The sequence below is a fragment of the Tamlana crocina genome, assembly GCA_040429635.1.
Taxonomy (GTDB): domain Bacteria; phylum Bacteroidota; class Bacteroidia; order Flavobacteriales; family Flavobacteriaceae; genus Flavisericum; species Flavisericum crocinum.
Genome location: CP158972.1, coordinates 576,714 through 634,384, shown reverse-complemented (window position 1 = coordinate 634,384; position 57,671 = coordinate 576,714). Strand labels below are relative to the sequence as shown.

The following is a 57,671-nucleotide window of genomic DNA, read 5'->3' as shown; positions in this document are numbered from 1 at the left end:
TGGGCATGGGCAGCAAATATTTCAATATTCTCAACAAACAATTGACACAAATAGAAGCCCACATACCCCATTATCAACTTACCGTTAAAAAAGTTTCGAAGAGTAATATTGGGTGGCATTTATCACATGTTTTAATGGTGATTAATGGCGTTTGCGGCATATTGGCCAAAACCAAACCCGAAAACTATAAACGTGATTTCAACATAAAGCGAACCATTATATTTCCATTAGGCTATATGCCACGCGGCATGGGCAAAGCACCAAAAGTAGTCGTGCCAACAAAAGCTATTACGGCAGAAGATTTAGAGGAACAACTGAATTTTGCCAGAAAACAAGTTAAAGCCACAAAGGAACTTCCCGAAAAAGCCTATTTTATTCACCACATTTTTGGCATGCTTAACAAAAAACAAACACTTCATTTTTTGACCATACACACCAATCACCATTTGAAGATTGTACGAGATATTTTGAAAAGAGAAAACTCTCTCCGAAATACGGAAAGGGTTTAAAAAGATGTTTTTATTAACCCCGAGAACTATCGGGACAGTTGATATGTCAATTTTTACTCCACTAGTTTTAGCAACACCAAATCATGGAAATAAAAATTGCGGTCGTTGTTCATCGACACGAACAACCCATCGGGAAATTGATTACCCAACGACGCTGTAGTCACCTCACAACCATCGGTTTCAACGGTTCCTAAATTCAATTCTTTTATAAATGTATTGGTTTCTAAGTCGAAAATATTGAAACTGTGTGCTTGCTGATTCGAAACAATCAAAAAGCCTTTATCGGCATATTTTGCAATAGCAATACCTTCAATATCTTCTTTAAAATGCTCGCCACCAAAACAATCTATCTCTTCATCACCCATTGAAGGTTCTGCATAGTATTTTCGGATGCAATGGCCTTCATCTGAAAAATACACAATCCCATTTTCATTATCGATTGCTATGGCTTCAATTTCTTTTTTCCCACTGAATGCGCCAAACTTACGAACCAAATTGGCATGCAAACCCAAACTATCGGAAACCAATTCATATTGGTGCAAGTAGCCCATTTTTGGGCCTGCCTTCCTACCCACAATAACATAAATGCTACCTGTTTTTGACGATTTGTACAACGCAATACCCATGGGTAAATTGTGCTCCAATTCGGTTTCTCCTTCAAAAACCTTAAACCCACCGTTGTCCAACGGTTGCATATCTGGCACGGAGAACACACGGAATTGCTGACGCTCCCTTTCGCTAAAGGCAATGATATCGGTTTCCGTAGAATCGGTCAATTTAAAACCGTATTCCACATCCACATTATTGGGACGCTTTATATTTTTAATGCTTTTGCTTTCAATTATTTTTCCATTTAAATCGAAGGCATACACCCCACCATCGGTATTTTTATCGGTTCCGAAAACGATACTTTCCGAAGGATTTTCAGCATTCACCCAAATAGCGGGGTCGTCGGTATCGTGTGGAGTTTGTTCGGTAATTATGGTGGGGATTATTTCCGGCAACTTACTGCCACAGCCTACCACCACCAACGTAATTACCAAAACTATAATTGCTTTTAATTTATTCATTTTCATTATTAATTTTTAAACACATCGTATTTTAATCCGAAAGTCAATCGTTGTCCGTAAAATTCCTTTTGCATGGTTCTGGCTTTTACCCCTTGGAAATAACGCAAAGGCTGGTCGGTAATGTTATTAACACCCAAATACAGACTTAAATTTTTGTTGATGGACACGTTGGCATTGAAATCCAAAAAGAACTGCTCGTCGTAATATCTATCTTCAAAAGCGCTACCACCAATTTCATCAATATATGAATCTGAATAATTAGCCGATAAACGGAAGCTCATTTTCTTGGTAGCATAGGCCAACGAACCGTTGAACATATTTGGCGCCGTACCCGGTAAATCTAAATCGGCACGCTCGTCGCCATCTTCGTTTTTAATGCCATCAGCACTCGACGTTAGGTAAGTATAATTGAGCATAACACTAAAGTTTTTCGCAAAACCGGGCAAGAAATCCAGTTTGCGTTGCAAAGACACTTCTGCCCCAAAAACGGTAGCACCCTCACCATTTAATGGCTGATACACTTCGTAGCCGTTATTATCTTCAGATTGACTGGTGTAAACAAAATCTTGAATATTCTTGTAAAAAAGTCCACCAGAAACAATACCCACCGATTTAAAATAATGCTCGGCCATCACATCAAAATTCATTGAAGTTGTTGGGTCTAATTCAGAGTTTCCTAAATAGATTTCCTCGTCTTCGTTATTGGTTTCTTGGTATGGCACCAAATCCACATAATTAGGACGCGCCAAAGTGTTTGTCCACGCAAAACGCAATACCGTATGGTCATTCTTTAAATTGTACTTTAAATGCAACCCTGGCAATACATTGGTATATGAGTTTTCGTCTTTAAGTTCAGTTGTTCCTGCGTAATCGCCATCAACATCAAAAATAAGTTCGTTACCCAAACTGTTTATTTGGGTATGCTCAACCCTAACACCAACCAACATACTTAATTGACTAGATAGTTTTTGATTGGTCATGGCATAGGCTGCATAAACGTTTTCATCGGCATCAAAATTGGCCGTTAAATATTCCTCCGGAAGATTTTCGCCCTCAAATAGAGCTGCATCATTTAGGTTAAGGCTACCAATAAATTCTGGAGTAGCAAAATGCCCCACTGCATATTGGTTGCCTGCTAAGAAATCGGCATCAGAATAGTTACGTGTTGGCACATCCCCCAACATATCCAACGCGTTGGTTAACGGACTATACTCTGTAAAATCGTTGTCTCTATTCTTGTTTTTGAATCTGGATTTCGCTCCAAATTTCAATAATCCATCTTCATTTCCGAACAAATTAAGTGGCAACTGAAAGTTTACAAACAAGTTGATGTCGCGCTCTTCGGTATATTGGTTTTCCTCGGTTAATTCACCAAGTTCAAAATCACTAAAAAGGGCATCGTTGGCATCTTGAGGTGTAAATAACGGATCTTCTAAATTATTGTTGAAGTTAACACCGTATTCGCTTTCGTATTCTAAATAACGCTCATTCAATCGCTCTTCGGAAGCTTTTGAAACCGAAGCCATCCAATCTATCTGTAAATCGTTGGCCAAATGCTCACCGCCTAAACTGAAGTTGAACATGCGTTGGTCTTCCAAGCGTCTGTTTTTATTTCGACTATTATCGATTCCGCCTTTAGATTGCCTTTTGGCTTCCACGGGAAACCCGGTTAAGTTACCGCTTCCATCCACCGAAAAGTCTCCTGGCTCAATATCTTCACCATCTAAAATTTCGTGTTCTAAACGGAATCTGTTTTCGCGGTCGTCGCGCCAGTTATAAATCGATTTAAAATAAATATTGTTGTTTTTGTTCAACTTATAATCGAGATTGGCCGAAAAACTTCTGCGGATTCGTTGTACCAAATATTCACGAATTTCGAATACGTTGGCATACGGGTTTACATCTACTTCTTCTAAATTATCTTCGTCATTGAAGGCATTATATTCAAACTCATCGGTCCATTCGGCCTCAAAGTTGTCGCTTCCAAAATCATTATCGTTGAAAGAGGCCGAAACCATCCAGCCCAATTTTCCGTTTTCACTTCGGTCGCCCAATAAAAACGACCCGTTAAGGATTCGTTTATCTGTGATAAAGTTCACTCCCGAACCGCCTGTAGCCGAAAAACGGAACCCTTGTGGCGAGGTTCTGGTAATTAAATTTACGGAGCCACCCAAAGCATCGGCGTCCATATCGGGCGTAACGGCTTTGTTCACTTCAATAGTCTGGATCATGTCAGACGGAATCAAATCCATTTGTACATTTCTGTTATCGCCCTCGGCAGAAGGAATACGGCTTCCGTTTAAAGTCACGGAGTTTAACTGTGGCGCCAAACCACGCACGATAATGTTTCGTGCTTCACCTTGATCCACCTGCATCGTGATACCCGGAATACGCTTAACGGCATCACCGATATTGGCATCGGGGAATTTTCCAATCTGGTCGGTCGATACAATATTGGTGATATTGGTTTTATTCTTTTGGGTGTTCAATGCTCTGGCTTGACCGCTATTAAAACCATTAATTACCACGCCATCCAACTCTAACGCTTTTGAAGCGATGCTAACTTTTACCGTTGCCGTTTTTCCTGCTTCAACTAAAACCTCGGCGAGAGCATCTTCGTAACCTAAGTACTTTACGGTTAAGGTTTGATTTCCTTCTGGCACGTCGAGCAACAAAAAGTTACCGTCAACATCAGAGTACGTTCCTTTGTTTAAGGATTCAATTAAAATATTACTGAAAGGCACTTGCAGTCCGTCGTTATCGACTACAACGCCTTTAATGTTTCCATTTTGTGCCACCCCATAAAAGGACACTACAAATAGGATAAAAAAAGAAAAATAAGATTTCATTATTGGTTGATTTTTGTTTGACACAAAACTACCTTCAGCTTGTGTTTCCTTGCTGAAGCATGTGTTAACAAAAAGTAACCAGCGCTCTAAAAGAGCCTATATAACATGGCAACATTAACATTGGGCTAACATTGCGATAAGATTTGCTAAAGATTGAGCAAATAGCCCTGCAAATCGTCATTAGAATCGAGCGGAAGTTTTTTTCGCAATCTATACCGTGCAATACGAACGCTATCTGGAGTTATGCAAAGTATAGAAGCAATCTCTTTTGAAGATAAATTAAGCCGAAGTAACATACAAAGCCGCAATTCTGATGGCGACAATTTTTCCAAAGCGTTTGTTTTTAAAATTTCAAAAAACTTTGGATGGATTTGAGAAAAGAACCCCATTAGCTCTTCCCATTCGTTTTCGTTGGATAGCTTAACATCAATTTCACTTGCCAAATCGCCCAATTTGTTCTTTATAAAATCGCCATTTCTGCTTTTTAGATTATTAAGTGTTCTGGAAACATCGGCCAACATTTTATTTTTATGCGCTATATTCAAGCTGTAATTGGTAAGCGATGCTATTTTGAAATCAATTTCCCTTTTCAAGGAAGCTTCTTCAGCTGTTTTTTTATCCAAATCAGCTTTAAGAAGTTGCTGTTTGAACTGAAAAATTTGGAGTTCCTGTTTTTTTCTCTTTTTCATAAAAAGCACCCAAATGGCAAAAACCAAAAGCACCGTAAATCCAATCAACAAGATGGCCAGCTGCCGCGTTTTAGCAATTTGGTTTTGTTTATTTAGTAAAGCTACTTCAGCTTCTCTTTCTTTGGCTTCGTAAAATACCTCCATCGCACTAACCAATTCGGCATTACGGCGCCTTATCTCTTGCTCGTTTACAATGGCCTGATTGCTCATAAACATATATGCTTTTTCAAAATCGCCCATAGCCGCATAGGTTCGCGCCAAATCTTTTAGGGCGCTTTCCTCTTCCGAACCATTTTTCGCATCTCTTGCCATTTGCAAAGCCTGTTCGGTAAAATGTAATGCAGACTCAAAATTTCCGGTTTTACGGTTAATATCGCCCAAGTTGTTTATGATATTTATCCGAACTTCCATCGGGCTATTTTTCGCATAATGAAACGACTTATTGAAATAACTGTTGGCCAAAATGTAGCGTTCCAAATCTTCGTGAATGCTTCCGATGTTTTCGTATGCTATAGCTAATCCAGTACTATCCTGTCGTTTCTCAAATAAAGAAAGACTCTGCTCTTGGTATTGCAAAGCCCGTTTATAATCACCTTGTTTCTCGGCTACACTCCCTGAAAGCGCAAAGGCCGTAGCCAAGCCTTTGTCGTGTTTTATTGTTTTTGAAACCGCAATACTTTCTTTTAAGTATTTGTTGGCCTCTTCAAATTTTTTCAATGAAAAGTTGATGGCCGCAATGCTATTGTTTGTATAAACAAAAAAGGTATCTTTTTTAGCGCTGTATTGTTGTGCCAGATGGAAATTATTGAGTGCTTCGCTGTACAACCCCAAGTGTTTATAAAAATCGCCCAACTCGGCATATACTTGTTTGATTTTTGAAGAATCTATATGGTTTTCTACAACTTTCAGCTGTTCCTTTAGTACGGATAGAGTTTCTACTTGTCGTATAGAATTCGATTCTTGGGCGTAATTTATTGTAATGGACAGTAACCCAAAGCAAATAAGGGAGCATCTTTTTTTGAAACTCATTTCGTTTATATTCTTTTAAAAAGAATTAAAGAAAACACCTTTATGTTACTTAAAGTTTTTCTGGTTGTTATGCTTACATTAAAGCACAAAAAAAGCGACTGAAAATTTCAGTCGCTTTAAATTTTATCTTAAGAAAGCAGTTTCTTAAGCCTCAAAAGGCTCGATAGAAACATAAGATTTGTTATCTTTTTTCTTAGTAAACTTTACAATACCGTCAACTCGGGCATGCAAAGTGTGGTCTTTTGAAGAATACACGTTTTCACCTGGGTGGTGGGTGTTTCCTCTTTGTCTTACGATAATGTTTCCTGCAACGGCAGCTTGACCGCCAAAAATCTTAACACCCAAGCGTTTCGATTCTGATTCTCTACCGTTCTTAGAACTACCTACTCCTTTTTTATGAGCCATTGTCTTAAGTTTTTATATTGTTAATAAAAACGGAATTTATTTTTCAATTCCGCCGTCTAATCTGTCTTGTAATTCTTTTAACTCATCCCATTTACCTTCGGCAGCCAAACCTGCTTGTTTTGGCCAAGTTTCGGTAACGATGTGAGATAATCTTGAACTTGCTTCAGAAAGAATATTGCTTAATTCTTCTGGAGTGGCTTTAGCTACTTTTGCAAAAGTATCCAAACCGGCATTAACCAACGCTTCTGCAGCTTTTGGCCCTGCACCTTCAATTTTCTTTAAATCATCAGCCTTACCTGTTGCTTTCTTAGCAACTGGTTTTGCTTCAGTTTTTTTAGCTTCTTTTTTAACTGGAGCAGCTTTCTTTGCTCCTGAAGCTACAATGCTTTCGATTACGATTTCAGAAAGCGCTTGACGGTGACCATTTTTTACACGGTAACCTTTACGTCTTTTCTTTTTGAAAACTATAACCTTATCACCTTTAAGGTGTTTTAAGACTTTTGCTCCTACTTGAGCTCCGTCTATAGCCGGGGCGCCTACAGTTACATTGTCACCATCACCTACTAAAAGAACGTTATCGAAAGAAACTTCTTTACCCTCTTCAGTTTGTAAACGGTTAACAAAAACTTTTTGGTCTTTTTCAACTTTAAATTGTTGCCCTGCTATCTCTACAATTGCGTACATAGCGTAACGTTTTTATTAATTAATTTATTCAAAAAATGAGTGCAAATATACTGCTAATTAATTAAACCGCAAACGTTTTTAAATATTATTGAGGAACATTCCCTGTTTTTTTGAAGTATTGCATCACGGTAAGGGCAGCGACTACCGTAGTGGCAAATCCCATAATGGCCACCACAAAGGTTACCATACCAATATCGGCATTGAATCCGCCATTAACAGTCCGTAATAACTCGTGCAAAAAACCGCTATTAATTTCGGTAGCATAAAACAGGAAGAAAACAGTAAAAACAATGGTTGCGACAGCTCCCGTTACAATTCCAGTCTTGAACCCTTCGCCATAAGAGAAATCGCTGAAGTTTTCCAATTTTTTAAACCGTACAGCTTCATAAATACCTAAACCTGTAATAAGCGCATTAAAGAAACTAAAAGCCGGATTGGTGTGTTTGCCCACCAAAGCCAAAACCAAAAAATAGGCTATTAAAACGGCACTGGTTACTAAACCGAAACGAATAGGAAGGGATATATTTTTCATCTGTTAATAATTATTGTTTTTAATGGTCATATGTAATGCCCAAACTATCACTTTAGTTTGTTCGCAACAATTTGTCAATGGGCATTTCACAATGTTTAGCTTGAATTGGTTCACTTAAATTTCGGAAAAAATCTTTGAAAAAAATAATTTCATCGTTAATTTTTCATTTTAATCCTTGAAAACCAAGTTGCCAAAACTGTTAAATATTTCTATAAAAGCCATAAAAAAACGGCATTACCCAACTCCTAAAACATATATTTAGTAATTTTGAACTTTAATCATTTAAACACCATTTCGATGAAATCCATCAAATATATTTTAGCGTTTGCAACCCTAGCCGCTGTTGTTTTAAGTTGTAAAAACGAAGTTAAGCCCGAGGTTAAAACGGTTGAAGTTGCTGCAGAAGAAGCCAAGGAACTGAACCCTAACGCCACTTATGCAAAAGCAGAATTTACTATTGACGGGATGACCTGCCAAATAGGTTGCGCGGCTACGATACAAAAGAAAATTTCGAAAATGGACGGCGTAAAATCGGCCGCAGTCGATTTCGATAAAAAGTTGGCCATGGTGGAATACGATGAGGCTAAAGTAAACCCAGCATTGTTGACAGAAACTGTAACAGATGTTTCTGAAATCTATAAAGTGAGCGATATGAAAACGGTTGAAACCTTTTCGAAGTAATCAAAAAAACACCTTAATTAAAAAAGCTTTTCCCGTTGGAAAAGCTTTTTCGTTTTTATAGCATTATTTAGTTTCACCCAACTTCCTCAGAGCGCTGCACCAAGTAACAACACATTAAATAGTGGGCAAGATTAAAGCATATTACAGCAAAAAAATTGAGCAAATCGTTCTTTTCCATAAACAAATTGTATCCCTGGAAATAAGAGCTTAACAGAATAGAAATTGCCGAAAACAATAAAAACCGATGGGTTTCAGTTTTTCGTGAAATATAAACCAACACGGCCGACAAAATATATAAAGCCGTGAGGCATACGTATAGAATGGTGGCGTTAAAAACAACTGTTTGCTTTATCCCATCGTAATAAAACGCCAAGGGTACCAACACCAATAGCGCTAACGAAGCCAAAACAAACAAAATTTTCTTTACTCCTATGGTTTTGGATGGCCTAAACAAAATAAAACAATAAACCAAATAGGCCATGGCATGGAAAACCAACCCCGTAGAATCGTATCGCTGGTAAGGGTTGTTAAAATAACAAATACCGAAAAAGTTAAGCACTAAAGCCAACACAAACCACTTATTGACCTTGCGGGTGCTTGCCAAATAAATCACCAAAATAAGAGGAAAAGGAATAAATAAGGTTATCTTTCTGTTTAAATACTCTGGAAAAACAGCCCCTAAAGCATCTAAAAAAACGATTCCAAAAAACATTAGGTTTGCTAATTTCTTTTGGCTAAAAAGTTCTACCAACTCTTCTTTAACCGCGTCTCTAAAAGCCCCCAAAGTTTAATATGTTATTATTATTCATAAAAAAAGGACATCACATGTGGTATGCAATATACGCTTTTCTGAAAAAATAATACCGCTCGATTAGAGCGAACAAAGACGTGCGGGATTTTTTACACACTTTACGATTACTCCCAGCGCAAAGTTTCCATAATATGCTTAATATCCTTTTGCAAATAATGGGCCGCTGGTAAAATGGAGTCGTAGTTGGGTTTGGCATAAAAATACAACGACCCCGTTAAAAAATGATTGATGCTATCGGTAACATAAAACTGAGCAGGAGAAGCTACATCGCCTTTTACTTCGGCAAAGGCACCGTACACTTTCCGCTCTTTATTTTCATATGCCGTAACGGGAATCTCGTCGGCTTTAATGGTATGTTTTTGGGTGAAGTTTTGTGCATCTCTTAAAAAATCGTTTAGATTTTTTTCATCTGCGCCAATAGCTTTGTAAGTTAAAAAAATAGTGCCCTTCATGGAGGGGTATTCTAAATTTACACCGAAACTTTTTGTTGCCGAAGGCACTTCAGAAACTTCGATGTTTTGAGCCAAAGTGTTAACCCCAAATGAAAATGGCAATTCTAAACCATCTTCAACGTATTGCGCTTCGGGATATTCCAACCTTAACTGGGCCTTGGGTTTGGGAACATAATCGTCTCCACAAGACAGAAAACACACAAAACCAACAACAGTAAAAGTTTTTAAAAAAAGGGAATTTTTAATATTTAGAGTCATTCGTTTTTTGTGCATTTCCAAGTTAGCTTGCAGTTGATTGTATGGTAAATTTAACGAGTTTAATTCGTTTTTTATCCAACGCCTCAATAGTGAAAACGTAATTTTCAAAATTTATTTTACTGTTCAGCTTTGGGAAACTTCCCGAAATTTCCAGTACAAATCCAGCAATAGTTTCGGCTTCGCCTTTTTTATTTTCGAAAAGGGTTTCGTCTTCCAACTTTATGATTTTATAAAAATCCTTTAAAGCCGTTTTACCCTCGAAAACATAGTTGTTTTCATCGAGCTTGGAATAGGTTAAATCTTCGTCATCAAACTCATCGCTAATATCACCTACAATTTCTTCAATAATATCTTCCAAAGAAATCAATCCCGAGGTACCTCCATATTCATCAACCACAACGGCCAAATGCACTTTTTTGTCTTGGAACTCTGCCATTAAATCGTCCAGCTTTTTGTTTTCAGGAACAAAAAACGGCTCCCGGATCAATGAGGTCCAATCGAATTGCTTTTTATCGATGTGGGGCAACAGATCTTTTACATAAAGAATGCCTTCAATGGTATCGATATTGTCACGGTAAACCGGAATTCGCGAATAGCCATTTTCAACTATACTGTCCATAACATCTTGATATTTCAACTCAATATTGAGCGCAAAAATATCAATACGCGGACGCATCACCTGTTTGGTATCTGTGTTTCCGAAAGAAACAATGCCTTGCAGAATTTTATGTTCTTCTTTGGTGGTGTCTTCCTCACTGGTCAGTTCCAAAGCTTGCGAAAGTTGATCGACGCTAATACCCGATTTTTGCTTGCCCAATTTATCATGAATCGCCAATGTAACGCCACGCATGGGCAAACTAATGGGCGACAAAAGCACATCCAAAACCTTGAGCGGATAAGCCATAAATGTGGCAAACTTTAGGTTGTTTCGGCTGGCATAGATTTTTGGCAAAATTTCACCGAAAAGCAAAATCAGGAAGGTAACAACAACTACTTCAACCACGAATTTTATTTCTGGACTGGCTAAATTACCGAAAAGAAAATCGCCCAAAAAGGCAAACAAAATAACAATGGCAATATTTATAAAGTTGTTCGCCACTAAAATGGTGGCCAATAGTTTTTTAGGTCGCTCTAACAGTTTAGCAATAATTTCTATGCGTTTGGATTTTTGTACCAAGCCGTCTTTTATCTGTTCTGCAGTTAATGAAAATAGAGCCACCTCAGCGCCAGAAACAAGAGCAGAACACACTAACAGCACAAACAAAAGCGCTAAACTAAATGCCACCGAATAATCGATGGTAGCAATCAAGGAAATAAAACTCGCGGGGTCAGGATCCAACTACTGTAGCTTTAGTTAAACATAGGTTTCTCGATAAACTACCGAGTGCGGAATTAAAACGGCAGATCATCATTATCGTCTTGAATGGGTTGATTTTGTGAAGGCTGACTTTCAGTTGGCTTTTGTGGCATTGAAGCATTTGATGCCGCCGCATTGTTTTCACTTTCCTTTTTGGTAGTGAGGAACGTAAAATCGGTGCACTGTATTTCGGTTGAATACCTATCGTTTCCACTATCGTCCTGCCATTTTCTGGTTTTTAACCGGCCTTCAATGTACACCTTATCGCCTTTGCTCAAATATTTTTCACAAATTTCGGCGCCTTTGTTTCTTACCACAATATTGTGCCACTCGGTATTTGTAATGCGTTCGTTTGTTTGCCTATTGGTATAGGTTTCGTTTGTTGCCAACGGAAAACGCCCAACACACCCGCCACCATCAAAATAGTGCATTTTTACTTCATCTCCCAAATGCCCAATAAGCATCACTTTATTTAACGTTCCAGACATAATTTTTTCTTAATTCAAGAGAGCAAATGTAACCAATTGCCCATCATTTTTTTAAAATTAATAAATTTTTGTGATTGGCATAAATTATCAATCAAAAATTAAACGACTCTATAAAATTATCAATCAAAACCGGTACCGCATAATCGCGTACTTCGCTTACGGGAATCCCGGGTTCGGACAACTTTTCCACATTTACAATCCAAAATTTAGTGTATAGATGGCGATGCGACAATTTATGGACCACACAGTCCTTATTATATAGTGTAAATGTAAAATCGCTTCCTTTAACCAAATCGTGGCTTTCAATTAATGGTTTAAACGCAGTGGCATCGTAATTTTTAATGGTCTCCACTAACGGAAATTGGTATAAATTCCGCCAAATGCCTTTGCCTACTCTTTTTTGAAGAATGGTTTTTCCGTCGTCTGAAACAAATACTAAAAAATTGAAATATTGCTTTTTCGCTTTCGCGGATTTGTTTTTCACCGGTAATTTATCAATCCGGTTGCTACTGAAAGCCACACAAGAATTTTGAAACGGACAGCTATCGCAGTCGGGATTTTTAGGCTTGCACTGCGTTGCCCCGAACTCCATAATAGCTTGGTTGAATTCGGCCGGATTCTTTTTATCAATTAGTTCTTGCGCCAAAGCTTTGAATTCCTTTGCGCCCTGCGATGTATTTATTGGTGTATCTATTCCAAAATAGCGCGACAGTACTCTATACACGTTTCCATCAACCACCGCGGCCGCTTCGCCAAAACAAATAGACGCAATGGCACTGGCTGTATAATCGCCAACACCTTTCAATTTTAACAGTCCTTTATATGTATCAGGAAAAGCACCGTCCAATTCGTTTGCCACATATTTGGAAGTAGCATGCAAATTTCGAGCACGTGAATAATACCCCAAGCCTTGCCATAATTTTAAAACTTCACTTTCTTCGGCGGAAGCCAAATCAAAAACTGACGGGTATTGAGCAACAAAAGCTTCATAATATGGTAAACCTTGCTTAACTTGTGTTTGCTGTAAAATAATTTCCGACAACCAAATATAGTACGGGTTTTTGGTTTCGCGCCAAGGCAATTTACGTTTATTTATTGAATACCAGCTTGTTATGGTTTTTGAAAAATTCATCAATCATTAAAATAAATCAAACAAAAGTAAACCTTTATAATATTAAATTTTAATTAATTAGGTTTGAAATATTGAATATTTAATTCCTATATTTGCATCCCTTTTATAATTAATAGTAACATAAAATATAATATTAAAATGACGAAGGCTGATTTAGTAGCGAAAATTTCTGAGAAGTTAGGAATTGAAAAAGGCGATGTTCAAGCAACTGTTGAGACATTCATGGAAGAAGTAAAGACTTCTTTAGAAAGCGGAGATAATGTTTATTTAAGAGGTTTTGGAAGTTTTATCATTAAAACTAGAGCAGAAAAAACTGGTAGAAATATTTCTAAAAATACAACAATAAAAATTCCAGCTCACAATATTCCTGCATTTAAACCTGCTAAAGTTTTTGTAGAGGGAGTAAAAACAAACGTTGACGTAAAGTAACAACACATAGCCAGCACTGTTCTGGCATTAAAATAAATCATTAATTTAAAAGACACTATTTATGCCAAGTGGTAAAAAACGTAAAAGACATAAGGTAGCGACGCACAAGAGAAAGAAACGTAGACGCGCTAACCGTCACAAAAAGAAAAAATAAATCAGAAAAAGTAGTTAGATCAGCTACTTTTTTTGGTTTAAAAACAAAAGTTCTTTGAAATGAGTTCATTTATTTTTTTAGGCACTGTTTTGGGTGCTTGATGAACTCCACGGATACTTAAAAATCCTGTGAAAAAATAATGTATAATCCATCTGTACCATTTGGTTTTTAGTTGATGGTTTTTAGTTGCTAGTTCTTAAGCATTTGCTTTAACTTAAACTTTAAACTTTTAACTTTTAACTGGACCGTATGGATAAAAATTAACAAAATGGATAAAGAATTGATCATTAGATCTAGTTCCGAAAATGTTGATTTTGCCTTATTAAAAGATGGAAAACTTATTGAATTACAAAAAGATGAAGATAGTAACGACTTTTCGGTTGGTGATGTGTTTATAGCCAAAATTAGAAAAGCCGTTCCTGGACTAAATGCCGCATTCGTTAATGTGGGCTACGAAAAAGATGCATTTTTGCACTATCACGATTTAGGGCCAAAACTACCTTCACTTTTAAAATTCACAAAACGTGTAAGCACAGGTAAACTAAAAGATTTTTCTTTAAAAAACTTCCCATTCGAAAAAGATATTGAGAAAGACGGTAAAATTACTGACGTCTTAAAATCTAATCAATCGCTATTGGTGCAAATCGTTAAAGAACCAATCTCTACCAAAGGCCCTAGGATAAGCAGCGAGCTTTCCATTGCGGGCAGGTACATTGTATTGGTACCTTTTTCCAACCGTATTTCCATTTCACAAAAAATAGAAGACCGCGAGGAAAAAGACCGCTTAAAACGACTTGTAAAAAGCATTACGCCGCCAGGTTTTGGCGTTATAGTGCGTACCGTAGCACAAGGCAGAAAAGTAGCTGAACTAGACAAAGATTTGCAAAATTTGCTCAGTCGATGGACGGCAATGTGCAAAAAGCTACACAAAGCTCACCACCCCAGTAAGGTATTGGGAGAAATGAATAAGGCCTCGTCTATCCTACGAGACATATTCAACGATACCTTTACCGGAATTACTGTGGATGACGAAGAGCTTTACATTCAAATTAAAGATTATTTGCAAGAAATTGCACCTAAAAAAGAATCAATAGTTAAACTGTATCAGTCTAAAGTTCCCATTTTTGAAAAATTTGGAATTGAACGACAAATAAAAACCTCGTTTGGCAAAACGGTTTCTATGGCCAAGGGCGCCTATTTGGTAATTGAACACACCGAGGCCCTGCACGTTATAGATGTTAACAGCGGTAACCGCTCCAACAAAGCCAACAGCCAAGAGGATACAGCATTAGAGGTCAACTTAATAGCAGCTACCGAAATAGCCCGCCAATTGCGACTGCGCGATATGGGCGGTATCATCGTGATAGATTTTATTGACATGACCACGGCAGACAACCGGCAAAAACTCTTCAACCATCTTCGCGATGAAATGAAAGACGACAGGGCCAAACACAAAGTACTGCCCCCGAGCAAATTCGGATTGATACAAATAACAAGGCAACGGGTTCGCCCAGAAATGAACATTAAAACCCGCGAGGAAGACCCCAACGGTGCTAATGGCTCTGAGGTAGAAGCACCTATTGGATTAGTGCAAAAAATAAACCACGACCTTGAACGACTATTTAAAAAAGACTATAAAAAGTTGACTTTAAACACACATCCTTTTATAGCAGCCTTTTTAACAAAAGGTTTTCCATCTGTACGTTCTAAATGGTTTTTAGAACACAAAAAATGGGTAAAAATTTTACCAAGAGATGCTTACACATACCTAGAATACCACTTTTTCGATAAAGATGGTAATCAAATTAAATAACTAAAACCCGCTAACTTAATAAGTTGCGGGTTTTTTATTTTTAATGGTTTCCAAATGCTGTGAACCTGAAAAATTCATATATTTAGTTTGTAAAAAATTTCAACTAAATTTGATTTTATTTTTCAGGCATGATAACATCTGTATTTGATACCGAATCCAACATTCTCGAAACAAAATTTAAAAACGATGTTGATGCCGTTGATGTTCTTCTTTATTTACAAGAATTTGAAGTGAACACCTCTTATCCAAGAAAGTTAAAAACCTTAGTTACTGCCACGGATGCCGATTTTAAATTCACAATAAAGGACTTAAAATCGTTTAACCAAGTTAAAAATCAATCACTAAAACAATACGAACTGGTTGTTTCGGCAATTATAATAAACAACCCCGTTGCAGCGGCTCTTAGCACCGTGTACAGTACCTTGGCCAACAACAAAAAATATAAATTCAAAGTATTTTCTACCCGTGAGGCTGCTTTGGTTTGGCTGAACAGTTTTGGTTTTTAATAAAACATCAACTAAACAGCCGGATTAGGAATTTCGGCATGTACCGCATTGATCTGCTCCAAAACACTATCATTTAAAGTAATATGTATTGAGTCGATATTTTCCTTAAGCTGTTCTAAATTTGTTGCCCCAATGATGTTACTGGTCACGAATGGTTGTTGGGTTACAAAAGCCAAACTCATCTGGGCTAGGGTCATGTTATTGTCTTCTGCTATTTTAAGGTAAAGTTTGGTGGCTTCGGTGCATTGTTCACTACTGTAACGCGCAAATCTCGGAAACAACTTTAAACGGGCATTATCGGCCGCCGTTCCTTTGATGTATTTTCCCGAAAGCACGCCAAAAGCCATAGGAGAATAAGCCAAAAGCCCCAATTCCTCGCGTATGGATATCTCGGCCATATCGCCCTCAAAATCACGATTTAATAACGAATATGAATTTTGAATGGTTTTCATTCGAGGCAAACCATGTATTTTAGATTCCTCCAAAAACCGCATGGTGCCCCAAGCTTTTTCGTTTGATATTCCCACATGCCTAATTTTACCCAACTTTATCTGATTTTCAAATACGCGAAGCACTTCATTAAAGTTATCTTCCCACTCGTCGTCGGGGTTATGCTTGTAATCTCTAGTTCCGAAAGTATTCGTTTCGCGTTCTGGCCAATGAATCTGGTATAGATCGATATAATCGGTTTGCAGTCGTTTCAATTCGGCATTAACCGCTTCCTCAATAGCTGCTTTTTTCAGACCCGTTTTTCGTATGTGCGCAGTGTAATCGCTTGGGCGGCCCACTATTTTACTGGCTAAAACCACGTGTTCACGGTTAGCTCTTTTTTTAAACCAATTGCCAATAATTCTACTGGTTTCCCCTTGGGTTTCGGGACTTGCCGGAACGGGATACATTTCGGCTGTATCAATAAAGTTAATGCCTTGCTCAAGCGCATAATCCAATTGGGCGTGCCCTTCTGCCTCTGTGTTTTGGTTGCCCCAGGTCATGGTACCCAGGCATATTTTACTAACTTTTATATCGGTTTTTGGTAGTGTAGTATATTTCATATTCTGTTATGCTAAACACGATTCAGCATCTTTTTTTAAATTTATTTTAAGGTCGGTAAAGATAAAAAAACCTTTCAGCCCAATAAAGTACTAAAAGGTTTTAATAAATGATTTATACTGTTAATATGATACATCCCGACAGCTATCAGGGCGTACCACGTTCACAATTATGGTTTAATTTTCGTTTAAAAGTTTTGAAAGTTCATCCAACTTGGGCGTTAAAATCACTTCAATACGTCGATTTTTGGCTCTGCCATCAGGATTATCATTTAGCGCAACTGGAGCAAACTCACCACGACCTGCAGCGGTAAGGTTTTCTGGGTTTATTTCACGGTTTTCTCTCAAAATATTTACAATTGAAGTCGCTCGTTTTGTAGACAAATCCCAGTTGGTAGTCAATGGGCCATTTCCAGAATACGGTACGTTATCGGTATGACCTTCAATCAACACAGCGATATCTGGATTTTGTGCCAAAACAGATCCCAGTTGCTCTACCGCTCTTCTACCTTCAGTGCCTACCGCCCAACTTCCTGAGCTGAACAACAATTTGTTTTCCATCGACACATATACTTTTCCATCGCGTTGCTCTACGGTTAACCCTTTACCTTCAAAATCAGTTAATGCACTTGAAATGGCATTTTTCAGGGCGGTCATCGCTGCATCTTTATCGGCTATCAATTTTTCCAATTCTGCCACACGACTAGAACGATCTTGTAATTCTCTTTTAAGTTTTTCCAAACGCGAATTTTCAGCTTCAAGTGCTTGTTCTTTTGCTTCAAGTTGTGCTAGCAATTCTCTGTTTTTTTGCGAGTTTTCAGCAATAGCCCGTGAGCTGTTTTTTTCCAAAGCCTCATAAGAATCTTTTAAATTATCCAAACTTGCTTTGGTAGCGTTATACTCGGCTTGCAAATTATCACGCTGGGCAACGGCTTCATCGTAAGCCGCTTTTAACTGCTTCAACTCATTTTCAGCAGCCGTGTTTGCTTTAGACAGTTTGTAATTTTCTCGGGCAAGATTTTTGTTTTCTTGTTTAAGGTCGGCATACTTAGCCTCCAAATCCTTATACACTTTTGGAGACACACAAGAAGCCAAAAGCACTAAACTAAGTGCAGCTAATAACGTTTTTTTAATCATTGGTTCGATTTGTTTGTTGTTAACACATTAATTAATTTTCAATTTCCAGCAGAATAGGACAATGGTCGCTATGTACTGCTTCGCTTAATATAACGGCGCGTTTTATGTTTTCTTGCAAAGGTTGTGCCACCATGGCATAATCCAATCGCCAACCTTTATTATTGGCACGGGCATTGGCGCGGTAGCTCCACCAGCTGTATTGCTGCAATTCAGGGTTTACATACCGAAACGAATCGATAAATCCGCTGTTGATAAAACTTCCAATCCACTTGCGCTCTGCAGGCAAAAAGCCGGAAACTTTGCTAAGTCCTTTGGGGTTATGGATATCAATTTCTTCATGGCAAATGTTGTAATCGCCGCAGATGATTAAGTTGGGAATATCCTTTTTTAGTTTATCGATATATTCCTGAAACATATCCATGTACTCGAATTTATGGCCAAGCCGTGCATCGTTGGTACCCGATGGTAAATACAAACTCATTACCGACACACCGTTAAAATCGGCTCTCAAATTTCTTCCTTCAAAATCCATCGACTCAATACCTGTGCCGTATTCAACGTTGTCAGGTTTAGTTTTACTCAAAATCGCCACGCCACTATACCCCTTTTTTTGGGCACTGAACCAATAATGATAATGGTAACCGGCCTCCTCAAAAATGCTTAAATCGAGTTGTTCTTTCATGGCCTTAATTTCCTGCAGGCAAACTACATCGGGATTTGCTGCCTTTAGCCAATCTATAAAACCTTTGTTTAATGCGGCTCGGATGCCGTTTACGTTATAGGATATGATTTTCAAACTGTTGAATTTTAATTTGTTCAGTTTCCAGACCTATAGGATTTTGAATATCCTGCAGGTCTTTTCAAGATATTTCCGCTAAAATAAATAATACGCTACTTTTACACTAGTTTAAGCAACAGGAGTTTTAACGAAGCTATTAACAAAATATTTTAAACGTTTATCAGTTTAAATACCAAATGAAAGGCATAATTTATATTCTGGCAGTGCTGTGGTGCTTTTGCGGATTTTCGCAGAGCCAAAACAGCAATTACAGAACCGTAAAAGTGCCTGCCAAAAACACCATTAAAATTGACAGCGTTAGCATAAATCCGCATTGGTTTTCGGTGCGGAAAAAAGACAGCACACTTATTGATTCGTCCTATTATGCGGTCGATTTTTCAAAAGCGATTTTACGATTCAAAAAAACAGTGGAAACCGATTCATTAATTATTAATTATTTGAAGTTTCCGGAGTTTCTCACTAAAACTTACCAACAGTTGGATGAAAACATTATTGTTGAAAACACCAACAACAGCCAAACCTTGTACAAGTTTCAGGAATCGAACGTTTCCAAAAACTATGTACCTTTTGATGGATTGACCACCTCTGGAAGCATTTCGCGTGGCGTTACCATTGGTAATAATCAAAACTCGGTTTTGAATAGCGAACTCGATTTACAAATTACGGGCAAACTGAATGAAAAAGTGTCGCTTCGGGCGTCCATTCAAGATGCCAATATTCCGTTACAGGAAAGTGGATACAGTCAACGATTGGATGAGTTCGACCAAGTATTTATTGAACTGTTCAGTGACAAATGGAACGTCCGTGCAGGCGATATCGATTTAACCAACACCAACTCATATTTCGCCAATTTTTCAAAACGTGTTCAAGGGTTGAACTTCAATCTGAATTTGGGAGATGATGATACCAAAACCAACATTTTTGCCGCAGGGGCTTTGGTTCGTGGGCAGTTCACCACCAGCCAATTCACCGCTCAAGAAGGCAACCAAGGCCCATACAAATTACAGGGACAAAATGGTGAGTTATTTGTGTTGATTGTTTCGGGCAGTGAAACGGTTTACGTAAACGGCACACCTCTAAAACGCGGCGAAAACGAAGACTATATTATCGATTATAATGCGGGTGAAATTATTTTCAACTCTACATTCCCCATTACTTCCGAAATGCGCATTACGGTTGATTATCAATTTAGCGACCGTAATTATTCCCGTTTTGTGGCTTACGGCGGCACACGGCACGAAACTGAAAAATTGAAAATTGGCGTTTCGGTGTATTCTGAAAACGATGCCAAAAACCAACCCTTGCAGCAAAATCTTTCAGAAGCCCAAATTGAAATATTGAGTAATGCCGGTGACAACCGTTCGCAAATGGTAGCGCCTTCGGAAATTAGGGAAAACCAAAACGACAACCGCATTTTATACAAAAAGGAACTAGTTGATGGCAACGAAATATTTGTGTTTTCGAACAACCCCGACGATGAATTGTACCGCGTTACCTTCTCTTTTGTTGGCGACAACCAAGGCGATTATATTTTAAGCAACACCTACGCCATAAATAATATTTTCGAATATAGCGGTGTAAACCAAGGTAACTATGCCCCCATTGTGCAGTTGGTGGCGCCTACCAAACTTCAAATTGCGGTAGTAAACGGACAATACACGCCTTCTGAAAAAACGCATATTGGTTTTGAGTTGGCAGCCAGCAAAAACGATTTAAACCTATTTTCGAATTTAGACGACGAAAACAACAACGGTTTCGCTGGTAAGATCACCGTCAAACAATCCATCGTAAAAACCGATAGCCTTTGGAATTTGGATGCTTTTGTGGACACCGATTTCATTCAAAAAAACTACCGAAATATTGAAGGCCTTTATAACCCCGAGTTTAACCGCGATTGGAATTTAGACACCAACAATATAAACGGTATCGGTTTTGGTTTGGGGCATCAAACTTTGGCGTATTCGGGTTTAAAATTATACCATCATCAAAAAGGTTTTGCAAACTACCAATTCGAGCATTTAAATTTTTCAGAAGGATTTAATGGAAACCGCCACGTTGCCAACATTAATTTGAATTTGAACCGATTCAATATCACGTCGTACTCCAGTTTTTTAAATGCGAATTCCACCGTAAACACGTCCACATTTTTACGTTCTCACAACCGCATTGTTTACCAAATGAAAAAGAGTTGGCTGGGAACAAAACTATCCATTGAAGACAACGAACAACGCGAAAAAGCCACACAAAACTTAACGGAACTGAGCCAAAGATTCAAATCGTACGACGTGTTTTTTGGGGTGGGCGACAGCACCCTAGTTTTTGCAGAAGTGGGCTATAAAAACCGAGTGAACGATAGCATCCGAAATAACGAACTGCAAAAGGTAAATACTTCGAATACCTTTTATTTGAATTCACGGTTGGTTCAAAATAAAAACACCAACCTATCGCTTTATGCTAATTACAGAACTTTAAAGAACGTAGATAGCGCCGTTGAAAATGAAAACTCCATTAACTCACGCTTGCAATTCAACCAAAAACTGTTCAACCAAATCATTAATTGGAACACTATTTTTGAGACCAATTCTGGCACATTGCCACAGCAGGATTTCACTTATGTTGAAGTAGAAGCTGGACAAGGCGCCTACACTTGGAACGATTACAACAAAAATGGCATTCAGGAGCTTGAGGAGTTCGAAATCGCACAGTTTCAGGATCAGGGAAAATACATTCGGGTATTGCTACCCAACCGCATTTTTATAAAAACCCACCAAAACCGATTGAGCCAAACGTTGACCTTTAACCCCGCACAATGGTCAGCTTCAAAAAACAAATCAAAAAAATTCTGGTCGCACTTTTACAACCAAACCAGTTATTTAATCGACCGAAAAACGAAACGGGAAGGCAACAGTTTTAATCTCAATCCTTTCAATAATAGCGAAGACGACCAATTGGGGCTTCAACTTAATTTTAGAAACGTGCTGTTTTTTAACCGCGGAAAACAGCGTTATACCACATCGTACACGTTTTTGGACAACACCACCAGAAACGTACTTTCTGTGGGATTTATTGAAAATGGCCTAACGAGCCACCAAATTAATTTCAATCATAAAATTGCTGTTAATTGGCTTATTAATATGCTTTCGGCGTTTGAAACCAATGAAAGCATCAGCGAGAATTTTGCCAGTAAGAATTACAATTTTGACGAAACGCGATTCAATCCTAAACTGTCGTATTTATTTAACGACAACTCCAGTTTCGATGTGTTTTACCAGTACGCCAGTAAGACCAATACTATTGGCAATGAAGAGTCGCTAAAACAGCAAAAATATGGGTTGTCGTTCAGTTTGGCTAGCAGTCAAAAAAGTGCTATTAACGGCGAACTGAACTATATTTCGAACAGTTACAACGGAAATGTAAATACGCCCGTAGCCTACCAAATTCTTGAAGGTTTACAACCTGGAAAAAACTTTACTTGGAGCCTTTTGGCACAAAAAAAACTGACTGATTTTTTAGATTTGAATTTGAGTTACTTCGGAAGAAAAACCGAAAGCAGCAAAACCATCCACACGGGATCGGTACAGTTGAAGGCTTATTTTTAATAGCTTGAAGCATCAATTTTTTCAAACACGGAAATAATGGTTTTTACCGCATCAATATAAAATTGGGGGTGGATATTTTCAAAATCGTCTGTGGGCTCATGGTAGTCTTTATGGTCTTCAACACCAAAATAGAGAAACGGGATACGCTCTTTGTAGAAGTTGGTATGATCGGAGGCATAAGTCCAATCCTCTAGACCGTCGTAGCCATCATGCCCTAAAACAAGATTTAACGATTTTGGAGTTTTTGTAGTTTCAACCAAATGCTTCAAACGTTTATTTTCCGAAGTTCCAGCCACAAAAAGTTCCTGTTTATCACTTCGGCTAATCATATCCATATTGATATTGAGGATAATATTTTTTAAAGGAATCACGGGATGGTTCACAAAATATTTAGAGCCTTGAAGCCCTAATTCCTCGCCATCAAAAGCAGCCAAAATAACAGAATGTTTAGGCGGATTATTCTTAAAATGTTCAGCAAAACTAAAAAGGGCACTAACTCCGGATGCATTGTCATCAGCACCATTGTAAATCTCGCCTCGTTTGATGCCTTCATGGTCATAATGGGCACTAATCACGATGTACTTATCTGGAAATTCGCTTCCTTTTACAAGTCCCAAAACGTTTACTCCGTTGTATTCGTTCCGTTTATGGATAAAGAAAAAAGGCTGCAGATAATCTTCAACTAACGGAGATACGTCCAAACTATAAAACTGATTGACGATGTATTTTTTGGTTTTTGTAGCTCCGTTGGTTCCGGTACGCCGACCTTCAAAAGCATCAGAAGACAGCGATTTAAGATGTTTTAAAAGCGATTCTTCGTTAAGGCAAGTTTCCTGTTTGTTGGATAACACCACACCTTGCGAATGGACAGATCCGCACAATAACACAAATAGCAATAAAAAAATAGCGTTTCTGTTCATCCTTATAAAAACTTCACTAAAGCTAATAAAAAAACCCAAGCGGTGAGCTTGGGTTCTATATTTTTACGATGAACAGCGTAAATTATGACATTGACGCTTTCATTAATTCGCGATTCATTCTAGCGATATTATCCAATGAAATACCTTTAGGGCATTCAATTTCGCAAGCTCCTGTATTGGTACAGTTTCCAAAACCTTCCAAATCCATTTGTGCCACCATGTTTCTTACACGGTCTACAGCCTCAACCTGTCCTTGTGGCAACAACGCATATTGCGATACTTTTGCCCCAACAAACAGCATAGCACTTGAGTTTTTACAACTCGCTACACAAGCTCCACAACCAATACAAGTTGCAGCATCCATAGCCTCGTCGGCAGCATGTTTTGAGATTGGAATAGCGTTGGCATCTTGGGTGTTTCCTGAAGTGTTTACAGAAATATATCCTCCCGCTTGTTGAATGCGCTCGAACGAAGTTCTATCTACCACTAAATCTTTTATTACCGGGAAAGCAGTGGCTCTCCAAGGTTCGATGGTAATGGTATCGCCATCCTTAAACATACGCATGTGCAACTGGCAAGTCGTCACGCCTCTATCCGGTCCGTGAGCTTCGCCGTTAATGTACATAGAGCACATTCCGCAAATGCCTTCACGACAATCGTGATCGAAGGCTACGGGCTCTTCACCAGAGCTTACCAATTGTTCATTCAACACATCCATCATTTCTAAAAATGACATATGCTCAGAAATATCAGTTACTTTATAATCGACCATTTGACCCTTTGCATTCGAGTCTTTTTGTCTCCAAATTCTAAGTGTTAAATTCATTTTTTTAGTTTTTGGTTGTTAGTTGCTCGTTGTTAGTTTTTAATCCAAAAACTAATAACTGACAACCATCAACTATTTATACGAACGTTGTTTCAGTTCAATATCCTTAAATTCTAATTGTTCTTTGTGAAGCACGGCATCAGCTGGTTCTCCTTTGTATTCCCAAGCGGCAACGAAAGCGAATTCTTCATCTTTACGTTTGGCTTCCCCTTTTTGCTCACCATCCATTTCTACAGATTCTTCACGAAAGTGTCCTCCACATGATTCTTCACGCATTAAAGCATCTTTAGCGAACAACTCACCCAACTCCAAGAAATCGGCCACACGACCCGCTTTTTCCAATTCTGGGTTCATTTCGTTAGCATTTCCTGGAACTTTTACATCTTTCCAAAACTCTTCACGAATTTGTTTGATTTCGGCCATAGCCTCTTTCAATCCTTTTTCGTTACGCGCCATACCAACTTTATCCCACATTACTTTTCCTAAACGTTTGTGGAAGTGGTCAACCGATTTTGTTCCGTTGTTATTTACGAAGAAATCGATTCTATCTTTAACAGCTTTTTCAGCTTCGTCGAATTCTTTGGTGTCCGTTGGAATTTTTCCTGTACGGATATCGTTCGCCAAGTAATCACCAATGGTGTATGGCAATACGAAATAACCATCGGCCAAACCTTGCATTAATGCTGACGCTCCTAATCGGTTAGCTCCGTGATCTGAGAAATTGGCCTCCCCGATACAATAGCATCCAGGAATGGTAGTCATTAGGTTGTAATCTACCCAAACACCACCCATGGTGTAGTGCGTTGCCGGGTAAATCATCATTGGCGTTTTGTATGGATCTTCGTCAACGATTTTCTCATACATTTGGAAAAGGTTTCCATATTTCGCCTCAACGATTTTCTGACCTAATTCATATATTTTAGCTGCTGAAGGATTCGATATATTCTGAATTTTAGCTTGCTCTTTTCCGTAACGTTCAATGGCCGAAGCGAAATCTAAATATACTGCTTCCCCAGTGGCATTAACTCCATAACCGGCATCGCAACGCTCTTTAGCGGCACGAGACGCCACATCACGAGGCACCAAGTTACCGAATGCAGGGTAACGACGCTCTAAGTAATAATCTCTTTCATCTTCCGATAAATCAGTTGGTTTTTTCTTGCCCTCACGGATGGCTATAACGTCATCCATGTGTTTTGGCACCCAAATACGTCCGTCGTTACGCAACGACTCCGACATCAATGTTAATTTAGATTGGTAATCGCCCGAACGCGGAATACAAGTCGGGTGGATTTGCGTATAACAAGGGTTAGCGAAATACGCTCCTTTTTTATGTATTTTCCAAGCTGCCGTAACGTTACTTCCCATAGCGTTTGTTGACAGGAAATACACGTTTCCGTAACCACCTGAAGCCACTACTACAGCATGGGCTGAATGTCTTTCTATTTCACCAGTAACTAAATTACGGGCAATTATTCCTCTGGCTTTCCCATCCACTTTTACCACATCGAGCATTTCGTGACGGTTGAACATCTCTATTTTTCCACGGGCAATTTGGCGATTCATGGCCGAATAAGCCCCTAGCAATAATTGTTGCCCAGTTTGCCCTTTAGCATAAAATGTTCGAGATACCAAAACTCCACCAAACGAACGGTTATCTAACAACCCACCATAATCACGAGCAAAAGGAACACCTTGTGCCACACACTGGTCGATGATGTTTGCAGAAACCTCAGCCAAACGATAAACGTTAGCTTCGCGCGAACGGTAGTCGCCACCTTTTACGGTATCGTAAAACAATCTGTATGTAGAGTCGCCATCACCTTGATAGTTTTTGGCAGCATTGATACCGCCCTGTGCAGCAATAGAGTGCGCACGGCGTGGAGAATCTTGGTAAGCAAATGCTTTTACATTATAACCCAGTTCAGCTAAAGTGGCAGCTGCCGACCCTCCTGCTAAACCTGTTCCTACAACAATAACATCGATATGACGCTTGTTTGCAGGGTTTACTAAGTTTATATGGTTTTTATAGTCTGTCCATTTATTTTGAATTGGACCCTTTGGTACTTTTGAATCTAAAGCCATTGTTATAAATATTAATGGTTTAAGTAATGATATAAAGCAATAAAAATAAACCCTAGCGGAATTATAATAGCATATGCTTTACCTATATTTTGTAATGTTTTTTTACGGCCAGCGGTAGACCCCATGGACTGAAATGCCGAGGTAAATCCGTGCAATAAGTGCATCGCCAAGAATACAAACGCCAGCACATAAGCCCCAACACGAATTGGGCTCACAAACTTATGCGTTAATTCTTCGTAATAACGGTAACCCTCTACACCCGCCATAGTTCCAGACCAGTCACCTTTAATGAACTTGGTGTTGATTTCTGGAAACCAAAAATCAATAAAATGTAAAACGATAAAAGCCAAGATAACCACACCGCTCCAAATCATGTTTCTGCTAAACCAGCTAGAATTGGCCGCACCATTATTTTTAACGTAAGATACTTGTCTGGCCTTTTTGTTTTTAATTTCTAAAATGAACCCCATTACAAAATGGAATACCACACCAAAAATTAAGACCGGCTGCAACGCAAATTGAACCAAAGCATTTGTTCCCATGAAATGAGACGCTTCGTTGAACAATTCAGGACTGAAAACCGATAAAATATTAATTGCAAAATGCTGAAGCAAGAAAAACATCAGGAAGAATGCAGAAAGCGCCATGGCTACTTTTCTTCCTATCGAAGATTTAAAAAATCCGCTCATTATAATAAAGTTAGTTATTTATTGCAAATGTATATCAGGAACGCATTTTAGGCAAATAAGTACACACTGTTTTTTCTATTTAGAATGGTTTTAAAGTAATGTTTAGCCCTGTAAAAAAGCACCTTAAGAGGTGCTTTCCTATGTATATTCCTTAATTTAATTGCTGTTACTTATTTAATATCATTATTCTACAACCACTTTTTTTCCAATAACTGTACTTCCTGAAAATATGCTCATAAAATAGATTCCTGTAGAAATTTGTCCCATATTTATAGCTTTTACTCTTGGTGCATTGGCCATATCGATATTCAAAATAGCCCTTCCACCAATATCGTACAGCACCACTTTGTCTAAATTTAACGCCGATCCGTTTTCAACATACAATATATCCCGTACCGGACTTGGGTAAATAGAAATCTCATTAGTCAACACTTCTTTAGTATCGACACCAAGCGAACAGCTTCCAGAATAGTCCTCCATCAACATTTGTCTACACATTTGGGTTGTAGTGCTATAATTTTGAATAATACCTGCTGCGGTTTCATTGCTGCCGCTTAAAAACCTTCTTTCTTGGGCAGGAGGAAAGTTAAAATGCATAACATCATTTGTATTAATAACGTGACCCAATTGATGGCCGTGCCCCAACTCATGCAGCGCTACAGATTCGAAATCCCATTCCAGCCCAGTTGGACCTGGACCAAAATTCCAATCAGCATCATTATCAAATACTATATCCAATTCGGTAACAACATCTCTAGTATCTCCACAACTTCCAGAAGTTGTTATACACACTCCCAAAAGGCCCTCATCCAAAGGATCATTTTCATCAAAAACCACAACATTAACGCCATCCTGCACCCCAACATTTACAGAGGTTGTTGACCCCATCAGCCAATTAATCCCTGTTTCACATCGCCACCTATCAAAGGCTCTTAAAAAAGCTTCCTTTGCCGGGGTATTGGCATCAAAATCCGCATTCATCTGCCAAGTCATGCTAGTCGCCCCACCAATGCCCACATGTTGAATTAAAACAGCACTACCTGACCGCTCATTATTAGACAATGCAAACGAAACCAAAAGATCATCGCCAGATGAAACCATTGAAGCCCCTTCATTGTCTGTCACTCTGATTGACCCGGTACCGGCCATTGATGGCACTTCAACCACTATCTCATCATCGTTCCAAGAAAGCACTTGCGAATCAAGAGCGACAATATAAGTGTCTCCACCATCATCTGCATTTTTAAATTCCACGGTTCCTTGAACTGTTCCAAAACCGCTGCCAGCAATGGTTAAAGGATCGCCATTTCCAGCCGTTACAGTTGCTGGGCTAAAACCTGATATATTTGGAGCCAATGCTTTATTACTTTGACTTTTCTTTGCAAGAGATTGTTCGTTTACATCAAACGAAATCAATTCCGTATAGGCTTGACCAGTAATATTCATAATTTGCCCATACAAACCAGAAGAAATCCTCTTATTTCGAACAAACGGATTATTAGCCGTATTACTCCTCAAATCATACCTATAAAACCCTTGCAAAGAGCTATAAGGCTTGTACTTTTTTAAGCTCGAACTTGTTTTTTTGGCCAATCCAATATTGTTATCATACAACGTAAACACGCCAACATCCCCTTTATTTAAACTTAAACTAGGAACCACTGTTTGTGTAATGTCTTCAACGGTTCCACCGGGAGTGACAATTTCAATTTGAAGGTTCGACTTTCCTTTAAACACTTTATAAACCTCAACTGTATTTATAGTTAGAATTTTATTTCGGTCTGCATTCCAAATCGATTTTTGCGATACTACTCGCCCTTCAACCACCAAAGTTGAATTTTCAACCTGTCTTTTAAGTGGCACTTTCATGAGCATGCCTTGGGCAAAGACGACACTCTCAGGTGAAAGCATCAAGGCTAAGGCAAAAAAAACCTTCAATAGTATTTTTTTTCTCATAAGGTTTTATATTTGGTAAAGTGGACTTTGCAAAGTCCACTTTACCAAATATAATGAAATATGGCGAGGTTTTGCTTAATTTTGCTACATTTAAGACTCACATAACATATTAAAAACACATTTTTAATGAAGTACTCCCCAATAGATAAATCACTTTTTATAAAAAGCAGAGAGAAATTCGCTAAACTAATGAAACCTAAGAGTTTGGCCGTTTTCAACTCCAACGATATTTACCCGATTAGTGCCGATAGCACCATGCCGTTTCAGCAACATCGCGATATTTTCTATTTGAGCGGTGTAGACCAAGAGGAGAGCGTTTTGGTTATTTTTCCTGACTGCCCGAAAGAAAAACATAGGGAAATTTTATTTCTGAAAGAAACCAATGAGCACATTGCTATCTGGGAAGGCGAAAAACTCACCAAAGAAAAAGCCTTTGAAACCAGTGGCATCAAAACAGTATATTGGCTACAGGACATGGAAAAAATATTGTTTGAAATCATGACCCAATGCGATACCGTTTATATAAACACCAACGAGCACTACCGTGCCAATGTAGAGGTTGAAACCCGAGAAGACCGTTTCACCAAGTGGTTAAAAGAAAAATATCCAGCTCACAGCGTAGCCAAGAGTAACCCGATTTTACAAAAATTGCGATCTGTAAAACAGCATACTGAAATTGAGTTAATCCAAAAAGCGTGTGATATTACCGAAAAAGGTTTCCGAAGGGTTTTAAGCTTTGTAAAACCCGGCATTTGGGAATACGAAATCGAGGCCGAACTGATGCACGAATTTTTACGAAATCGCTCCAAAGGTTTTGCTTACACGCCCATCATCGCATCGGGCAACAACGCTAACGTATTGCATTACGTAGAAAACAACCAGCAATGCAAAGAAGGTGATTTAATTTTGTTCGACACCGCCGCCGAATACGCCAATTACGCCAGCGACCTTAGCAGAACCATTCCCGTTTCAGGGCGGTACTCCAAAAGACAAAAGGAAGTTTACAATGCCGTTTTAAGAGTAAAAAATGAAGCCACAAAAATGTTGGTTCCGGGAACTGTTTTAACCGACTACCACATTGAAGTAGGCAAACTGATGACCAGCGAATTACTAAATTTAGGCCTGCTTGACAAAGCCGATGTACAAAACGAAAATCCAGATTGGCCAGCCTATAAAAAATATTTTATGCACGGTACCTCCCACCACATTGGGCTCGATACACACGACTACGGCATTATAACCGACCCGATCGAACCAAACATGGTGTTTACCGTGGAGCCCGGTATCTATATTCCGGATGAAGATTTCGGTATCAGGCTGGAAGACGATGTGGTTGTTCAAAAAACTGGCGAACCTATTAATTTAATGAAAAACATCCCGATTGAAGTGGAAGAAATTGAAGATTTAATGAATGCATAAAAAACTAAAAGAGCCGTTTTTAAAAACGGCTCTTTTTCGCTAAAACACTAATATTATCTTATAGAGTGACTAATTCAAATAAATAATCGTTTAGTTTTTGTAGCGTATTTATTTTGTCTTTCGAATCGATTAACAATGAAATATTGTTTTTGCTTCCTCCGTAAGAAATCATTCTAATTTTTACATCCTGCAAAATTTGGAACAATTTATAAGTATCCTGATGATTCACCACCGAGTGCCCAACCAAACACACAATACTTTGGTTTTTATCGACTTCGATGGTAGCAATTTTATCTAGCTCAACAAGAATTTTATCTAAATTTCTATCGTCATCAATGGTTAATGAAACTGCCACCTCCGAAGTGGTAATCATATCAATTGATGTTTTGTGTGCCTCAAAAATCTCAAACACTTTTTTCAAGAAACCGTGAGCCTGCAACATGCGCGCCGACTTAATCTTAATGGCTGTGATACCATCTTTTGCAGCAATGGCCTTAATTCCGTTTTCAGAAGTTGTACTTGAAATCAATGTTCCATGAGCTTCAGGATCCATAGTGTTTTTCAAACGCACCGGGATATGGTCTGCTCTAACCGGAGTCACCGTTTGCGGATGCAAAATCTTAGCCCCGAAATAAGCTAACTCGGCAGCCTCATCAAACGACAAATTTGAAATAGGATGGGTGTTTTCCACATAACGCGGATCGTTGTTGTGCATACCGTCGATATCGGTCCAGATCTGAACTTCTTCCGCTTTTATGGCCGCACCAATAATAGTAGCGGTATAATCACTTCCTCCTCTTTGAAGGTTGGAAATACTATCGCTGTCATCCAAACAGATAAATCCTTGGGTAATATAAATTTGGGCCTCTTCGGCATTATTAAACACCACGCTCAATTTCTCTTTTATATAATCTAAGTTTGGTTCCTTAAACTCGTCGATACGCATAAAATTCAATGCTGGCAATAAAGTTGAGCTTACGCCTTCCTGCTTTAAAAAACTGTTGAACATATAAGTTGAAAGCAACTCACCTTGGGCAACTATTTGGTTTTCTAAATCTTCTGAATAAGCCTCACCAGTGCATTCGTTTAAAAAAGCAAACACTTTAGCCACATACCCCTTAACATCCTCGTTCAAATCGGCTTGCGACAATAAACTATCAATAGTTGCTGCATAGGCATTTTTAAGATCATTTATTCTTGTAACAGCCTCATCAAGGTTTCCATTTTTTATTTCCTCTGAAATAGCCACCAGTTGATTGGTAGTGCCCGACATAGCAGAAAGCACCACAATCTTTTTATCACCATCGTTGATGATATTTTTTACGTTGGTCATGTTTTGAACCGAGCCAACCGATGTACCTCCAAATTTTAATACTTTCATGTGTTTATTTCTATTATTTTTCAGCGCCATGCTTCGACTGCGCTCAGCACAGGCATGTAACATCTATAAAATCATTCTTTTTGAAAACGACTCCTTCATCATAGATGTTTCATTTTCATCATTTTGAGGAGCAAAATTATAATTCATTTATATACCAACACTATTTTTTAAAAAAATTGTTTATTTTTACACATAATGTTAAATATTTAACAGTAATTTCATTATGAAGACGGTATCGAATTGTGTTGAAGACATTTTAATTGCACAACCCTATTTGGAGGAAGCACTTTCCAGAAATATTATCAATTTTAGCGCACTCGCTATTGAGCTCACAGAACCCATTAGCAAAATGCTAAAAAAGGATGTAAAACCGGGTGCGATTATGATGGCACTGAGACGCTACAATCCGCCCGTTGCTCTTTCCAATTCGGTTAAAATGAAACGTGTTATCCAAAATTTGGGCGATATTACGGTACGCTCGAACCTGACCGATTTTACGGTTAAGAATTCAGACACCATAATTGATAATCACGCCAAAATCTTGGAACGCATCAACCAAGAATCGAAACTCTTTTACACCTTTACCCGCGGAATCCACGAAAGCAACATCATTGTTTCCAGCAGCTTAAACGATTTTGTAAAAGACTCCTTAAAAAACGAACGCTTTTTAGCGGTGCAGGACGGGCTGTCGGCCATTAGCATCAACTTGCCACAAGACAATTCAAAAATTGCCGGACTCTACTATCACTTCTTTAAACGTTTGGCTTGGGAAGGCGTAGTGCTTTACGAAGTACTTTCTACCACCAACGAGTTTACCATTTTAGTTGAAGACGAATTTGTCGACAAAGCATTTACAGCCATTAAAAAAGTGAAAGCTTAGTTTTTTTTAAAGACATGACATTATCTTTGTCGAAGATAATGTCAATATGATTTTAGAACACAAAGGCACCAACATTTTTTACACCGACCAAGGAAAAGGAAAGGCTCTGGTTTTATTGCATGGCTTTTTAGAGAACGCCAACATGTGGGAACCGTTCATTCCAGAACTTTCGAAAAAAAATCGGGTGATCTGCATTGACCTTTTGGGCCATGGCAAAACGGGCTGTTTAGGCTATGTGCATACTATGGAATTGATGGCTGAAACCGTAGAAGCCGTCCTTAAAAAACTAAAAATACGCAAATCTACTTTTATCGGGCATTCTATGGGCGGTTATGTTGCACTCGCTTTCGCAGAAAAAAATCCAGATGCTTTACGAGGACTTTGTTTGATGAATTCAACCGCACGCGCCGATTCCGAAGAAAAACAACAAAACAGAGACCGAGCCATTTTAGCGGTTAAACAAAACCATAAAACCTTTATCCGGATGGCCATTGCCAATTTATTCCGTCCTAAAAACAGAAAACTATTTGCCGACACCATAAAGCAAATTACCAAAGAAGCCCAACAAACACCCTTGCAAGGCATTGTCGCCGCCCTTGAAGGCATGAAAATACGCGACGACCGCGAAGCACTCCTGCATTTTACCCCGTTTAAAAAGATGCTGGTTTTAGGAAAAAAAGACCCCGTTTTAGATTACAATTCACTGATTGCCCAAACCCAAAATACAGAAGTTAAGGTAGTGGAATTTCCTGATGGACACATGAGTCATATCGAGAACAAACACGAATTCCTACAAAAAATAATGCGTTTCATCGAAAATATATAACTTTTTGTCGATGTATTAAATTTTTATTTATAGATTTAGGCTCCCTAAAAACCTAAATCATGGAAAAACCTACCAACAAAACCCTGCTCATCCCAAGCATGTACTGCAATGTTTTTGGGCACAACTACCAAATCACAAAAAAAGTAACCTACCACGTAAAAGAGTACACTTGCAGCCGTTGTAAGAAGCAATTAACCACCAACAGTAATGGAAATTTAATCGAGCTAACCCCTAAATTTAAAGAGATTAACGCCATTTTGGAACGCATTCACCATTCCAGAACTGAACGTTTAAAGAAGAAAACACTCGTTTCGTCGATCTATTAAAACTAACAATCCACTTTTCAGCACTTTTTAATAATTTACATGCTCTCTCTAAAATTTAATTAATAGCGTAAAATGAGAAGCATCCACTGCAAAGTGTTCGGACATGATTTGAAACCCACAAAACAAGTTACCTATCATGTTACCGAATACCAATGTAAACATTGTAAAAAAGAGTTTACCACAAATAGTAACGGTCGTTTAACCGAACTAACTCCAAAATTCAAGGAAATCAACGAGGTTTTAGAACGCGTTCACAATAGGCGGCTTTTAAGAGCCGTGAATAAACAAACCACTTTCAATCAAGACCACTTATTGGTTTTTAGGCATTAAAATTTTTCCAACCTTGGGCTTTTATCGGAATTCTAGTATCTGCACGGGTAACTAGATGTATTCCTTCTTTCGCACCCTTCATGTGCCCAATAACCGTTAAATGCGGATTGGCTTTTATTTTCGGATAATCATCCTGTGAAATAGTAAACAACAATTCGTAATCTTCTCCGCCATTCAGCGCCACCGTTGTGCTATCAATATTAAACTCCTCGCAAGTTGAAATCACTTGGGGATCTAACGGTATTTTTTCTTCATACAAATCGCAACCCACTTCACTGTTTTTGCATAAATGTATAATTTCAGAAGACAAACCATCGCTCACATCAATCATCGATGTTGGCTTTACTTTTAAATCCTCCAACAACTTTACAACATCTTTTCTGGCCTCAGGCTTTAATTGCCTTTCAATAATATAAGTATAAAGCGATAAATCGGGTTGGTTTTGCGGATTCACCTTAAACACCTCTTTTTCGCGCTCTAAAACCTGAAGCCCCATGTAAGCACCGCCTACATCACCCGAAACCACTAACAAATCGTTAGGCCTAGCTCCGCTTCGATAAACTTCGTTACCCGTTTCAACTTCGCCAATAGCGGTAACCGAAATTAATAATCCGGTAGTGGAAGACGTAGTGTCTCCGCCAACAACATCAATATTATAAATAGACGCCGCGGTTTCAATGCCGGCATACAACTCTTCCACTGCTTCCAACGGAAAACGGTTCGATACCGCTATAGAAACCGTTACCTGCGTAGCCTTCGCATTCATGGCATAAACATCAGAAAGGTTCGCAACCACCGCCTTGTAGCCCAAATGCTTCAAAGGCACGTAACTTAAATCGAAATGCACACCTTCAACCAACATATCGGTGGTTACCACAACGTTTTTGTTTTTAAAATTTAAAACGGCCGCATCGTCGCCAATCCCTTTTATGGTCGATTTATGCTGAATTTTAAAATTCTTGGTCAGGTGGTCAATAAGTCCAAATTCACCCAATTCACTTAACGGTGTGCGCTGCTGGTTTTTATCTTCTATCATGCTGCAAAAATAAGAAGCTAATTTTGTTTTTGCTATTTATTAAAATAAAATCGTCGCCCACCTCTGTTCCCCGTCATTTCTTTGCATTGAATTCCCAAAACAATAAAAATCAAATGGGTTTATTAAACCTTAAAATTATCGGGTTTCCTTGGCATATTTACAAACAATTCCGCCTTTAACAATCAATAACTAAAAACTATAAAAGCATATACTAATATAATGTTAGGTTCTATGGTAATCCATGACTTATATTGTATATTTGCACTCTATTTAGAGTTAATCTATTTAATTATGATAAAAGTTTCTGAAACAGCTAAAAAGAAAGTGATAGAGCTAATGGCTGATGACGGCTACAATGCCGCTACCGATTACATTCGCGTGGGCGTGAAAAGCGGAGGTTGTTCTGGATTATCATACGATTTGAAATTTGATAAAGAACAACAAGAAGGCGATAAAGTTTTTGAAGACAACGGCGTAAAGATTATTGTTGACAAAAAAAGCTTTCTTTACTTGATTGGAACGACTTTGGAATATTCCGGCGGATTGAACGGAACAGGTTTTGTATTTAACAACCCCAATGCCAACCGCACCTGTGGTTGTGGTGAATCATTCTCGCTATAGAGGCCCATCCTAACCTTCCCCAAGGGAAGGCACTTAAAAAGAAAAACATGAGTAAATATACTGAAGACGATTTAAGAGAAGAATTAAAAACCAAGGAATACGAGTATGGGTTTTATACCGATATTGAGTCGGATACCTTTCCCAATGGTTTAAATGAAGATATTGTTCGGGCTATTTCCCAAAAAAAGGAAGAACCTGAATGGATGACCGAATGGCGCTTGGAGGCTTTTCGTGTTTGGCAAAGCATGGAAGAACCCGAGTGGGCGAACGTTAAGTACGAAAAACCAGATTTCCAGGCCATTTCTTACTATTCAGCGCCTAACAAAAAACCAAAATACAACAGTATTGACGAGGTAGACCCAGAACTTTTGGAAACCTTCAACAAACTGGGAATTTCATTGGATGAACAGAAAAAATTGGCTGGTGTGGCTATGGACGTTGTAGTGGATTCCGTTTCGGTAGCTACCACTTTCAAGAAGACATTGGCCGAAAAAGGCATTATTTTTATGAGTATTTCTGAGGCTATCCAAGAGCACCCAGAGCTGGTAAAAAAATATATTGGCACGGTAGTACCGAAAACCGACAATTTTTATGCGGCTTTAAACTCGGCTGTTTTCAGTGATGGTTCCTTCTGTTACATTCCAAAAGGTGTAAAATGCCCCATGGAATTATCAACATACTTCAGAATCAACCAAGCCGGAACGGGTCAGTTTGAGCGTACCCTCGTAATTGCCGACGAGGGCAGTTATGTAAGCTATTTGGAAGGCTGTACCGCACCAAGCCGCGACGAAAACCAATTGCACGCGGCTGTGGTTGAGCTTATCGCTTTGGAAGATGCCGAAATAAAATACAGCACCGTACAAAACTGGTTCCCTGGAAATGCCGAAGGAAAAGGTGGTGTTTTCAACTTTGTAACCAAACGTGGATTGTGCGAGAAAAACTCAAAAATCTCTTGGACACAAGTGGAAACCGGTTCAGCCGTAACTTGGAAATACCCAAGTTGTGTATTGAAAGGTGATAATTCGGTGGGTGAGTTTTATTCCATTGCCGTGACCAACAATTACCAACAAGCCGATACGGGTACCAAAATGATCCATTTAGGCAAAAACACTAAATCGACCATTATTTCAAAAGGTATTTCGGCGGGTAAATCGCAAAACAGTTACCGCGGATTGGTTCAAATCAATTCTAGAGCCGAAAACGCCCGTAACTTTTCACAATGCGATAGTTTATTGATGGGCAACGAATGTGGGGCGCACACCTTCCCATACATCGAAGCTAAAAATAAATCAGCCAAAATCGAGCACGAAGCCACCACCAGTAAAATTGGTGAAGACCAAATTTTTTACTGTAACCAACGTGGTATCGATACCGAAAAAGCCATCGCTTTGATTGTAAACGGTTTTAGTAAAGAGGTATTGAACAAGTTGCCTATGGAATTTGCCGTAGAAGCACAAAAATTATTGGAAATCAGTTTAGAAGGTAGTGTTGGGTAAAATGTCACACTGAGCGCAGTCGAAGTGTTTTAACAAAGTAAATTCACATGAAAAACATATTTTCAATAGCACTGATTCTAAGCGTTTTTTTAAGCTGTAAAAACGATAACAAATCAGAGCAAAAAGAAGAAACCAATACGATTAGCACCGAAAAGCAAAGCGACGGACTAACTTTATTAAAAGGCGAATTTGTGTATTACGACGGCGCAGCCGTTTTACAAACACATGCCAATATTTACGGTGTTTTTATTACCGACAAGCTAAAAGAGTTAAGCCAACGCGCCGAACAATATAAAAACGAACCAACCGATATGGTTGAAGTAGAAATAAGAGGAAAAATTACAAACCAAAAAGACGATAAAATCCTTTGGGAAAACAAGGTTGAAATTGCCGAAATACTCAACGTAAACCCGCTTCCTAAAGACAAAAACAACGTTGTAAAATTAGGACAAGAGTAGTTATGTTAAAAATTAATAATTTACACGCAAGTGTTGAGGAGAAGAGCATCCTAAAAGGGATTAACCTAGAAGTAAAGGCTGGAGAAGTACACGCCATAATGGGACCAAACGGTTCGGGCAAAAGTACTTTGGCTTCGGTAATTGCCGGGAAGGAAGAATATGAAGTATCAGAGGGCAACATCGAGTTTTTAGGTGAAGAAATTGATGAGCTTGCTGCCGAAGAACGTGCACATAAAGGTATATTTTTATCATTTCAGTATCCTGTTGAAATCCCAGGCGTATCGGTAACCAACTTTATGAAAACGGCCATTAACGAAACCCGTAAGGCTAAAGGTTTGGAAGAAATGCCTGCTAAAGACATGCTTAAACTCATCCGTGAAAAATCAGAGCTTTTGGAGATTGACCGCAAATTCTTATCGCGTTCATTAAACGAAGGCTTTTCCGGAGGAGAGAAAAAACGTAACGAAATTTTCCAAATGGCTATGCTAGAGCCTAAATTGGCTATTCTTGACGAAACCGATTCAGGTTTAGATATCGATGCCCTTCGTATTGTAGCCAACGGGGTTAACAAACTAAAAAGCAAAGACAACGCCGTAGTAGTGATTACCCACTACCAACGTTTATTGGATTATATCGTACCCGATTTTGTACACGTTTTGCACAACGGAAAAATCGTAAAATCCGGACCAAAAGAATTGGCTCACGAGCTAGAAGAAAAAGGTTACGATTGGATAAAACAAGAATTGGTTTAGCCAATTCTTGGGTTTAAAGTTTTTTGTTTCAGGTTTATGGCAACCATAAAACGATTTGAAGATTTAGAAATTTGGCAAGAAGCCAGAAGACTATTCAATCAAATTAAAGTTATTGCCAATGAAACAGGCTTAAAAACCGATTTCAGATTAAAAGACCAAATAAAAGCTTCGGCAGGTTCTGTAATGGACAATATCGCTGAAGGTTTTGAAAGAGATGGAAACTTAGAGTTCAGGCAATTTTTGTCGATTGCCAAAGGCTCAGCTGGAGAAGCCAGATCTCAATTGTATAGAGTTTTCGATTCTGAATATATTTCAGAAGAAAAGTTAAATATATTAGTTGATGAGTATGAAAAGTTAAGCAAAAGAATTTCTGCTTTCATTTCATACTTAAATAATAAAGATTTTAAAGGAAACAAGTTTAAATAAGTGCTAAAGGCGGTATCTGAAACCTGAAACCCCTAACAAGAAACTTGAAACCTGAAACAGTAAAACAATGGAATTAAAAGACAAATTAGTATCATCATTTATGGCCTTTGAAAACGAGGTGGATGTAGACGCCTACGTTCATGGCCTTAGAAGTGATGCCATAAAAATATTTGAAGAAAAAGGCTTTCCTACCAAAAAGGACGAAGCTTGGAAATACACCTCTTTAAATAAAATATTAAAGGAAGATTACAGCGTATTCCCAAAACGCGAAAAAGCTTTGGAATACAGCGAGGTTAGAAAATATTTTATCCACGATATCGACAGTTATAAAATTGTGTTTATCGATGGCAAATATTCATCACACTTATCGCAAACCACGCATGAGGGTATCGATGTTTGCTTGATGTCTTCGGCGCTTTCAAAACCAAAATACCGTTTGGTGATTGAAAATTATTTCAATAAAGCCGCCACAAAAGACAGCTTAACTTCATTGAATACAGCCTTCTCACAAGAAGGAGCGTACATCCATATTCCGAAGAACAAACTGGTTGAAAAACCCATTCAAATCATCCATTTTTCAACAGGAAACGAAGCCGCTACCATGTTGCAGCCTCGCAACTTAGTTGTTGTGGACGAGAATTCACACGTTCAAATTATCGAGCGCCACCAAAGTTTAACCGATAATGCCGTGTTGACCAATAGCGTTACCGAAATTTTCGCGAACAAACGCGCTATTGTTGATTATTACAAAATCCAAAACGATAACGACAATGCTTCGTTGATAGACAATACTTATATCAACCAAAAACTACAAAGTCACGTTTCGGTACACACATTCAGTTTCGGTGGAAAATTAACGCGTAACAACCTTAATTTCTTCCAAAACGGCGAGCATATCGACTCTACCTTAAAAGGTGTGACCATTATTGGCAACAAACAGCATGTGGACCACAATACTTTGGTGCACCACATCGAGCCTAATTGCGAGAGCCACCAAGATTACAAAGGTATTTTTGATGAAAATGCCACGGGTGTGTTCAACGGTAAAGTGATTGTTGAAAAAGAGGCCCAAAAAACCAATGCGTTCCAGGCCAACAACAATATATTGATCAGCGACAAAGCAACCATTAACACCAAACCACAGTTGGAAATTTTTGCCGACGACGTAAAATGTTCGCATGGTTGTACCATTGGTCAGTTAGACGAAAGCGCCTTATTCTACATGCGTTCGCGCGGTATTCCCGAAAAAGAGGCCAAAGGACTTTTAATGTTCGCTTTCAGCAACGATGTATTAAGCTCGGTTAAAATTCCTGAAATCAAACAACGCATCACCAAAATTATCGCCAACAAATTGGGCGTAAATATTGGTTTCGATCTTTAAATTTTTTTGAAGCTAATCCCGCTATCTGCTATATCTTTTTTGCTTTAATGGCAAAAAAGGATACCACTACTATCGGGGCTAACCCATCAGCCATGTTCAACGTACAAGACATCCGAAAAGACTTCCCCATACTTTCACGCAAAGTAAACGGGAAGCCTTTGGTTTATTTTGATAATGCTGCCACATCGCAAACCCCTAAACAGGTTATCGATGCCATTGCAGATTATTACTCAAACTACAACGCCAACATTCATCGTGGCGTACACACGTTGAGCCAAGAAGCCACTGATCTTTACGAACAGTCGCGCGAAAAAATAAGAGCCCATTTCAATGCCCAGTTTACCCACGAAATTATTTTTACTTCGGGGACTACACACGGCATTAATTTAGTCGCCAACGGATTTTCCGCTTTGCTGAAAAAAGGCGACGAGATTATCGTTTCGGCCTTAGAGCATCACAGTAATATCGTGCCGTGGCAAATGCTTTGCGAGCGCACGGGTGCTGTTTTGAAAGTCATCTCCATGAACGAGGAAGGCGAATTGTTGATGGATGAGTTCGACAACCTGCTTTCAGCAAACACCAAACTCGTTTTCGTCAACCACATTTCGAACGCACTAGGGACTATAAACCCTATTGAATACATTATTGAAAAAGCCCATGCCGTTGGAGCAGCCGTTTTAATTGATGGTGCACAATCATGTCCGCATATCAAACCCGACGTACAAAAACTCGATGTTGATTTTTATGTGGCCTCGGCCCATAAAATGTGTGGCCCAACTGGAGTAGGTATGCTTTACGGCAAAGAGGAATGGCTTAAAAAACTACCACCCTACCAAGGTGGTGGTGAAATGATTGCAGAAGTGACTTTCGAAAAAACCACATATGCCGAACTGCCCCATAAATTCGAAGCAGGAACCCCCAACATTTGTGGCGGTATCGTTTTTGGAACGGCCATCGATTATATGAACCAAATTGGTTTCGATGCCATTGCCAATTACGAAAATGAGTTGCTCCATTACGCTACCGACACACTTTTGGAAATAGATGGCCTCAAAATTTACGGTACATCCCCACAAAAAACCTCGGTAATTTCATTTAATTTGGAGGGCATCCACCCTTACGATGTGGGCTCGATTTTAGATAAAATGGGTATTGCCGTACGAACCGGTCACCACTGCGCACAACCTATTATGGATTTTTATAAAATTCCGGGAACCGTGCGTGCTTCATTCGCCTTTTACAATTCCAAAGAAGAAATTGATGCTTTGGTAGAAGGCGTAAAGAAAGCGAAAATGATGTTGTCTTAACTAGACACAAACCACCTGTGTTATTTCGATGAAATAAGAAAAGAACTTAACCTGCACTGAGCCTTTTCGACTTGAGCTTGTATCGAGCGCAGTCGAGATGCTCAAGATAAACTGGAGTTGAAATGAGAAATCCGCATAATGCTCAAATTCTACTTCTTAAAAAAACTAGAAATGTTATCAATTTGCAAAAACATTGAATAGCAACTTTTGTTATTGTATTTTTGTGCAAAACTTATCATTGTGACTATAGAAGAGATTCAAAATGAAATAATTGACGAATTTTCCATGTTCGAAGACTGGGAAGAGCGTTACCAATATATGATCGATTTAGGGAAAGAATTACCCCTTATCGACGACCAATATAAAACCGACAATAATATCATTAAAGGTTGCCAAAGTAAAGTTTGGGTACACGCCGAAATGAAGGATGATAAAGTAGAATTTACCGCCGATAGTGATGCCATCATCACCAAAGGCATTATCGCTATTTTAATTCGGGTGTTCTCTAACCAAAAGCCCAAAGATATTATTGATGCCGATACCAGTTTTATCGACAAAATCGGTTTAAAAGAGCATTTATCACCAACGCGTGCCAACGGACTGGTAAGCATGGTGAAGCAGTTAAAAATGTATGCCATTGCATACCAAACACAATTAAAATAGCGTTGAGGCGTTTAACTGTTGCAAGCAAGTAAACGATTAAACCAATAAACGCATAAACATTCTAAGGATGAGCCAAACAAGCATAGACACCGCCGAATTGGGAGAAAAAATAGTAAACGTTTTAAAAACCATTTATGATCCCGAAATTCCTGTTGATATTTACGAACTCGGATTGATTTACGACGTATTTGTTAACGAAGATTACGATGTAAAAATCTTAATGACGCTGACTACGCCCAACTGTCCCGTGGCCGAAACATTGCCTTTGGAGGTTGAGGAAAAAGTGAAGTCGCTCGATGCCGTAAACAATGCCGAGGTGGAAATTACTTTCGATCCGCCATGGACACAAGAATTGATGAGCGAAGAAGCCAAACTGGAATTGGGCATGTTGTAATAAAAAAGAATTCATCATTTAAGCGCGGTCACTGAGCGGAGTCGAAATGACCGTTCAAATTCAAAAACAAACTAAACAACACTATGTCTAAAGAAGTAGTAAAAAGCAGCGAAGGTTTTGAAGCCTTAAACCCCAATTTAAACCGCAAGGTGGTTCACTTAAATGATTTAATGGTTACGGTAATCGATTTTAACAACGGGCCTATGGCGCAACCCGACCCACCGCACAACCACCCGCACGAGCAGATTACTTATGTGGCCAGCGGTTCGTTAAAATTGTTTGTGGAAGACCGCGAATACCTTTTAAACGAAGGCGATGTGTTTAAAATTGAATCGAACCTAAATCATTCGGTGCAAACCTTAACGGAAAACGTTCGGTTAATTGACAGCTTCAACCCCATTCGTGAAGATTTTCTATAATTGAACGTCTATTTTAGGCATCAACAAAAAACGTAGTATCAAAATTTAACTTTTTGTCATTTCGAGCGGAGTCGAGAAATCTTTATGATGTTTTGCCGAATGACGAAAACATACATTTTATCCCAAATACCACATGGCAGACGAAATCATCAACCGCGTAGCGAACAGTAAACTGGTTACCGTAAACCTAGAGGATTACTATCCCAAAGGGCAACGTGTGCTTTTCGATATCAAAGATTGGCTCTTTGAAGGCTTCGTGCTCCGTGAAAAAGACTTTAGAAATCAAGTGAACGAACACGATTGGTCGCAATACCAAGACAGTTATGTGGCGCTCACCTGCACTTCCGATGCTATTATTCCGGGCTGGGCGTACATGCTCATCAGCATTCAGCTGGAGCCCTATGCCAAAAAAGTGGTTATTGGCAATTTGGAGCAATTGGAAACGTCCATTTACCAAGATATCATCCAAAATTTAGACGTTTCAGAATTCGAGGGCAAACCGCTCATCATTAAAGGCTGCTCCAAAAAGCCCGTTCCAGAAAACGCTTATATCATGCTGGCCACTAAATTAAAGTCAGTAGCCAAATCGATTATGTATGGCGAGGCCTGTTCTTCGGTGCCACTATATAAAAAGAAATAAAAAAGTCATTTCGAGAAATCGATATGTGACTTCTCCCTAAAAATGGGGTCTAAACCCCAACAGCCATTAATTTACTTAAACCTTAAACACTAATTTGAAAATGAAAAGAATCTTATTATTTGTATGTTTTATTGGAATGGTTTCGGCCAACGCCCAAACTAAAGAGGAACTGCAAGCCCAAAAGGCGGAAAAGCAAGCCGAGGCGAATGCTGCTCAAAAAGAAGCTAACGCCATTCAGGCAAAAATTGACGCCCTTCCCGGTTGGAGAACTGGTGCTTTTGGAACCATTGGCGGTAGCCTTTCAAACTTTAACAACTGGTACGCACAAGGTACGCCAAACAACGCTTCGGGAAATATTGGCTTTACCTTAAATGCTTTCGCTAATTTAATTGAAGATAAATTTTTCTGGAGAAACTCCTTAACCACGAACCTGAATTGGGTAAAGTTGGATGATAAAGACGACCCGAATGATGACGACAGCTTCAACCCCACTACCGATGTATTCAACCTAAGCTCTCTTTACGGTAGAAACATCACCAAAACTTTAGCGGCTTCTGGTTTAATGGAATACCGCACTACCTTATTGGATAACTTCAACGACCCAGGCTATTTAGATCTTGGTATCGGTGCCACTTGGACGCCCATTACCAACCTTATCGTTGTGATCCACCCCTTAAACTACAACATTGTTTTTGCCGATAACGATGCCGTTTTCGATTCGTCGTTGGGTGCTAAAATCGTGGCCGATTATACCCGCCAATTTGGTGCCGTTAACTTTAAAACCAATTTCTCGACCTTTCAAAGCTATAAGTCGGGCGACCTATCGAACTTTACATGGACCAACTCGTTTAGCTATACCCTTTGGAAAATGATTGGTGTTGGTTTCGATTTTGGATTGCGCAGCAACAAGCAGGAAGCCTTAAACTATGCTTTGGCGCAAGACCCACCAACAGCCACTGGTTTTGATGATGTCGATAACAAATTACAAACCTATTACACCGTAGGTGTTTCGTATAAATTCTAAAAATAGTTTTAGAACACAGACTAACTCTTAAAAAACGCCTCCTGCTTGCAGGGGGCGTTTTTTGTTTTGGAGATTGTTTAAATTTTTGTTTTTGTAAAGATTTACGACTATTTTCGTATAATCGTATTCAATTCCTTTAAAGACACATAAAGTATAAAACAACTATACTGGATTGATTTCATTACAAATGAAAGCTCAAAAGAAGTTGTACCTTTGGTAACACTTTATTTTATATAAAAATGAGTTACAATTTTATAGATTTATTCTCAGGGGCTGGCGGCCTATCCGAAGGCTTTATCAAAGCTGGCTTTAAACCAATAGCTCACGTTGAAATAGACAAAAAGGCTTGTGACACTTTAGAAACCAGATTAATCTACCACAAGTTAAACTCTGAAAAAAAATTAGATAGTTATTACGATTACATTTCGGAGAGTATTTCAAGGAATGATTTTTTAGAAAAATTTGGCACCCCGGAAATATCCAACTCAGTAATAAATATTCCCATTGGCGGCGATAACAACAAAATTATTTTCGACAAAATAGATAAGCTGGCTAAAGGAAAAGAAATTGACCTCATTGTTGGTGGCCCGCCTTGCCAAGCATACTCTTTAGTTGGACGGTCAAGAGATAAAAACCGAATGAAAAACGACCCTAGAAATTTTTTATATAAAGAATATGCAAAATTTCTAAAAAAGTACGAACCAAAAGTCTTCGTTTTTGAAAATGTCATGGGTTTAATCACCGCTGAAAAAGGAAGTTATTTTAAAAATATGCAAGCTTATTTTAAGCGTATTGGGTATGAACTAGACTATACAATTCAGAAATCTGAACATTTCGGCGTATTACAGAAAAGAAGGCGAATCATATTAATTGGCTGGAAAAAAGGTTTAAACTTTGAGTACCCTAAATTTAACAAAGTCCAAGAAAAATTTAACTTAAGCCAAATTCTTTCTGATTTAAAAAAACTCAAACCCGGAGAACAAAACAATGTCACAAAATATATCGGACCAACTACAAGTTACCTTGAAAAATTTGAGTTAAGAAACGGTGTTGACTTTGTAACTCAGCATATTGCGAGACCGCACAATGAAAGAGATTTAAGCATCTATAAAATAGCAATAAACAAATGGCTAAAAAAATCGGAAAGATTAAAATACCCAGATTTGCCAAGCACATTAAAAACTCATAAAAATGAGAAGTCTTTTGTTGATAGGTTCAAGGTAGTTGATATAAATGGACTTTCTCATACAATGGTGGCACATATAGCAAAAGATGGCCATCACTACATTTACCCCGACACTAAACAAGTTAGATCTATTTCCGTTCGCGAAGCAGCCAGAATTCAATCATTCCCAGATGATTTTTTCTTCGAAGGTGGCAGAACAGCCGCTTTTCGACAAATAGGAAATGCCGTTCCTCCTTTAATGGCTTTTACAATAGCTATTTCAATCAAAGAACAACTATGTTAAAAGAAAACAAAATAAAAGATGGCCTATATCAAATACGCCCAGCGGGAAGGCACATAATTACAATTGGTAGAGACTTAATCAAGGACAAATATGCTGCAATAGTCGAATTAGTTAAGAATGCCTACGATGCTGATTCTCCAAATTGCAAAGTTTCTTTGCTTCCATTTAAAAAAACTATCATCGAAAAAGGCAAAGAAGTAGAACAAGAAGGCATTAAAGTTATAATTAAAGATGAAGGTCATGGTATGACCTTTGAAACAGTTACTGAAAAATGGATGGTTCCCTCTACCGATGATAAATTAAATAGAGGTATAAGTCCCAAAGGTAGAATAATGCAAGGAAAAAAGGGTATCGGAAGATATTCTGCGTCAATGATTGGTGATGATATGGTATTACAAACCATTGATGAGAGTGGTGACTTAACAACTTTATATCTTATCTGGGAGCATTTTGAAAATGCTAAATATTTAAGTGATGTTGATGTTCTTATTGAGAATTACAAAACAAATGAATCAAGTGGAACAGAAATAATTATTGTTGGAGATGAAAACCATTTAGAAGAATGGTCTGCAAAACAAATCCAAAACTTAAAATTTGAATTAAAAAAATTAATTCCACCAATAGAAAAAGATGAAGAAGAGGAAACATCTACTGAAGACAACAACAAGTTTGAAATTCAACTTGAAATAGGTGATTTCCCCTTTAGTGAAGGGTACGCTAATTATACTGAGATAATAGAACCATATCCTTTATTTGAACTTTTCGATTATAGAATATCTGGCACGGTAAATAGTGAAGGAATAGCCGAATTAAAGTTTGAAAACAATCGAATTAAAAATGCCCCTAAAGAAATTTTACCCTCATTCGAAATACCATTGAACATTGAATCAGATGACGATATTACTAAAGGTAAATATTGTGGTAATGTAAAATTTGATTTTCGAGTTTTTGATAGAGACCCAAATTCGATAGATGGTTTAATCGAAAGAGGTTTAAAAGACCCTACTACAGGAAAATATGTCGGCAGAAGAGAGGCTAGAATTATACTAGACAAATTTAATGGTATAGGAGTATATAGAAATGGATTTAGAATTCGTCCATTAGGAGATGCCGGTTTCGATTGGCTGTTACTTGACAAGCAAAGAGTTCAAAACCCATCCTTAAAAGTCGGGAGTGACCAAGTTATTGGTTTTATCCATATTGAATCAGAGAATAAATCTGGATTGATTGAGAAAAGTGCCAGAGATGGCTTGAAAGAGAACTCACAATATGCTGGATTAATTCAAATCGCTAAAAGTGTTTTAAAAGAATTAGAAAATAGGAGGTTTGCTTATCGTCAAAGTGTTGGACTAGGTCGAAACAACAGAGATATTAACGAGAAAATAAAAGGTCTTTATAATTTTCAAGATTTACACGAAAAAATTAACAAGGAACTTGATACACTTGGTGTTGAAAAGACCAAACGAGACGGTATAAACAAATTAATTTCTGACAAAGAAAAGAAAAACAACAAAATTGCAGATGAACTGAAACAAGTTATTGCTCTATATCAAGGTCAGGCAACGGTTGGTAAGATTGTTAATGTTGTATTGCACGAGGGAAGAAAACCTTTAGGTTATTTTAAAAATCAAATTCCATTGATTAAAGAATGGAGTGAGGAATTAGAAAACGAATTTAGCCAAGATTTACTAGATAAAATTTTAAACAGACTTTCAGTCATTGATGAGCAAGGTAAAATCTTTATTGATTTGTTTGGGAAGTTAGACCCATTATCCGCTAAGAAAAGAAGTAGAAAGAAAGATTTTAATATTAGACAAGTTGTAGAAAATGTAAAAGATGTGTTTTTGTCGGAGTTAACTTCTCAAAGTGTCGACTTTGAAATAGATTGCGATATAAACTTAACAGCATTAGGTTGGAAAGAAGATTTTTATATCGTTTTTACTAATCTAGTTGATAATAGTCTTTACTGGTTTCAGAACATTACAGATAGAGAAAAAAGAATATCCTTTAAAATTTACGAAGAAGAGGACGACGACCTACTGATTATTGAATACCGAGATAATGGACCAGGTATAGATAAACATCTAATTGAAAGTGAAGTGATTTTTGAGCCAGAATTCAGTAATAAAACGGGTGGAGGAACAGGCTTAGGATTAGCAATTGCTGGTGAAGCGATAGATAGAAATGATGGTGAACTAAAAGCAATTTATTCCGAGACAGGCGCATTTTTTAAAGTTGAAGTAACGCTACAATAAAAATAATATGAATTTACTAATAGTTGAAGACGACAAAGCAACAATTCAGTCCTATCTTGACAATATTGATTCTTTTAACAAAAAGTCTGAAATACAAATTGATCCTGAAGTAAAGGAAAACTTGGCAGATGCTAAAAAGTCGCTCATTAGTCCAAATTATGATGCTGCAATAATAGATTTAAAATTATCTTCAACTTCAGGTGATTTAGAAGGTCTAGAAATCGTTGAAGACATTCAAAATAAATTAAGGTTTCCAATATTTATTGTTTCAGGAAGTTTGGGTCAAGTTGAACAAGAAGAAAATGCCTTTCTAAAAAAACGCTCTAGAGATGGCAGCTTCAAGAATATTTTAACTGAAATAATAGACATTCACAAAACCGGTGTAACAAAAATTTTAGGTAAAAAGGGCACCATTGAAGAATATTTAAATTCTATTTTTTGGAATCATATGTCTAACTCGATGGATTTATGGGTAAATGACACTACAAGAACAGCTTTGGAAAAAGAAAAATCACTTCTTCGTTACACTTTGCTACATATGCAAGAATATATAGATGAAGAATTAGAAAAATATCACCCTAGTGAATTTTACATAACAAAACCAATAAAGAAAAATCTTTTTACTGGAGACATTGTTACTTTAGAAAAAAATAGATTTTTAATCCTTACACCATCTTGTGATATTGTACTTCGAAAAGATGGAAACAGAAACGCGGATTTTATTTTATTTTGTAAAATTAAACCACTCCAAGATATAGTCGAAAACTACAATCTTTTGAATCACGATACATCACCAAATAATTCTAATAGAAAACGACTAATTGGTTTTTTTGAAAATAAAAAACAGAAGTATCATTTTATCCCAAAAGCAGAAGGAATTGAACCAGGTCTCATAGATTTTCAAGAAAAGTTAACCATAGCAAGCAATGAAGTGAATGAATTATTAAAAGCAAACAAAATAGAGAGGATTGCAACAATTTCTCAACCATTTTTAAAAGATATAATTTCTAGGTATTCAAATTATTATTCTAGACAAGGCTCCCCTGATTTTGATTCGAATGAAATATATAATTCAATTTTCATTCAAGTCAAATAACTTTTAATTTTAGGAACAAAGAACATCTAAACCATCAATCTACTCAAACCTCCGCTTCTTTTTCTTTCCGCCAAACAAACGTTTAAAAAAGCCATCGCGTTTTTCGGGTTCGCAGTTTAGGTCTTCCAAAACGGCTTCCGAAGGTTTTTTAAATTGAGCATTGGTAATGGCATTAAACTGGCTGTCGGCATTCAGTTTTTGGTAAAACTTCGCAAAAATGGGCAATGCCGAGTTGGCGCCCTGCCCTAGCCCAGTGGTTTTAAAGCCAATACTGTGGTTATCGTTGCCCACCCAAGTTACGGTGACCAATTGGGGCGTAATGCCCACAAACCAACCATCTTTATTGTTTTGTGTAGTGCCTGTTTTCCCCGCGATGTCGTTACTTAATCCGTAGGTGCTTCGCAAGCGTGCGGCTGTACCACTGTTTACGGTTTCCTTCATGATTTCCAGCATCACCTCGCGGGTGTAGTCGCTAAACGCTTCGTTGGTGTTCACTTTGGGTTTGAATTCGGCAATCACCTTGCCGTGCCGATCTTCAATTTTACTGATACTGTACGGCCTTACCACCTTCGAGTCATTAACATAACTGGCATAAGCTCCCGTTAGGTTTTTAAGATTGATTTCGGCCACACCCAAGGCCAACGAGGGCTCGTTCGGCAATTCTTTTTCAATGCCCAGTTTTTTTACCTGCTGATGTACTTTGTCAATCCCCACTTTATCCAAAACCTTTACGGCAATGGTGTTGACCGATTGGCTCAGGGCTTTTTCTAAAGTGTAGTTGATATGCGGGTCTTCATCTTCACCGCCCGAATTACTGGGCGTCCAATCGTCGTAATTGGTATAAGTCACCTCGGCCAACGAAAAGTAGGTACAGGGTTTCATACCGTCCTCAATGGCAGCCGTATAAACAAAAGGCTTAAAGGTAGAGCCCACCTGCCTTTCGCTTTGCGACACGTGGTCGTACTTAAAAAAGCGGTAATCGATGCCACCAATATAGGTTCGAATGGCTCCCGTGCTGGGCTCGATGCCCAACATGCCCGTGTTTAAGAATTTGAGGTAATGCCGCAAACTGTCTTTTAGCGTGATGCTTTTTACGGTATCGCCCGCCCAACTGAACAATTCCACCGGGCGTTTTTTAGCCAATGAATCCTGTATGGTTTCTTCGGAATGCCCCTGCACTTTCAGTTTTTTGTAAATGGGTAAATTTTGCATCGCCGCGTTGATGAGGCGTTCGTTGGTGTTCCATGGAGCACCTTTTCCGTGGGAAGTTTCAAAATCGGCTTGCAATTTCGCCATGTGTTCTTTCATGGCTTCCTCGGCCAAAACCTGCATATCGTAATCCAGCGTGGTGTGCACTACCAGTCCGTCTTTGTACAAATCGTATGCCTCGCCGTTGGGCTTTTTTATGGAATCCAGAACACCGGCCAGTTCCTTTTTTACCTGCTCACGAAAATAAGGTGCCACGCCCAAATCGTGATTGAACGAACGATAGTTTAAAGCCAATGTATCGGCTTGATACACATTCAAGGAATCTTCTGAAATATAATCATATTTATACATTTGATGCAGCACCACATTGCGGCGCTCTTGGCTGCGCTGCACATTCAACCGCGGATTGAAATAATGGTTCGCCTTGAGCGTGCCCACCAAGGTTGCGGCCTCGGGAATGCTTAATTCTGAAGTACTTTTATTGAAGAATTTTTGCGAGGCACTTTCTACCCCATAAGTGTTATCGGAAAACGGTACCGTATTGAAATACAGTGTTAAAATATCATTTTTGGAGTAAATATCTTCAATCCGCTTGGCGATAATGGCCTCCTTAAATTTGTTAATGACCAAGCTTAAAAACGCATAATCTTTGCGCCCAAATAAATTCTTAGCCAATTGAAGTGTGATGGTACTGCCGCCTCCCGAAGATTTGTCCTGCAACAAAATACTTTTGAAGAACACCCGTAGTAAACTCACGTTATCTATGCCATCGTGCTCATAAAACCGAACATCTTCGGTTGCAATTAAGGCTTCAATAAGGTGTTTCGGAAAGTCGTGGAATTCCAACGGCTGCCGGTCGTAAATAAAGTATTTGCCAATCAGTTTGCCGTTTTTATCCAGTACTTCGGTGGCTTCTTCCTGTTTGATGGAACTCAGTTCTTCTTTAGTCGGGATACTCCCGAAAACACCCAAATAAATACTGAAATACAACACGATGAAAAAACCAACAACCGTAACAGCCAAAATGAGCGACCATTTAATCCATTTGTTTTTAAGTAGGTTTAAAATCCTGTTCATAAATAATAAACTCAATTAGTGTCAGGTTGAGTCTTTCGGCTTCGCTCAAGATAAACTAAAATCGAAACCTATAAAAACAACATTATTTAATAACCTTTCGACTCAGCTTAAGGTGACATTGGCACTACTTCATTGAATAACCAAAAAGGACATAATTACAAAACTTCTTTCCAAGCCTAACTTTCCTCCTCGTAATCGGGATACAAAAAGTGGTTGTACGGAAAACGCGTCACGTGGATTTCCCTAACCTCATCGTACACCCGTTTTTTGAAATCTTCCAAGTTCTGTTTATTTAACGCCGAAATAAACAAAGCATTGTTTCCTACCTTGTTCATCCAGGTTTTTTTCCACTCGGCAAGCGTGTAGTGTTTTTCATTGCGTTCGGTTTCCAAATCATCTTCATCGATAGGTTCGGGTTCATAGGCATCAATTTTATTGAACACCATAATAGTGGGCTTATCGCTACTATCTATTTCACCCAAAATTTTGTTTACCGAATCGATATGTTCCTCAAAATTAGCATGCGAAATATCTACCACGTGCAATAGCAAATCAGCCTCGCGCACCTCATCCAAGGTACTTTTAAAACTCTCAACCAATTGTGTGGGCAGCTTTCTAATAAACCCTACCGTGTCGCTCAACAAAAAGGGCAGGTTTTGAATCACCACTTTGCGCACGGTAGTATCGAGCGTTGCGAACAGTTTGTTTTCAGCAAACACCTCGCTTTTGCTAATCACGTTCATCAAGGTCGATTTTCCTACGTTGGTGTAACCCACCAAAGCCACACGCACCATTTTTCCGCGGTTGCCACGTTGCACGGCCATTTGCTTATCGATGGTTTCAATACGCTTTTTCAACAAGGCTATTTTGTCGCGCACAATACGTCTATCGGTTTCTATTTCGGTTTCACCGGGACCGCGCATTCCAATACCCCCTTTTTGACGTTCCAAGTGCGTCCACATACCACGCAGTCGGGGCAGCAAATATTCGCACTGCGCCAGTTCCACTTGGGTACGGGCATAACTCGTTTGGGCGCGCTGGGCGAAAATATCGAGAATCAAATTCGTTCTATCCAATACTTTTACATTCAGAATTTTACTGATGTTACGCTCTTGTGCCGCCGAAAGTTCATCATCAAAAATAGCGGTATCGATATCGTTGTCCTTTATAAACTGACGAACCTCTTCCATTTTTCCCGTCCCAATGAAAGTTTTCGGGTTGGGCATGTCCATTTTTTGCGTAAACCGCTTAATGGCATCGCCACCGGCCGTATAGGTTAAAAACTCCAGCTCGTCCAGATATTCCTTTAATTTTTCTTCGTCTTGATCTTTAGTAACAATTCCTATTAAAACTGCCTTTTCTAAACCCATAAATCTCTTTTCTGTAATGTACGCAAAGTTACATAAATAACTGCATTTTCTTTTTTATATCTTAAAGTCTATTTTTGGTGAATGATTGAAGATTTATCCAATATTCCCGTTCGTGACGATTTACAGACCATTGCGTTTTACAACCTCGAAAACCTCTTTGACGTTACCGACGACCACCTGATTAACGACGAGGCTTTTTTACCCAATACCAGACGAAAATGGACGCCCAAACGTTACGAAAACAAACTACGGAAGCTAAGCTTTGCCATTGCCAATATCGGTAGAAAAGAAACCGGAAAACCTCCGGCCATTGTGGGCTTAGCCGAAGTGGAAAATGCCAAGGTAGTTGAAGATTTGCTTAATGCCAAACATTTAGTCGAGTACAACTATAGCTACGTTCACTATAATTCGCCCGACGAACGCGGTATTGACACAGCCCTGATTTATGATGTTGATGCTTTTAAGGTGTTGCATTCTGAAACGTTTAGCGTGCCATTGCTCGATGAGGACGGACAACCCGATTATACCCGTGATATTTTACTCGTTTCTGGACTGCTCGATAATGAAAAAATCCATGTGATTGTGAACCATTGGTCCTCCAGACGTGAAGGTGCCAAAGAAACCGAATTTAAACGCATTGCTGCAGCCAAAAAAGTGGTAGAAATCATGGACCAACTAAAAGCAGTTGATGAGGATGCTAAAATTGTGATTATTGGCGACTTTAATGACGACCCGTCCTGCAACAGTATTGCGCACCTTGTGAACCATGGTCAACTGTACAACCCCATGGACATTTTACATACCTATTCCAGAGGCACCACCACCCATAATTTTAAATGGAATCTGTTCGACCAGATTATGTTCACCACCAACTTTTTTGAAGCCACGCCAAATACGCTAAGTTTCGATAAAGCCGAAATTTTTGATACCGATTTTTTAAAACTGAATAAAGGAAGGCACAAAGGCAAACCGTTTAGAACTTACGTTGGGCCAAAGTACAAAGGCGGATATAGCGACCATTTTCCAGTGTATGCGATTTTTAGGAAGTGACTTTTATGTCACCCCGAACTCGTTTCGGGGTCTTATCAAAATTCTATTCTAACGGAACAATAGCTCAGCGACCAATATCATGATTTAGAACTAAATTTCAACAGATTCCCATGCTTCAATCGGAATGGCACCAGAAATCAAACGGCCTGCAACAACACAAAAGCCAAACCTAAAATACCTAAAGGCAATAACCACAGTAGCCAAATGCTGTAATTCAGTTTTTTGTTTTTCAGCATTTTGGCATTGAGTACTTTTCGTTTTCGCCCACCGTATTTCATCCAATTTTTAAAATGAATGAAAACTACGGCCAAAACGAAAAGCGTCCACACTTTTCCGGCCGACATGGTATCGACATGCATACTCCTAAAGAACCCCGCAAAAAACACGCCCAAAACCAACAGCAAACTGCACTGCAAAAAGGTGATATAAAACACGGCAATACTATTGGCCTTTTTACTTTTTCTGTTTTTGTAATGCTGAAAAACGTGGTAGAACAGCGCGTCGAAAGTGGTCATCTCTTTTTTTGGCAAATATATTCTTTTAAGAACTCATTCTACATAATCTACACTAATTTCGTCAAGTTCGTAAACACCATCAAAACTATCTTGTCCGCTGCCCGTGTATTTAAAGGCGATGTAAATGGGTCCTGAGGCGCAGGATAAATCTACCGTTCCGGAATTGAACCATTCGGCAAAACTATCGGTATCTTTCACCACATAAGCATCTGCCAGTACTCCCCAAGTGGCCAATGTTATTGTGGCTTCGTTGCCATCCCAATCTTGCGAATAGAGCACTTCCATATAACTGCTATCGGCCAAACTGTTTGAGGTTTTAAACCTAACGGTTACTCCTTGGTAGGCAACTAAATCAATGGCCGGGGTAATGAGCCAACCGATATTGCTCACATCGCCCGAACTGGCTGATTGAAACCGCGCCGAGCGCCCCAAAGAGGCATTGGACGAATTTGATGAATACCCCTCCCAGGCCTCGGTGCCCGCTTCAATATAGTTGGTCCAACCCTCAATTTCTATGGGACGGTTGTTGCGTTGCGGCTCAAAATCCTCATAAAACAAATTGTTTGTCCCTAAAGTGGAAGCAATACCACAAGTGAGTTCCATGGGGTCGCAACGCTCTGCGCTTTCAAAATTGATATCGGCCGAACTGTTTAAAATCAACACATTAAAATCATCTCCAAAATCACGACTAAAAATTCCGGCAATACTTCCTTTACCTTGCGGCACAATTAAAGACTTGAAATCGGCAAAGGTGCTGGTTTGCATCCTAATGGAAATGCCCGATTCGCAACTTTCCAACAGCCGGAAACCATCAAATTCATCGAACGATTCACTTGCAAAAGTGGCTCCCATTTCAAACCGATTGAGTTGCATATTATCCAATTGGATTAGGGTGTTTAAATCGGAACTGCTCAAATGGGCCAACCCAACGGTTTTTGGGATAATTTCAGCAATATCGTTACTTCTTAAAATGATGTTTTTATACTCGGCTGCCTGAATTTGCGACACATTAACCCCATCTTCCTTACCTATGGTTATCACACCATTTTCCTCACCAATGGCCAATCCGTTTAGTTTTACATATATTTTTTGCCCGAATTGATAGGTATCCGACAGGCTACTCACATTGATACTTACCCGAAATCCCAATCGTGGGTCGTTATCGGGACTGCTCCCATCGACTTTATTTTGAATGATGAGCTCTTCGAAAAAGTTCCCCGCTTTATCAGACGATACCACATAGCCTTCAATATACAAATCGGTTTCGTCATCGATAACGGCCAAACTATTGCCGTTGTTCACCGCCTGCTCGTACAGTGATTTTATAGCCTTAAACGTGGTGATTTGCGTTTGCGGAATTTCGGGTTCAGTAATTGAAATATCGGGCAAACCAAAATCGTCGTCCTGAACACAGGATGCCAAAAGCAGTAAAATTGCAAATAGCTCTAAAATTGATTTTATTTTTGTCATTGTATTGTCTTTTTGAGTATCAAAAGCTCATAATAGTTTTAATTTTCGTCAACCTGAACTCGTTTCAGGTTCTCACTTGAACATGAATATTAAAATTATGAGATTCCGAAACAAGTTCGGAATGACGGCTCTACTATAATTAATATTCATATCATATTTTCAAGTTCCTTTTTTTCAAATGTCGATTATCGACCTAAAACCTAAAGTTCAAATTCAAAAAATAGGTCGTGCCGCGACCATACCAATATTTGGGTCCGAAAACGGGAGTAGCCAAGGCTTTATCGTCGCGCAACTCACGGTAATTGGCGTTTCTGCCTTGCTCAAAACCACCTGTTTTATAAATTTCATCCAAAAGATTGTTCACACTGGCAAAAAGGCCTACATAATATTGCCCGATTTTCCACGATTTGCCGCCCACCAAATTCATCACCATATAATCATCAAAACGCTCTTGTTTCAGTAGTTCCTTTGCTAATGCTTCGTCGTAATCGTTAAATGCATTGCCATCAAAATCGGTATTGAAATTGGACGAACGCGTTAACGGACTCACGTCAATAAAGGTATTACTGAAAAAATTAGCGGTAGCTCCAAACCACCAATAATCGGGGTCGCGGTACTCAAAACCCACCGAATAGGCATTTTGCGGCCCCGATGCGAGTCGGTAATTCTTTAAGTTCGATGTTTCGAAATCTTTAAAGCCATCCACAAAACCCGCTTCGAGAGCTTCGTCGTCCGGCTCGGTCGAGAGGTATAAATTCGGGTTGTTATCATAAGTAAACTGCCCAACGGCTGCCGCGCCTTTCAGTTTTATGGTTGAAGTGACTTGAGCTTCAACACCCAATTCCGTTCCGAAATGTTCTTTCTCGATGCCCTGCAAAATCTCTTGTACAAACACGGCATTATCGCCTCCAATACCATCTGCAAAATAGAAGGATATTTCACTGGCATCTGAAATTTTGGTGAAATAGCCCGTGAGTTTGGCTTTTACAATTGGGGAACGGAAGATGTAACTGCCGTCAACCGACATGATTTTTTCTTCGGAAATATTGGGTACTACGTTATGGTTTTCACGGGAATTTGAAAAGGTATTTTGAATGGATGGCGGTCGCGACAAATACCCGGTATTAACATTGAACACATGCTTTCCCGAAAGTTTATACGTAAATCCGCCTTTTGCACCAAACCCTGTAAAATTTTGTTTTTCCCCTTTTCCAAAGGAACTATCGGGGAAACCGCCATTTTTGTAAAGCCCTTCGCGCTGGTACTGCGTATTTTTTAAACTTAACGCACCATAAAAATCAATTTTTTTATAAGTGAATTGTGCTTGTGCAAAGGCATTAATTTCGTTAGCGAAAATGTTGTAATGGTATTTGAATTTTTCGCCTTCGGAAACCAGTCGGTTGGGGTTTTGCAAATCGTTTTGGGATTCATTAATTTCAGTGGCAAAACCATCAATATCGAGATATGTTGAAG

General features: G+C 38.7%; 53 protein-coding genes (1 of these 53 only partly in view). 27 read left to right on the top strand and 26 right to left on the bottom strand.

Annotated elements, in window-relative coordinates:
• Positions 1-5 precede the first annotated feature (5 nt).
• On the top strand, positions 6-509 hold the full coding sequence (locus tag ABI125_02795; GenBank protein ID XCF06797.1) for a DinB family protein: 504 nt from the start codon (positions 6-8) through the stop codon (positions 507-509).
• A 53-nt stretch (positions 510-562) separates the two neighbouring features.
• Here the strand turns inward: ABI125_02795 and ABI125_02790 are convergent, their stop codons facing one another.
• The 6 genes from ABI125_02790 to ABI125_02765 all read right to left on the bottom strand — a co-directional run bounded on the left by ABI125_02790 (position 563) and on the right by ABI125_02765 (position 7,767).
• Complete coding sequence (locus ABI125_02790; GenBank protein XCF06796.1) at positions 563-1,579, bottom strand: phytase; 1,017 nt, start codon at positions 1,577-1,579, stop codon at positions 563-565.
• 8 nt (positions 1,580-1,587) lie between these two features.
• Positions 1,588-4,428, bottom strand: a complete 2,841-nt coding sequence (locus ABI125_02785) for a TonB-dependent receptor (protein ID XCF06795.1) — start codon at positions 4,426-4,428, stop codon at positions 1,588-1,590.
• Between the two features lie 146 nt (positions 4,429-4,574).
• Entirely contained in the window at positions 4,575-6,146 is a 1,572-nt protein-coding gene (locus ABI125_02780; GenBank protein XCF06794.1) for a tetratricopeptide repeat protein, read from the bottom strand.
• A gap of 144 nt (positions 6,147-6,290) precedes the next feature.
• Positions 6,291-6,551, bottom strand: coding sequence for a 50S ribosomal protein L27 (gene rpmA / locus ABI125_02775; protein XCF06793.1), 261 nt, complete (start codon positions 6,549-6,551; stop codon positions 6,291-6,293).
• Between the two features lie 36 nt (positions 6,552-6,587).
• Positions 6,588-7,235: a 50S ribosomal protein L21 gene (gene rplU / locus ABI125_02770; protein XCF06792.1), complete on the bottom strand. Its 648-nt coding sequence runs from the start codon at positions 7,233-7,235 to the stop codon at positions 6,588-6,590.
• A gap of 85 nt (positions 7,236-7,320) precedes the next feature.
• On the bottom strand, positions 7,321-7,767 hold the full coding sequence (locus ABI125_02765; protein ID XCF06791.1) for a DUF4199 domain-containing protein: 447 nt from the start codon (positions 7,765-7,767) through the stop codon (positions 7,321-7,323).
• Positions 7,768-8,064: 297 nt separating this feature from the next.
• Between ABI125_02765 and ABI125_02760 the strand changes: the two genes are divergently transcribed.
• Entirely contained in the window at positions 8,065-8,448 is a 384-nt protein-coding gene (locus ABI125_02760; protein XCF06790.1) for a heavy metal-associated domain-containing protein, read from the top strand.
• A gap of 73 nt (positions 8,449-8,521) precedes the next feature.
• Here ABI125_02760 and ABI125_02755 read toward each other — a convergent pair whose 3' ends face one another.
• The 5 genes from ABI125_02755 to mutY form a co-directional block, all read right to left on the bottom strand.
• A complete protein-coding gene (locus ABI125_02755; GenBank protein ID XCF06789.1) occupies positions 8,522-9,232 on the bottom strand; it encodes a lysoplasmalogenase family protein in 711 nt (236 codons plus the stop codon).
• A 131-nt stretch (positions 9,233-9,363) separates the two neighbouring features.
• Positions 9,364-9,969, bottom strand: coding sequence for a gliding motility lipoprotein GldD (gene gldD, locus ABI125_02750; protein ID XCF06788.1), 606 nt, complete (start codon positions 9,967-9,969; stop codon positions 9,364-9,366).
• A 22-nt stretch (positions 9,970-9,991) separates the two neighbouring features.
• Positions 9,992-11,308 (bottom strand): gliding motility-associated protein GldE, encoded by a 1,317-nt coding sequence (locus ABI125_02745; GenBank protein XCF06787.1) that lies wholly within the window; start codon positions 11,306-11,308, stop codon positions 9,992-9,994.
• A 53-nt stretch (positions 11,309-11,361) separates the two neighbouring features.
• Positions 11,362-11,814, bottom strand: coding sequence for a single-stranded DNA-binding protein (gene ssb, locus ABI125_02740; protein XCF06786.1), 453 nt, complete (start codon positions 11,812-11,814; stop codon positions 11,362-11,364).
• Between the two features lie 91 nt (positions 11,815-11,905).
• Positions 11,906-12,946 carry an A/G-specific adenine glycosylase gene (mutY, locus tag ABI125_02735; protein ID XCF06785.1) on the bottom strand — a complete coding sequence of 347 codons (1,041 nt, stop codon included), beginning with the start codon at positions 12,944-12,946 and terminating at the stop codon, positions 11,906-11,908.
• Positions 12,947-13,084: 138 nt separating this feature from the next.
• On the opposite strand from mutY, the gene ABI125_02730 reads away from it, so the two are divergent.
• From ABI125_02730 to ABI125_02720, 3 genes are all read left to right on the top strand, one after another.
• Positions 13,085-13,375 (top strand): HU family DNA-binding protein, encoded by a 291-nt coding sequence (locus tag ABI125_02730; GenBank protein ID XCF06784.1) that lies wholly within the window; start codon positions 13,085-13,087, stop codon positions 13,373-13,375.
• A 422-nt stretch (positions 13,376-13,797) separates the two neighbouring features.
• The gene (locus tag ABI125_02725) at positions 13,798-15,342 is read left to right on the top strand and encodes a ribonuclease E/G (GenBank protein XCF06783.1); all 1,545 of its coding nucleotides are present in this window, start codon (positions 13,798-13,800) and stop codon (positions 15,340-15,342) included.
• A 128-nt stretch (positions 15,343-15,470) separates the two neighbouring features.
• Complete coding sequence (locus ABI125_02720; GenBank protein XCF06782.1) at positions 15,471-15,848, top strand: hypothetical protein; 378 nt, start codon at positions 15,471-15,473, stop codon at positions 15,846-15,848.
• Between the two features lie 11 nt (positions 15,849-15,859).
• Here the strand turns inward: ABI125_02720 and ABI125_02715 are convergent, their stop codons facing one another.
• The 3 genes from ABI125_02715 to ABI125_02705 form a co-directional block, all read right to left on the bottom strand.
• Positions 15,860-16,900, bottom strand: coding sequence for an NADP(H)-dependent aldo-keto reductase (locus ABI125_02715; GenBank protein ID XCF06781.1), 1,041 nt, complete (start codon positions 16,898-16,900; stop codon positions 15,860-15,862).
• Positions 16,901-17,074: 174 nt separating this feature from the next.
• Complete coding sequence (locus ABI125_02710) at positions 17,075-18,034, bottom strand: OmpA family protein (GenBank protein XCF06780.1); 960 nt, start codon at positions 18,032-18,034, stop codon at positions 17,075-17,077.
• A 31-nt stretch (positions 18,035-18,065) separates the two neighbouring features.
• Positions 18,066-18,830 carry an exodeoxyribonuclease III gene (locus ABI125_02705; GenBank protein ID XCF06779.1) on the bottom strand — a complete coding sequence of 255 codons (765 nt, stop codon included), beginning with the start codon at positions 18,828-18,830 and terminating at the stop codon, positions 18,066-18,068.
• Between the two features lie 179 nt (positions 18,831-19,009).
• Between ABI125_02705 and ABI125_02700 the strand changes: the two genes are divergently transcribed.
• Complete coding sequence (locus tag ABI125_02700; GenBank protein XCF06778.1) at positions 19,010-22,432, top strand: hypothetical protein; 3,423 nt, start codon at positions 19,010-19,012, stop codon at positions 22,430-22,432.
• Here ABI125_02700 and ABI125_02695 read toward each other — a convergent pair.
• The 5 genes from ABI125_02695 to ABI125_02675 all read right to left on the bottom strand — a co-directional run bounded on the left by ABI125_02695 (position 22,429) and on the right by ABI125_02675 (position 28,908).
• Complete coding sequence (locus tag ABI125_02695; protein ID XCF06777.1) at positions 22,429-23,352, bottom strand: M28 family peptidase; 924 nt, start codon at positions 23,350-23,352, stop codon at positions 22,429-22,431. The two genes, ABI125_02700 and ABI125_02695, sit on opposite strands and share 4 nt — an antisense overlap.
• An 82-nt stretch (positions 23,353-23,434) precedes the next feature.
• A complete protein-coding gene (locus ABI125_02690; protein ID XCF06776.1) occupies positions 23,435-24,178 on the bottom strand; it encodes a succinate dehydrogenase/fumarate reductase iron-sulfur subunit in 744 nt (247 codons plus the stop codon).
• A 72-nt stretch (positions 24,179-24,250) separates the two neighbouring features.
• Entirely contained in the window at positions 24,251-26,263 is a 2,013-nt protein-coding gene (locus tag ABI125_02685; GenBank protein XCF06775.1) for a fumarate reductase/succinate dehydrogenase flavoprotein subunit, read from the bottom strand.
• Between the two features lie 11 nt (positions 26,264-26,274).
• Positions 26,275-26,952, bottom strand: coding sequence for a succinate dehydrogenase cytochrome b subunit (locus tag ABI125_02680; protein ID XCF06774.1), 678 nt, complete (start codon positions 26,950-26,952; stop codon positions 26,275-26,277).
• A gap of 183 nt (positions 26,953-27,135) precedes the next feature.
• Positions 27,136-28,908, bottom strand: a complete 1,773-nt coding sequence (locus ABI125_02675; GenBank protein XCF06773.1) for a T9SS type A sorting domain-containing protein — start codon at positions 28,906-28,908, stop codon at positions 27,136-27,138.
• Between the two features lie 126 nt (positions 28,909-29,034).
• Between ABI125_02675 and ABI125_02670 the strand changes: the two genes are divergently transcribed.
• Positions 29,035-30,327 (top strand): aminopeptidase P family protein, encoded by a 1,293-nt coding sequence (locus ABI125_02670; protein XCF06772.1) that lies wholly within the window; start codon positions 29,035-29,037, stop codon positions 30,325-30,327.
• A gap of 58 nt (positions 30,328-30,385) precedes the next feature.
• On the opposite strand, the gene ABI125_02665 is transcribed toward ABI125_02670, so the two are convergent.
• Positions 30,386-31,708, bottom strand: coding sequence for an aspartate kinase (locus ABI125_02665; GenBank protein XCF06771.1), 1,323 nt, complete (start codon positions 31,706-31,708; stop codon positions 30,386-30,388).
• Between the two features lie 223 nt (positions 31,709-31,931).
• On the opposite strand from ABI125_02665, the gene ABI125_02660 reads away from it, so the two are divergent.
• The 4 genes from ABI125_02660 to ABI125_02645 all read left to right on the top strand — a co-directional run bounded on the left by ABI125_02660 (position 31,932) and on the right by ABI125_02645 (position 34,070).
• The gene (locus tag ABI125_02660; protein ID XCF06770.1) at positions 31,932-32,588 is read left to right on the top strand and encodes a hypothetical protein; all 657 of its coding nucleotides are present in this window, start codon (positions 31,932-31,934) and stop codon (positions 32,586-32,588) included.
• A 46-nt stretch (positions 32,589-32,634) separates the two neighbouring features.
• Positions 32,635-33,414 (top strand): alpha/beta hydrolase, encoded by a 780-nt coding sequence (locus tag ABI125_02655; protein ID XCF06769.1) that lies wholly within the window; start codon positions 32,635-32,637, stop codon positions 33,412-33,414.
• A gap of 59 nt (positions 33,415-33,473) precedes the next feature.
• On the top strand, positions 33,474-33,740 hold the full coding sequence (locus ABI125_02650; GenBank protein XCF06768.1) for a hypothetical protein: 267 nt from the start codon (positions 33,474-33,476) through the stop codon (positions 33,738-33,740).
• Positions 33,741-33,812: 72 nt separating this feature from the next.
• On the top strand, positions 33,813-34,070 hold the full coding sequence (locus ABI125_02645) for a hypothetical protein (protein XCF06767.1): 258 nt from the start codon (positions 33,813-33,815) through the stop codon (positions 34,068-34,070).
• Here ABI125_02645 and thiL read toward each other — a convergent pair.
• Positions 34,060-35,106 carry a thiamine-phosphate kinase gene (thiL, locus tag ABI125_02640; GenBank protein ID XCF06766.1) on the bottom strand — a complete coding sequence of 349 codons (1,047 nt, stop codon included), beginning with the start codon at positions 35,104-35,106 and terminating at the stop codon, positions 34,060-34,062. The genes ABI125_02645 and thiL overlap by 11 nt on opposite strands.
• Positions 35,107-35,397: 291 nt before the next feature.
• On the opposite strand from thiL, the gene ABI125_02635 reads away from it, so the two are divergent.
• From ABI125_02635 to ABI125_02565, 15 genes are all read left to right on the top strand, one after another.
• Complete coding sequence (locus tag ABI125_02635; GenBank protein ID XCF06765.1) at positions 35,398-35,727, top strand: iron-sulfur cluster assembly accessory protein; 330 nt, start codon at positions 35,398-35,400, stop codon at positions 35,725-35,727.
• Positions 35,728-35,774: 47 nt separating this feature from the next.
• Positions 35,775-37,223, top strand: a complete 1,449-nt coding sequence (gene sufB / locus ABI125_02630; protein XCF06764.1) for a Fe-S cluster assembly protein SufB — start codon at positions 35,775-35,777, stop codon at positions 37,221-37,223.
• A 47-nt stretch (positions 37,224-37,270) separates the two neighbouring features.
• A complete protein-coding gene (locus tag ABI125_02625) occupies positions 37,271-37,681 on the top strand; it encodes a hypothetical protein (GenBank protein XCF06763.1) in 411 nt (136 codons plus the stop codon).
• 2 nt (positions 37,682-37,683) lie between these two features.
• On the top strand, positions 37,684-38,433 hold the full coding sequence (gene sufC / locus ABI125_02620; protein XCF06762.1) for a Fe-S cluster assembly ATPase SufC: 750 nt from the start codon (positions 37,684-37,686) through the stop codon (positions 38,431-38,433).
• Between the two features lie 36 nt (positions 38,434-38,469).
• Entirely contained in the window at positions 38,470-38,859 is a 390-nt protein-coding gene (locus tag ABI125_02615) for a four helix bundle protein (protein ID XCF06761.1), read from the top strand.
• Between the two features lie 67 nt (positions 38,860-38,926).
• Complete coding sequence (gene sufD / locus ABI125_02610) at positions 38,927-40,240, top strand: Fe-S cluster assembly protein SufD (GenBank protein XCF06760.1); 1,314 nt, start codon at positions 38,927-38,929, stop codon at positions 40,238-40,240.
• A 92-nt stretch (positions 40,241-40,332) separates the two neighbouring features.
• Complete coding sequence (locus ABI125_02605; protein XCF07866.1) at positions 40,333-41,547, top strand: cysteine desulfurase; 1,215 nt, start codon at positions 40,333-40,335, stop codon at positions 41,545-41,547.
• A gap of 240 nt (positions 41,548-41,787) precedes the next feature.
• Complete coding sequence (locus ABI125_02600; GenBank protein XCF06759.1) at positions 41,788-42,210, top strand: SufE family protein; 423 nt, start codon at positions 41,788-41,790, stop codon at positions 42,208-42,210.
• 67 nt (positions 42,211-42,277) lie between these two features.
• Positions 42,278-42,604: an SUF system Fe-S cluster assembly protein gene (locus ABI125_02595; GenBank protein ID XCF06758.1), complete on the top strand. Its 327-nt coding sequence runs from the start codon at positions 42,278-42,280 to the stop codon at positions 42,602-42,604.
• Positions 42,605-42,687: 83 nt separating this feature from the next.
• Positions 42,688-43,023, top strand: coding sequence for a cupin domain-containing protein (locus ABI125_02590; protein XCF06757.1), 336 nt, complete (start codon positions 42,688-42,690; stop codon positions 43,021-43,023).
• 133 nt (positions 43,024-43,156) lie between these two features.
• A complete protein-coding gene (locus ABI125_02585; protein XCF06756.1) occupies positions 43,157-43,663 on the top strand; it encodes a DUF2480 family protein in 507 nt (168 codons plus the stop codon).
• Between the two features lie 100 nt (positions 43,664-43,763).
• Positions 43,764-44,687 carry a DUF3078 domain-containing protein gene (locus tag ABI125_02580; GenBank protein ID XCF06755.1) on the top strand — a complete coding sequence of 308 codons (924 nt, stop codon included), beginning with the start codon at positions 43,764-43,766 and terminating at the stop codon, positions 44,685-44,687.
• A gap of 239 nt (positions 44,688-44,926) precedes the next feature.
• Positions 44,927-46,156 carry a DNA (cytosine-5-)-methyltransferase gene (gene dcm / locus ABI125_02575; protein XCF06754.1) on the top strand — a complete coding sequence of 410 codons (1,230 nt, stop codon included), beginning with the start codon at positions 44,927-44,929 and terminating at the stop codon, positions 46,154-46,156.
• On the top strand, positions 46,150-48,411 hold the full coding sequence (locus ABI125_02570; GenBank protein XCF06753.1) for an ATP-binding protein: 2,262 nt from the start codon (positions 46,150-46,152) through the stop codon (positions 48,409-48,411). Before dcm ends, ABI125_02570 begins: the two co-directional genes overlap by 7 nt.
• Positions 48,412-48,418: 7 nt before the next feature.
• Positions 48,419-49,507 carry a hypothetical protein gene (locus ABI125_02565; protein ID XCF06752.1) on the top strand — a complete coding sequence of 363 codons (1,089 nt, stop codon included), beginning with the start codon at positions 48,419-48,421 and terminating at the stop codon, positions 49,505-49,507.
• Positions 49,508-49,546: 39 nt separating this feature from the next.
• Here ABI125_02565 and ABI125_02560 read toward each other — a convergent pair whose 3' ends face one another.
• Positions 49,547-51,808: a transglycosylase domain-containing protein gene (locus ABI125_02560; GenBank protein ID XCF06751.1), complete on the bottom strand. Its 2,262-nt coding sequence runs from the start codon at positions 51,806-51,808 to the stop codon at positions 49,547-49,549.
• A gap of 161 nt (positions 51,809-51,969) precedes the next feature.
• Positions 51,970-53,163, bottom strand: a complete 1,194-nt coding sequence (gene hflX, locus ABI125_02555) for a GTPase HflX (protein XCF06750.1) — start codon at positions 53,161-53,163, stop codon at positions 51,970-51,972.
• A gap of 81 nt (positions 53,164-53,244) precedes the next feature.
• Between hflX and ABI125_02550 the strand changes: the two genes are divergently transcribed.
• Positions 53,245-54,213: an endonuclease/exonuclease/phosphatase family protein gene (locus tag ABI125_02550; protein XCF06749.1), complete on the top strand. Its 969-nt coding sequence runs from the start codon at positions 53,245-53,247 to the stop codon at positions 54,211-54,213.
• 137 nt (positions 54,214-54,350) lie between these two features.
• Here ABI125_02550 and ABI125_02545 read toward each other — a convergent pair whose 3' ends face one another.
• The 3 genes from ABI125_02545 to ABI125_02535 all read right to left on the bottom strand — a co-directional run.
• A complete protein-coding gene (locus tag ABI125_02545; protein ID XCF06748.1) occupies positions 54,351-54,743 on the bottom strand; it encodes a hypothetical protein in 393 nt (130 codons plus the stop codon).
• Positions 54,744-54,761: 18 nt separating this feature from the next.
• Positions 54,762-56,198, bottom strand: coding sequence for a DUF5689 domain-containing protein (locus ABI125_02540; GenBank protein XCF06747.1), 1,437 nt, complete (start codon positions 56,196-56,198; stop codon positions 54,762-54,764).
• 193 nt (positions 56,199-56,391) lie between these two features.
• Positions 56,392-57,671 carry the 3' end of a TonB-dependent receptor gene (locus ABI125_02535; GenBank protein XCF06746.1) on the bottom strand. It continues 1,522 nt past the right edge of the window, so 1,280 of the gene's 2,802 nt are visible here — the last part of the coding sequence; its start codon lies off the right edge, out of view — the gene reads right to left on this strand; it ends in the stop codon at positions 56,392-56,394.

Bases quoted from the DNA above. Each gene is read 5' to 3' on its own strand.
- sufB (XCF06764.1), top strand. From the start codon at position 35,775: ATGAGTAAATATACTGAAGACGATTTAAGAGAAGAATTAAAAACCAAG.
- ABI125_02695 (XCF06777.1), bottom strand. From the start codon at position 23,352: ATGAACAGAAACGCTATTTTTTTATTGCTATTTGTGTTATTGTGCGGA.
- thiL (XCF06766.1), bottom strand. From the start codon at position 35,106: ATGATAGAAGATAAAAACCAGCAGCGCACACCGTTAAGTGAATTGGGT.
- ABI125_02725 (XCF06783.1), top strand. From the start codon at position 13,798: ATGGATAAAGAATTGATCATTAGATCTAGTTCCGAAAATGTTGATTTT.
- ABI125_02730 (XCF06784.1), top strand. From the start codon at position 13,085: ATGACGAAGGCTGATTTAGTAGCGAAAATTTCTGAGAAGTTAGGAATT.
- ABI125_02675 (XCF06773.1), bottom strand. From the start codon at position 28,908: ATGAGAAAAAAAATACTATTGAAGGTTTTTTTTGCCTTAGCCTTGATG.
- ABI125_02680 (XCF06774.1), bottom strand. From the start codon at position 26,952: ATGAGCGGATTTTTTAAATCTTCGATAGGAAGAAAAGTAGCCATGGCG.
- ABI125_02710 (XCF06780.1), bottom strand. From the start codon at position 18,034: ATGATTAAAAAAACGTTATTAGCTGCACTTAGTTTAGTGCTTTTGGCT.
- ABI125_02650 (XCF06768.1), top strand. From the start codon at position 33,474: ATGGAAAAACCTACCAACAAAACCCTGCTCATCCCAAGCATGTACTGC.
- ABI125_02720 (XCF06782.1), top strand. From the start codon at position 15,471: ATGATAACATCTGTATTTGATACCGAATCCAACATTCTCGAAACAAAA.
- ABI125_02660 (XCF06770.1), top strand. From the start codon at position 31,932: ATGAAGACGGTATCGAATTGTGTTGAAGACATTTTAATTGCACAACCC.
- rpmA (XCF06793.1), bottom strand. From the start codon at position 6,551: ATGGCTCATAAAAAAGGAGTAGGTAGTTCTAAGAACGGTAGAGAATCA.
- ABI125_02615 (XCF06761.1), top strand. From the start codon at position 38,470: ATGGCAACCATAAAACGATTTGAAGATTTAGAAATTTGGCAAGAAGCC.
- ABI125_02595 (XCF06758.1), top strand. From the start codon at position 42,278: ATGAGCCAAACAAGCATAGACACCGCCGAATTGGGAGAAAAAATAGTA.
- ABI125_02690 (XCF06776.1), bottom strand. From the start codon at position 24,178: ATGAATTTAACACTTAGAATTTGGAGACAAAAAGACTCGAATGCAAAG.
- ABI125_02760 (XCF06790.1), top strand. From the start codon at position 8,065: ATGAAATCCATCAAATATATTTTAGCGTTTGCAACCCTAGCCGCTGTT.
- ABI125_02550 (XCF06749.1), top strand. From the start codon at position 53,245: ATGATTGAAGATTTATCCAATATTCCCGTTCGTGACGATTTACAGACC.
- ABI125_02565 (XCF06752.1), top strand. From the start codon at position 48,419: ATGAATTTACTAATAGTTGAAGACGACAAAGCAACAATTCAGTCCTAT.
- sufC (XCF06762.1), top strand. From the start codon at position 37,684: ATGTTAAAAATTAATAATTTACACGCAAGTGTTGAGGAGAAGAGCATC.
- ssb (XCF06786.1), bottom strand. From the start codon at position 11,814: ATGTCTGGAACGTTAAATAAAGTGATGCTTATTGGGCATTTGGGAGAT.
- ABI125_02670 (XCF06772.1), top strand. From the start codon at position 29,035: ATGAAGTACTCCCCAATAGATAAATCACTTTTTATAAAAAGCAGAGAG.
- ABI125_02645 (XCF06767.1), top strand. From the start codon at position 33,813: ATGAGAAGCATCCACTGCAAAGTGTTCGGACATGATTTGAAACCCACA.
- ABI125_02685 (XCF06775.1), bottom strand. From the start codon at position 26,263: ATGGCTTTAGATTCAAAAGTACCAAAGGGTCCAATTCAAAATAAATGG.
- ABI125_02655 (XCF06769.1), top strand. From the start codon at position 32,635: ATGATTTTAGAACACAAAGGCACCAACATTTTTTACACCGACCAAGGA.
- mutY (XCF06785.1), bottom strand. From the start codon at position 12,946: ATGAATTTTTCAAAAACCATAACAAGCTGGTATTCAATAAATAAACGT.
- ABI125_02700 (XCF06778.1), top strand. From the start codon at position 19,010: ATGAAAGGCATAATTTATATTCTGGCAGTGCTGTGGTGCTTTTGCGGA.
- ABI125_02665 (XCF06771.1), bottom strand. From the start codon at position 31,708: ATGAAAGTATTAAAATTTGGAGGTACATCGGTTGGCTCGGTTCAAAAC.
- ABI125_02785 (XCF06795.1), bottom strand. From the start codon at position 4,428: ATGAAATCTTATTTTTCTTTTTTTATCCTATTTGTAGTGTCCTTTTAT.
- ABI125_02580 (XCF06755.1), top strand. From the start codon at position 43,764: ATGAAAAGAATCTTATTATTTGTATGTTTTATTGGAATGGTTTCGGCC.
- ABI125_02570 (XCF06753.1), top strand. From the start codon at position 46,150: ATGTTAAAAGAAAACAAAATAAAAGATGGCCTATATCAAATACGCCCA.
- ABI125_02795 (XCF06797.1), top strand. From the start codon at position 6: ATGGGCAGCAAATATTTCAATATTCTCAACAAACAATTGACACAAATA.
- dcm (XCF06754.1), top strand. From the start codon at position 44,927: ATGAGTTACAATTTTATAGATTTATTCTCAGGGGCTGGCGGCCTATCC.
- ABI125_02540 (XCF06747.1), bottom strand. From the start codon at position 56,198: ATGACAAAAATAAAATCAATTTTAGAGCTATTTGCAATTTTACTGCTT.
- ABI125_02790 (XCF06796.1), bottom strand. From the start codon at position 1,579: ATGAATAAATTAAAAGCAATTATAGTTTTGGTAATTACGTTGGTGGTG.
- ABI125_02765 (XCF06791.1), bottom strand. From the start codon at position 7,767: ATGAAAAATATATCCCTTCCTATTCGTTTCGGTTTAGTAACCAGTGCC.
- ABI125_02715 (XCF06781.1), bottom strand. From the start codon at position 16,900: ATGAAATATACTACACTACCAAAAACCGATATAAAAGTTAGTAAAATA.
- ABI125_02605 (XCF07866.1), top strand. From the start codon at position 40,333: ATGTTCAACGTACAAGACATCCGAAAAGACTTCCCCATACTTTCACGC.
- ABI125_02590 (XCF06757.1), top strand. From the start codon at position 42,688: ATGTCTAAAGAAGTAGTAAAAAGCAGCGAAGGTTTTGAAGCCTTAAAC.
- sufD (XCF06760.1), top strand. From the start codon at position 38,927: ATGGAATTAAAAGACAAATTAGTATCATCATTTATGGCCTTTGAAAAC.
- gldD (XCF06788.1), bottom strand. From the start codon at position 9,969: ATGACTCTAAATATTAAAAATTCCCTTTTTTTAAAAACTTTTACTGTT.
- ABI125_02635 (XCF06765.1), top strand. From the start codon at position 35,398: ATGATAAAAGTTTCTGAAACAGCTAAAAAGAAAGTGATAGAGCTAATG.
- ABI125_02780 (XCF06794.1), bottom strand. From the start codon at position 6,146: ATGAGTTTCAAAAAAAGATGCTCCCTTATTTGCTTTGGGTTACTGTCC.
- ABI125_02585 (XCF06756.1), top strand. From the start codon at position 43,157: ATGGCAGACGAAATCATCAACCGCGTAGCGAACAGTAAACTGGTTACC.
- hflX (XCF06750.1), bottom strand. From the start codon at position 53,163: ATGGGTTTAGAAAAGGCAGTTTTAATAGGAATTGTTACTAAAGATCAA.
- ABI125_02625 (XCF06763.1), top strand. From the start codon at position 37,271: ATGAAAAACATATTTTCAATAGCACTGATTCTAAGCGTTTTTTTAAGC.
- rplU (XCF06792.1), bottom strand. From the start codon at position 7,235: ATGTACGCAATTGTAGAGATAGCAGGGCAACAATTTAAAGTTGAAAAA.